Consider the following 53,797-nt stretch of genomic DNA (forward strand, 5'->3'; position numbering starts at 1 on the left):
AGTTCCTTGAGCAGGTACTCGCTGCGCAGCAGGGTGGCCAGGACCATCAGGGCCGGGCTGTCCGGGTGGGTGTACGGCACGGCCTGCCACGCGACCGCGTTGAAAGCGACGGGGCTGTCGGTGGTGCGGGCCTGCGGGGTGCGGGCGCCGGGGGTGACGGCCGGGTGGTGGGGCTCGGCGGTGCCGGTGAACAGGGCCGTGATGGGCGTGACGTCCAGCGCCACGTCGTCGGGCGTGGCGGTGACGAGCAGCGCGGGCGTGCCCTGAAGGATCAGGTCGCGCAGGCGGTTCAGGCGCTCCAGCAGGGCGTCCAGGCCGCCGCCCTCCACGATGCCCTTCAGGGTATTCAGGGCCGTGAGGCCGTCGAAGCGTTCCCCCAGGGCGCCGGCGGGGCTGACCTGCGCGGCGGCGAGGCGGCGGGCGTACACGTGGCCCTGGGAGACCACGCCGGCCTTCATGCCTGCGAGGCGCTGCTTGAGCAGCTGCTCCAGGCGCTCGGCGGTGAAGCGCGGCTGCGCGATGATGTCGCGCAGCACGCCGACCAGCGCGTCGCCGTTGCGGGCCAGGGCCTTGCCGGCGAAGGTGACGTTCAGGCGCAGGGTGTTCAGGTCGTCCGGGGTGGTGCCCAGGCCCACGCTGGCGCTCACGCCGCCGGTCACGGCCTCGATGCGCCGCGCGAGGGCCAGGTAGTCCAGGTCGGCGGCGCCGCCGCGGGTAACCGCGAAGGCGTACAGCGGCAGGGTGTCCAGCAGGTCGGCCGGCACCTCGGGCAGCTTGACCTGCACGTCCACGTACGTGAGCCCGCCGGTGGGCTGCGCGGCGCGGCCCACTACGCCGCGGCCGGCGTCCTCCTTGCTGTAGGCCACGCGGGGCACGCGGGTGGGCACGTCCTCCAGGGCCAGGGTGGGCAGTGTGGACGGGTCGTAGGGCTCGGCCTGCACTTCCTTGAGCCGCAGGCTTTCCTGCACGATGCGGGCGCGGTCCTCGTCGGTAAACTCGGCGCTCAGGCGCTTCACCAGGGCCTGCTCGTCCGCCTCGGCGCGGGCGGCGAGGTCCGGGTCGGGTGCGAGTTCCAGCGTGACGCGGTGGGGGTTGTCCAGCAGCTCACGCTGGATCAGGTCCTCGAACAGGCGGGCGTTGCCGCTCAGGTCGGCGCGCAGGCGCTCCATCTGGGCGTCCAGGCGCAGGCCGCTGACGGGGTCGCCGCCGCTCATCCAGGGGCCCAGCAGGCGGAACATGACGCCCAGCGCGAACGGGAAGCGGGCGTTGCTGACCTCCTTCTGAGACAGCTCGAACTGGTGCAGGCTGCTCGCGACGAGCTCCGGATCGATGCCGTCGTGCACGATGGCGCGCAGGGTGTCCAGCACGAGCGCCTCGACCTCGTCGGCCTTCCCGGCGGGCAGGCCCTTGAGGCCCGCGGCGAAGGCCCCTTCGCGGTAGCTGTCGCGGTAGCCGCTCACATCGGTCAGGGCACTGCCCAGCCCGGAGTCGATCAGGGGCCGGGTCAGGGGCGCGGCGGGGTTGCCGAGCAGCACGTCGCTGAGCACGCTCCAGCGCAGGTTCGCGTCGGCGTCGCTGCTCAGGCCCAGTTTCCAGCCCACGGCGACCTGCGCGCCGCGCTCCACGTCGCTGCTGGGGTACGTGACGGTCTCGCGGCGGGGCGCGGGGAAGGGCGGCTGGTCGGGGATGCTCACGTCCAGTTCACTGGCCGTGAAATGGCCCATGACGTGCTCCTCGATCACGGCCAGGATGCGCTCCAGCGGCAGTTTTCCGTAGGTGAAGAAGTAGGCGTTGCTGGGGTGGTAGTGCGCCGCGTGGAAGTTCTTCAGGTCCTGGTGCGTGAGGCTGGGAATGTCGCTGGGCGCCCCGCCGCTGTTGTTCGCGTACGTCAGGTCCGGGTACAGCGCCTTGCCGAACGCGCGGTGCAGCACGCTGCCGGGGGTCGCCATGGCGCCCTTCATCTCGTTGTACACCACGCCCTGGAGTTTCAGTTCGGTGGTGGGATCGTCGGGGGTGGCGAACTCGAAGCGGTGCCCGTCCTGCCGGAAGGACTCGTAGCGCATCAGGGGGAAGAACGTGGCGTCCAGGTATACGCCCAGCAGGTTGAAGTAGTCCTTCTCGTTGCGGGTGGAGAAGGGGTAGGTGGTCCAGTCGGCGGCCGTCATGGCGTTCATGAACGTGTTCAGGCTGCGCGGAATCATGGCGAAGAAGGGGTCCCGGACCGGGTACTTCTGGCTGCCCATCAGCACCAGGTGCTCCAGGATGTGCGCCACGCCGGTGCTGTCGCGTGGCACGGTCGGGAAGGTCACGCCGAAGGCGCTGTTCTCGTCGTCGCGGATCACGTGGGCGTGCCGGGCGCCGTTCTCGTGCCGCAGCAGCACCAGGGTGCCCTGCATCTCCGGCAGGTTGGCGGTGCGTTCCACGGTGTAGCGGCCCAGTCGGGTGCCGGCCTGCGGCGCGGCCGGCAACGGTTCAGCGGTGGTCATTCCCGCATGCTAGCGCCCGGCCCTGCCCGCCTTCCCGGCAAAGGTGACGGAGTGGTCCTCATGCAGATGAGAACGGGGCTCACAGGCGGCCCAGGACCCGGCCCGTACAATGGCCCGTATGACACCCCTCAACCCGGTGGCCGCGCGGGGCGCGCTGGCGGCCCTGACTGTGGCGGCCGCCCTGCTCCTGGGCGGGTGCGGCAAGGAGATCACGCCGGCCAGCGTGACCGGCGGGTCCGACGCCCTGACCATCCAGAGCACCGGCAGCCTGCCGCCCATGTACCTGCAGGAACCGTACGTGGCGCCCGTCGCCGTGAGCGGCGGCGCCGGGCCGTACAGCCTGCGCGTCACGGCCGGCAGTCTCCCGCCGGGCATCACGCTGAACAGCGCCGGGCTGCAACTCACCGGGAAACCCGAGAAGGCCGGGACGTACACCTTCACGCTGGAAACCACCGACTCGCGCCTGAACAGCAAGAACCGCGAATTCACCGTGACCGTCGCCGCCCTGCCGCCCCTGACGCTGGCGCCCACCCTGCCCGCCGGGGAGATCCGCGGCGAGACGCGTGTGCCCGTGACCATCACGCACCCGCGGGACGTGCGTGCAGCGCGGGTCGTGTGGACGCTGCCCGAAGGGGCGCGCGTCACCCGCGTGCAACTCGGGGACGGCAACGGCAGCGGCCTGCTGTTCGTGAAACAGACCGGCCAGCAGCTCACCGTGGACCTCGGTTTCCGCGCGGTGCCCCGCTCCGGCGCGCGCGTGCTGCTCGTCAGCGTGAAACCCGCCAAGGCCGTGAAACTGACCAGCACCGGCTTCACGTACGAGGCGCGGGACGGCACCGGCAAGGTGATCGCCGGCAGCCCGGCCGCCGCCACGCCGGCCCCGGCGACCCCCGCCGCCGGCACCCCCAGCCCCACGGCCACCCCCACCCCACCGGTCACCCCGCCGACCGAACCCGGCACGCCCCCGGCGGAAACGCCGGGCACGCCGCCCCCCTCGGGCGGTGGGCAGTGAAGCGCCTCGCCCTGCTGGGCGCCCTGCTGGCCGGCGCAGGCCTGGCGACCACCGCCCCGGACCTGACCCTGCAACAGCAGGCGAAAAAGGCCGACGTGATCGTCCGCGCCGTGCTGGGCGCGGCCACCACCGTGAAAGAGGGCGACGTGACCTACACCGTCATTCCCCTGGCCGAGATCAAGGACGCCGTGGCCGGCGACGTGGCCCGCCTGCCCGTGCACGAGGGCAAACCCGCCCTGTTCTTCCTGCGTGGTGTGGACGACCTGCCCACGCTGGGCAGCGGGCAGGAGGTGTTCGCGCTGCTGTACGCCGCGCGCGCCGACAGCCCCCTGGTGGGCTTCAACCAGGGCCTGTACCCGGTCGTGAACGGGCAGGTCACCTGGAACAGCGTCACCAAGGCCCGCGTGGACGCCCTGGCGAAGGCCGAGGCGGACCGGCAGGCCGCGCAGCCCGCCCCCACGAACACGACGACCCCCGCCCCCACGGGCACCGCGGCGGCCGGCACCGGGACCACTCCGCCCCCCACGGCGGGCGCCACCCCACCCGCCTCCCAGCCGGCCCCCACGCCCCCTGCACCGACCGCCCCTCCGGCCAGTGGGATGACAGCCCCGGGCACGGCGGCCACACCTGCCCCGACCGGTCCGGCCACGACCCCGCCGGTGACTCCGCCCGCCGCAACACCGTCCAGCGTGCCGGTGCTGATCACCGACCCGGTGAAGTTCCGTGAGGCGCTGGTCGCCGCCCGGGGGAGCCAGTGAGGCGCGCGCTGACGCGGCTGGCGCTGCTCTCGGCGCTGGGCCTGGCAGGCCTGTCGGAGGCCGCCACCGTGAAGTTCCGGCCGCAGGGTGCGGAAATGACCCGGCTGGTGCAGGCGGCCGTGGCGGCCCTGAGCACCAAGGAGTTGCCGGTCACGATGGACGACACGGCCGGCGTGATCCTGTCCATCGGGGGCAGCGGGCCGAGCGCGGCGCCGTTCAATCCGGACGTGGCGGCGCGGGTGGTGACGGTGAACGGGGAGCGCCGCATCGAGTTCAATCCGCAGGGGCCGCTGCCGCTGGCCGAGGCAGTCCGGCAGGAGCTGGCGCGGGAGCTGGGCCTGAGCGCCTGGACGGCCGCCGCCGCCCGCACGCGGCTGAGCGGCGCGGACGTGAACGGCGACGGGAAGATCGATCTGGCGGACCTGGCGATCATCATGAACAACTACGGCAAGGCCACGACGGTCGGGGACCTGAACCAAGACCGCAAGGTGGACGACGCCGACATCCGGCTGTTCAGCGAGCAGTACCGGCCCTGAGGGCCTTGTCGCTTACTCGTAGAACGCTTCGATGCGTTCGCGGGCAAGTTCCGGGCTGAGGGTCATGCCGATGTTGCGCAGCAGCCGCACGGCGCCGCCGGCCTGCCCGAGCTGTCCGATCTGCCGGGAGCGGTGCACGACGGCGTTCGCGGCCGCCTCGCGTTCCTGCTGGTAGCGGCCGAGGGCCGCGCTCAGGGTGGGGAGGTCCGGGTCACCGAGCGGTGCGAGCTGCGTGGCGAGGCTGTAGGCGTCCTCCAGGGCCTGCGCGGCGCCCTGCCCGAGGTTGGGGCTGGTGGCGTGCGCGGCGTCGCCGATCAGCACGACCTTCCCGCGGTGCCAGTGCGGCAGGGGCCGGATGTCGCTGAGGTCCACGCCGTGAATGTGTTCGGCGTCGGTGTGGGCGATCAGTTCGATGACCTGTTCGGGGAAGTCGCGGTACTCGCGCAGCAGGTCGGTTTTCTTGCGGGTGGCGCCGGGCGTCTGGGTGACGGGGGCGTGCCAGTAGGTGAGGTTCTCCGCGAGGCGGAAGAACGTGAATCGCCGGCCCCGGCCCCAGTACTCCACGAAGGAGTTGTGGTACTGCGGGAGGGGCGCGATGGTGGTCAGGCCGCGGTAGGCGACCTGCCCGGTGTGCACGAGCTGCGTTTCGGGCATGGTGAGTTGCCGGGTGCGGGATTCGCGGCCCTCGGCGGAGACGAGCAGGTCGGCGGTGGTTTCCGCGCCGTTGGCGAAGCGGGCGGCCACGCCGTCGAAGTGGTATTCCACGCCGCTGAGTTCATGGCCGGTGTGAATGGTGCCGGCGGGCAGGGTTTCGGCGAGGCTGCGGTGCAGCACGGTGCGCGACAGGCTGTACAGGCCCCGCCCGTGCCGCTGCGCGACGGCCGTCTGCGGGCGGTGGTACAGCGTCCGGCCAGTTTTCGCGTCGATGATCTGCATGTCGGTGAGCGGCACGCCGTACGCGTCCAGGATGTGCCCCAGGCCCAGGCGGTCCAGCACGCGGGCGCTGTTGGGGGGGATGATCAGCCCGCCGCCGATGCTGCGCAGCGTGGCCTGCGCCTCGTGCACCTGCACGCGGTGGTGGGGGTGGTGCAGGGTGACGGCCCGCGCGAGGGCCAGGCCGCTGATGCCAGCGCCGATCACGGTGATGTTCATGCTTTCCTCCGGAAATGAGGCCGCGGCGCTCGGGGCCAGCCGCAGGGGTACAGCGCCCTGGAGCGTGCTGGGGGCGGCGGGGTGGGTCGGGTGGGGCGTGGTCGGTCGGGGCAGGCCAGCCGCCGGACCGGAAGCGGCCGGGGCGGACTGAGGGTGATTGTTCGGCTCTGGTGCGGGGCGGTGCAAGAACGCATGTCCCACGGGGGTCCAGATCTGAGGCGGGGGCGGGGGGCCGGATGGTGAGGTCCGTAAGGGTCCGTCGCGGCGCGCATCTGTTACACTGCCCTGTTTGCTCGGGGCCGCCATCGTCCCGAAAGGGGAGTGATGCAGTGACGGCAGCCGAGACGATTCAGGACCTTTACCCCGCGCCCATCAAGGGCGTGGAGAGCGGCAGTCCCGCCGAACGGGCGGGCGTGCGCCCGGGAGACGTGCTGCTGCGCGTGAACGGACAACCCGTGACCGACGTGCTGGCCTACCGCCACCAGCTGTCGCGCGGCGTGGCGACGCTGGAGATCGCCCGGCCGCAGGTCGCGCCGAAGGTGATGACGGGCGTGGCGGGCACCGCGCAGGACCACCACCGCCTGATGCTGCAGGCCGCGCCCAGCCTGGACGACACCTTCACCTTCGACGTGGAGTGGGAGGACCCGGGCCTGGAGTTCGAGGAGGTGCTGTTCGACGGCATCAAGAAGTGCGCCAACAAGTGCGATTTCTGCTACGTGCACCAGATGCCGCGGGGCTTTCGCAAGAGCCTGTACATCATGGACGACGATTACCGCCTGTCGTTCCTGTACGGCTCGTTCGTGACCCTCACCAACCTGACCGAGAACGACATCAACCGCATCCTGGACGAGAACCTCTCGCCGCTGTACATCAGCGTGCACACCGCCAACCAGGAACTCCGGCAGGACATGATGAAGTGGTGGCGCCTGAAGGTCAAAGACCCGCAGGCCGTGCAGATCCGCAGCATGATCGAGCGCCTGGAGAGCATCGACCTGTACACCCAGATCGTGCTGGTGCCTGGCCGCAACGACCGCGAGAACCTGGACGAGACCGTCGAGTACCTGTCCAGCCGCCCGAACGTGATCTCGGCGGCGGTGGTGCCGATCGGTCTGACCGGGCACCGCACCAACCTGCCGGACGTGCGGACCTTCAATCAGGAGGACGCGCAGGACACCCTGGCCCGCCTGAACGTGTGGCGGAAGAAATTCCTGGCCGAGCGCGGCACGCGCTTCGTGTTCCCCAGTGACGAGCTGTACCTGCTGGCGGGCGAGCCCCTGCCCCCGGAAGAGGAATACGAGGGCTTCCCCATGCTGGAAAACGGCGTGGGCATGATCCGCGACTTCCTCACCGAGGGGATTCCCGAGGACCTGCCGGCCGCGCTGCCGCACCCCATGCGCGTGATCCTGGGCACCGGCCTGCTGTTTGCCGAGTCGCTGGACCGCGCGGTGGAGCCGCTGCGGCAGATCGGCGGGCTGGAGATCGAGGTGCGCGCCGTGGAGAACAAGACCTTCGGGCGGGTGACCACCGTGGCGGGCCTGCTGACGGGGCGCTGCTTCCGGCACGCCATCCAGCCGGGCGAGGCGGACCTGCTGATCGTGCCGCCCACCACCCTGCGTTACGGCACGGAACTCATGCTGGACGACACCAGCCTCACCGAACTGAGAAACGAGTTCCGCATGGACGTCCGCCCCGGCGGCGCCACGCTGGGTGAACTGGCCCGCGTGATCCTGCAGGGCGCGCAGAGCAGCGGCCCGCAGTTCGGCATGAGCGCGCACGCCATCAAGGACCGCCCCGCCGAGGACGCCGCTGAGCGCATGCGCGGCGAGGCGTAAGCGCAAGCGCTCTCATCCGTGCATCCGTGAGCGAGTCCACAATGGTGGCATGATCAGCGGCTTCCAGAAGTTCCTGATGCGCGGCAACCTCATCGACCTCGCGGTCGGCGTCCTGATCGGCGCGGCCTTCGGGAAGGTCGTGGACTCCTTCACCAAGGGCCTGATCATGCCCATCATCGGCATCTTCGGCGGCGTGCCCAACTTCGACAGCCTGAAGTTCACCGTCAACGGCAGCGAATTCCTGTACGGGCAGTTCCTCACGGCCCTGGTCAGCTTCTTGATCACGGCCGCCATCATCTACTTCTTCGTCATCACGCCGTTCAACCACCTGATGGAGCGCTTCAAACGCCAGGAGAAGCCCGCCGTGGCCGAACCCACCAACGAGGAGAAACTCCTCGCGGAGATCCGCGACGCCCTGAAACAGCGCCCGCTCTGAACTAGCCCGCATTACACCAGCGTCTCGCCCCAGGGAGAGAGTGCGCTCAGGTAGCTTTCTCTCTGTTCAGCGCCGGCCTGTCCTTACTCTGCTGGGCCGGCCGGTGACTGGAGCTCGGATATCCGAACAATGGCGCGGATAAGGTCCTGGCTGGCCTGGGGCGGCAGCATGCCGGGGGCGGTCAGGTCCTCGAAAAAGAGCCCGGTCAGGGCGAGATAGCCCAGCAGGAACATTACCCGGTCGGCGGTCAGTGCCTGCGCACCGCTGAACTGCTCGTTCATCTGGAGGTTTGCCCGGATGATAGGCAGGAGGACGGCTTGCAGGTCAGGGTGCCGCTGGGCGAGCAGCCGGAGTTCAAGCAGTGCCAGATACGCCTCGCGTTCCCGGCGGACACGCTCTACCAGATTTTCCAGCAGGGCAGTGTGCAGAGCTGGGCCGGTCAGACTGGAAACGGAATTCAGGAAGGCCTGATCCGGTTGCAGGCGATCATGAATGTGATGGGCGAGCTGGGTATGGAGGTCAAGGCGCGTCCGGAAATAGTTGGAAGCGGTGCCAGTGGGGACGGCGGCGGCCTCGTCCAGCGTGCGGTAACTGAGCCCAGCGGCTCCCTCTCGGGCGAGGAGGGACACGGCGGTCTGGAGCAGGTGGGCTCGGCGCTGGGTGTTGTGGCGCATGCCCGAATGTACTACACTCGTACCGGTACATTCATCGTGATCAGGAGGGACCTATGCAGATCACTGCCATCAGCCTCACGGTGTTAAGTCCGCAGCCCCTGGACAGCGCCCGCTTCTACACCCAGCACTTCGGCTTTACCCCGTCCCTGGAATTGGATTGGTTCGTCAGCCTTCAACATCCCGCCCACCCCGCCCTTCACCTCGATCTGCTGCGTCAGGGCCACGCGGCGGCCGGACAGCACCTGCAGGGACAGCAGACCACCGGCGTGATGCTGGCGCTCGTCACTGAGGACGTGACTGCCGAGGCCCAGCGCCTGACCCGGGCCGGCCTTCCCCTGCTGATGCCGGTGACCGAGGAGCCCTGGGGCCAGAAACGCTTCCAGGTTCAGGGGCCGGACGGGGTGGTCGTGGAACTCCTGGAGTTCACCACACCCGACCCGGCCTGGCTGGCCCAGCAGGCAGAGAACGCAGCAGCGGTCCCCTGACCCCGCGTCGCCGTGCAGGGGAGCGCCGGCCCGGAGGCGGCGCTCCCCTCAGTTCACCATCTTGGTCTTGTTGGTCACGAAGTCCATCAGGACGTACTGGCCGATGTTGTGCGGGGTGGTGAAGTACGCCTTCCCGCGGGTCATTTCACTGACGCGCTTGACGAAGCCCACGAGTTCCGGGTCGCGGGCCAGCATGAAGGTGTTCACCTGGATGCCGCTGCGGCGACAGTTGGCGACCTCGCGCAGGGTGGCGCCCAGCACGTAGGGGTCCAGGCCGTAGGCGTTCTTGTAGATGCGGCCGTCCGGGAGGGTCAGGGCGCTGGGTTTCCCGTCGGTGATCATCACGATCTGCTTCATGTCCTTGTTCTCGCGCTTGAGCAGCTGCTGCGCGAGCCGCAGGCCGCCGGCGGTGTTCGTGTGGTACGGCCCGATCTGCGCCTGCGCGAGCTTGCTCACCGGGACTTCCTCGGCGCTGTCGTGGAACAGCACGAACTTCAGGGTGTCGCCCGGGTACTGCGTGCGGATCAGGTGCGCCAGGGCCAGCGCGACCTGCTTGGCGGGCGTGAAGCGGTCCTCGCCGTACAGGATCATGCTATGCGAGCAGTCCAGCAGCACCACGGTCGCCGCGCTGGAGTTGTACTCGGCCTGGCGGATCACCAGGTCGCCTTCCTCCATCTGGTCGAAGCCCTTGTGCAGGATGTTGCCCAGCGTGGCGGTGGTGTCCAGGTTCAGGGTGTCGCCGAACTCGTAGTTCTTGAGTTCGCCAGTCATTTCCACGCCGCTGGCGTACTCGCGGGTGTCGTGCGCGCCGGCACTGCTGCGGCCCAGGCCGCCCATCAGGTCCCGTAGGCTCTTGTAGCCCAGGAAGTCGATGCTCTTGTCGGTCAGCTGGAAGGTCGCGTCGCCGGGCTCCCCGGCCCCGCCGGCGCCCTGGTCGTCGAACTCCTTGCGGATGAAGCCGTCCTGCTGGAGTTTGTCCATCAGGCGCTGGATCTGCTGGCCCAGGCTGGTCTCGCGCACGTCCTCGGCCTGCATGGCTTCGAGCAGCTGGTCCTCGGGGATCATGTTCCGTTCGGCCAGGGCCTCGAGGATCGCGTCGAACAGGTCGTCCATGCTGGGCCGGGCGTTCGGGTCCGGGTCGTAGGGGTCGTTCATGCCCTGGCCCAGCAGGGCTTCCTGGATCATCTGCATCAGTTCGCTGGACTCCAGCTGATCCAGTTCTCCCTCAAACTTGCTGTACCGGGTGAGACGCGCCATGCCTGTGAACCTCCGTGGCGGGCAGCATGACGTGAAACGCGGCCCGTGACTGTAACCACGGGCCACTGTCCGGCGGGGCCCTTCCGTCAGCGGGTCTGGGCGGTGAGCGTGGTGGTGACCGTCATAGGGATTTTCACGAGCACGTTGTCTTCCTGCATGGTCATGGCCATGCGCACGGTCGTCTGCTGCGTCATCGGGCCGGGGAGGCCGTCGGCGCGGTAGCTGACGGTGCCCGCGCTGCCCATGCCGCCGAGTTCCATGACCATCAGGGGCAGGTCCCCCTGGCCGCCCAGGCTCATGCGGAACCCGCCGGACTGCGAGGCCACGTTGAACACGTGCAGGCCCTGCGCGTTCAGGCCGGCGTAGCGGGTGGTGGTGGTCGTGGTCACGGGCGTGGCCTGCACGCCGCCCAGCGCCCGGGCCGCCTCCGGGCCGAGCATGGAGAACATGCCCTGGAACAGCCCCTTGAGGTCGATGGTCACGCTCTTCTGCTGCCCGGCGCCGACCTGCAGGGGCAGGCCGTAGGCGCCGCTCAGGTCCCCGCCGGAGTCGCGGATCAGGTCGGCCATCTGCCCGGCGTTCATGCCGGCGAGCACGCGGTTGACCTGCGGGTCGTCGGAGTCCAGGCTCAGGCCGGTCAGCTGGCCGTTCGGGGCGATCTTCTGCGTGATGCGCATGGTCATGCTCTGGCTCATGCCGGGCACGCTCTGCACCATGCTGGTGATCAGGGTGGTGGTGCCGTCGGCGGCGCGCCCGGCGACCTTCACGAACATCTTCGCGGTGGTGCGCTGGGCCGGGACGCCCTCCCGGCCGAGTTTCGCGTACTGCGCCTGCGCGGCCTTGAGCGCCGCGGGCGTCACCTGCTTCCCGGGCGCGGCGGTGACCTCGGGCGTGCCGAAGGCCACGCGGCTCTCGGTGACCAGCGCGAGTTGCAGGCTGGTGCCCACCGGCGCGTTCAGGCGCAGCGTGGCGGCAGCCGGCATGGTTACGGGTGCCGGCCGCGGGGGGGCGGCCGGGGTGGTCTGGGCGCCGCCAAGCGGGCCGAGCAGCAGGGCGCCGGCCAGGGTCAGGCGGCCCAGGGTGGACGGAAGGCGGGCGGGTCCGGTGATCCTGTTCATCCTCCCAGGCTACGCGGGCGCCGGGCCGAGCGTTCCCTCAGATCAGCTGAGCTGAACGCTTCATGCAGGGCCCCGGGTGGGGCCGGTGCGGGCCGTGCGGCACAATGAGGGCATGACCGACCCCTCCCCTGCCCACAGCGCCGAGCGTCCCGACGCCCGACTCGTTCACCTGCACGCCGAGCGCGGCGACCCGCACGCCCGGCTCGCGGGCGCCCTGGCGGCCCTGGAAGGCGCGGACTGGGGCGTGCTGCTGTCCGGCGAGGCGGCCCTGGCCCGACAGCTCTCGGCGCTGCTGGGCACCGGGACGCTGCGGGTGGACGCCCGGGTGCGCGTGAACCGTGAGGCGCTCGCGGACGCCGGGCTGGCCGTGGCGGGCCTGGACGCCGACTGGCGGGGCGCGCGGGCCGTGTGGCTGCTGGAACCGGACGCGGACACCCTGGAACGCGCCGCGCGCGCCGGCGTGCGCGTGATCGTGGACGCGACCCTGGCGCCGGGCGGACTGTGGTTCCCGTCCGGGGTGGAGTTCACGGTGTACCGCGACAGCGTGACGCTGAGCGGGCACGGGGACGCCCCGCTGGCCGCGGTGTTCGGCCTGGGCCGCCAGCCGGACGTGGGGGGCGCCAGCCCGCGCGACCTGACGCCCAGTGACCTGAGCGTGGCGCTGTGCCTACGGGACGTGGCGACCCTGCCCCTGCGCCTGGCCCGCGCGGCCCGCACGACCACGCAGGTGCTCGACCGCCTGGGCGGCGCGGCGCAGCCCGCCGGACCGACCGCGGTGCTGCTCGCGCCGGACGCGGTGGCCGACACGAGTGCGCCGCTGGGCGGCGTGCGGGCCGCGGCGCGCAGCGTGCCGGGCGGCGTGCTGCTCACGCCCGGCCTGGAGGACGCCACCGTGGCCCTGGCCCTGCTGGGCGGCGCGGCAGCCCCGGCCCAGCCGCGCCCCGTGCCGGAAAAGGCCGGCCGCGCCCGCGAGGAGGCGCCTGCCCCGGCCGCCCGGCCGCAGGACCGGCGGGAGGAGGGCCGCACCGAGGGCGGCCGGCGCGACGAGCGGTCCGGCAGCGAGTTCCGCCCGCAGGACCGCCGCGGAAAGTTCCGCCGCGACGACTTCCGGTCCGGGGACCGGGCCGAGGCCCGCCGCGGGGACCGGCCGGACCGGCACTCCCGACCGGACCGGCCCGGGCCGGACCAGGGCCGGGCGGCGCCTTCGCTGGAGCGCTTCACCTTCGAGGCGCCCGCGACGGGTGCGGCGCCGGACGTGGACGCCGAGCCCCTGTTCCCGGCGGGCGGAGCGCCCACCGCGCCGACGGTCCCGCTGGTGGACACCACGCAGGGCACCGACGGGGAGGTGTGGGAACCGGAGATCGTGTTCAGCGACTCCCCGGCGCCGGAAGTGACGCCGGACCTCTCCCCCGTGCCGGTGAACCCGGGCCCGGACGGTCCGGAGGAGGTCGTGGTGCCGCCCCTGGCGGTGCTCGCCCCGGCCGTGGAGGGCGATGCTCCCGCGCCGGCCGAGCCGGAGGCGCCCGTGACGCTCGCGCCCGACCTGCCCGGCGGGAAGGAGGACCCGGCCGCGAACCTGACGGACGAGCAGGCGGCGGTGTACGCCCGGCTGCGCGAGTGGCGCAACGCCGAGGCGAAACGGCAGGAGATCAGCCGCTTCATCATCGCCAGCAACGCCACCCTGGCCGAGATCGCGCGGCGCGTGCCGTACACCCTGGAGGACCTGCGGGCCGTGAAGGGCATGGGCACCGGGCGCCTCGGGAAGTACGGCGAGAAGATTCTGGAGGTCGTGCGCGGCTGACCTGAGCCGCGCCCCATAGGCATGGGCCCGCGTGTGGAGGCCGTGGTGGCCGGGCTGTGCGGCCCGGCGCACCCGCACGCACCGCTGCTGCGGGCCTGGTGCGCGGATCCGGCCTTCCTGGCCTTCGCGGCGGCGCACGAGAGCAAGATCCGCCGCAAGCTCCGGCAGGCGGGCGGCGGCGAGGCGGGGCTGGATGTGCTCTCGGAACTGGCGGCGGCGCGGCTGTGGCTGGCCGACCGGCGCTTCCGGGTGGTGTACGAGCCGGACCGCTCGGCCGGGGGGCGCAGCGCGGACCTGGGCGTGACCTTCCGGACGCACACGCGCCTGAACGTGGAGGTCACGCGCCTGCGGGACGCGCGGCCGGACGAGGCGACCCGGCCGCCCGACCTGAAGCTGGCGCGGGCGCTGGGCGCGAAGGCCGGGCAGCTCGCGCCCGGCGCCGTGAACCTGCTGCTGGTCGTGCTGCCCGGAGCGGCGCCCCTGACCGACCCGGCCTCCGTGCTGGACGGCGCGTTCCGGCACCTGAACGGCGGGACGGCCCTGCCGGGCGACCTGGGCCCCGCGTTTCAGCGCGGCCGGCCGCGCCTGAGTGGCGTGGTGCTGGCCGCGCTGGACGGACCCGCCGGGCTGCGGGTGGTGCACGTCTGGGTGAATGCCGGGGCGAAGCACGCCCTGCCGGACGAGGTGGCGCGCTTCCTGCGGGCCGGCGCCTAGTCCGCCGGGTCCGGGCCGTAGCGGTGCTCGGCGGGCAGCGGGGCGCCCTCGTGCACGGCCTGCGCGATGCGGGCGGCCAGGGGGAAGTCCACGGCGGCGTACCAGGCTTCCTCCAGCGCGCCCTGCGGCGTGCGGCGGTACGTGCACAGCGTGGGGCCGTAACTGCACGCGCCCAGGCAGCCGCTTTCCGTGAGGCGCAGGCTGCCGCCCTTCTTGTAGTAGGCGAGGCTCTGGCGTTCCAGGTGGTTCCACAGGGCCTGGTAGAGTAGCCGGGCACCCCGGGCCTGGCAGCTCTGGCCCTGGCAGACCATCAGGTGGCCGTTCGTACGGAAGTACTTCGGCGTCATGCGGCGTCCAGGGTACGGCGCCCGGGGCGGGCGGTCCGGGGGCGGGGTTCCGGTGGGCCGGGCATCAGTGCTCCGGCACCACGACCAGCCGCCCGCCGTCGTGCAGGGTCTTGACGCGCACGCCGTACGCGGCGTACAGGTGCTCGGGCGTCAGGACCGTCTCGGGCGGGCCGTCGGCCAGCACCTCGCCCTGGTGCAGCAGCAGCAGGCGGTCGGCGCGGGCGGCGAGGTTCAGGTCGTGCAGCACGGCCACCACGCCCAGGCCCCCGGCGACCTCGCAGCGGACGTGCCGGATGACGTCCAGCGCGTACCCGAGGTCGAGGTGGTTGGTGGGTTCGTCCAGCAGCAGGTAGCGGGGCTCGGCGGCCAGCGCGCGGGCGAGACTCACACGCTGGCGTTCCCCGCCGGAGAGTTCCGACAGGCGCCGGTGCTCGAACTGCAGGGTGTCGGTGCGGGACAGCGCGGTGGTGACGGCGGCCTCGTCGGCCTCGGTCCAGGGGTGGGTGGGGATCAGGCCCCAGCGCCACGCCCCGGCGCCGCGGCCCAGCGCGACGACCTCGCGCACGCCGGCGTTTTCCGGGAGGGGTTCGGTCTGCGCGAGGTACGCCACCGCCCGGGAGCGTTCGGCGCGGCGCCACCCGGCCAGCGGCCGGCCGTCCAGGCGGACCTCGCCGCCAGCGGGGGCAGTGAGGCCCAGCAGGGCGCGCAGCAGGGTGCTTTTCCCGGCGCCGTTCGGGCCGATCACGGCGCTGAAGGTGGCGGGCGGGAAGTGCGCGGTGACGCCCCGCAACGCCAGGGAGGTGCCGGCGCGGGCGGACAGGTCCCGCGTTTCCAGGCCCGGTGCGGGGGCGTCAGTCATGCCGGCCCCGGCGCAGCAGGTACAGGAAGAACGGGCCGCCCAGCAGGGTGGTCACGATGCCCACCTGCGAGAGCGGCGTGGTGCGGGCCAGCAGGTCCGCGAAGACCAGCAGCGTGCCGCCCAGCAGCGCGGAGACCGGCAGCAGCGTGCGGTGCGCGCTGCCCCAGGCGAGCCGGACGACGTGCGGCACGATGAGGCCCACGAAGCCGATCACGCCCACGTACGCGACCGCGCCGGCCGTGGCGAGGCTGGCGGCCACCACCACGATCAGCCGCAGGCGCTCCACCGGGACGCCCAGGCTGCGGGCGGTCAGGTCCCCGAGTTGCAGGGTGTCCAGCGCCCGGGCGAGCAGCAGCAGCGCCGCGCAGCCCAGGCCCGCGTACGGCAGGACGGTCAGGACCTCCCGCCAGCCGCTGAAGCTCAGGTCGCCCAGGGTGTAGGCGAGCACCTGCCGGGCGCGGTCCTCGCCGCGCAGGATCAGGGCGGTGGTGGCCGCGCCCATCACGCTGCCCACCACCACGCCCGCCAGGATCAGGCGGGTGGGGGGAAACCGCCGGCCCTCCCGGGCGAGCATCAGGGTGGCGGCCACCGCGACCAGCGCCGTGACCAGCGCCAGCAGCGGAATCAGGGGGGCCGGCCAGCCCAGGGTGAGGCCCACGGTCGCGCCCAGGGCGCTGCCGCTCGCCACGCCCAGCAGGTACGGGTCGGCCAGCGGGTTGCGGAACACGCCCTGGAACGCCCCCCCGCACACGCTGAGGGTCGCGCCGACCAGCACGCCCATCGCCACGCGCGGCAGCCGGATCTGCCACACGATCACGTCGTTCCCGGCCAGTTCGGCGCCGGTCAGGCCGCGCCACAGGGCGCCCAGCACCTCCGCCGGGGGAATGCGCACGCTGCCCAGCCCGGTGCCCAGCACGACCGCCGCGGCCAGCAGGAGCAGCAGCAGGGCCAGCCGCGACGCGGCCAGCGCCGGACGGGCGGACGGGGCGGGGCGGGCGGGCACGGCGGTCAGGTCCGGAAGGCGGGGGGTGTCGCGCACGTCACTTGAACAGTTCGGGGTGCACGATCTTCGCCAGGCCCAGCAGCGCCTGCCCGATGCGCGGCCCGGGGCGGCCCAGAACGGTGTTCAGGTCCATGGGGATCTCCACGACCCGGCCGGTCTTCACGGCCTGGATGGCCTTCCAGCCGGGGCGGCCCTGCACGGTCCTGAGGTCCACGCCCAGGATCAGGGCGGGGTTGCTCTTCACGATCAGTTCCGGGTCCACTTTCGGGAAGTCGCCCAGCGCGGCCGGGATCACGTTGCGGGCGCCGGCCTTGGTCAGCAGCACGCCCATGAAGGAGTTCGGGCCGATGCTGTACGGGTTGGGGTCGATCTCGAAGTACGTGAGGGGTTTGCTCTTGACGTTCCGGGTCAGGACCTCCACGCGGGCCACGTCGCGTTTCACGGTCGTGATCACCTGCTGCGCCTGCGTCTGGCGGTTCAGGATCTTGCCCAGCAGCAGGGTCTTGGTGAAGATGTCGTCGTAGGACTCGGGGTTCACGGCGACCACGTTGATTCCGGCGCGGGTCAGCGGCTCGGCCAGCTTGCCGTACTTGCTCACGACCACCAGGTCCGGTTTCAGGGCGATGATCGCCTCGATGTTGGGATCGTACAGCCCGCCCACCCGGGGCAGTTTCGTGACCTGCGCCGGGAAGTCGCTGAAGGTGTCCACACCGATCAGCTTGCTGCACGCGCCCAGGGCGCAGATGGTCTCGGTGTTGCTGGGCAGCACGCTGATCACGCGCATGGGCTCGGCCTTCACGGTCACCTTACGGCCCAGGTCGTCGGTGACGGTCAGGGGGTAGCGGGTGGGGGCGGCGTGGGCGGCGCCGGCAAGCAGGCCGCTCAGGGCCAGGATCAGGGTGGGGCGGGGGTTGAACATGGAATCTCCCTGGCCTGCCCCTTGACGTTCGCAGGGTTCTTTCGCTGAAAAACCGCCCCGGGGGGCGGTGAGGGTGCATCGTCGGTGGGGGCGGGGGGCCGCGTCCGGCGATCCTCTGTCCGCGAGAGGTCAGGCCACGCATCCCGCCGGTGGCGGGGATGTGGACAGGCCCGGCGTTCGGACTTTCACCGTTGCGCGACAGTGCTGGATTTTCACCAGCTTCCCCGGAAGCGCCCGTCGCCGCGCAGTATACGCGCCCCGCCGCGGCGGGACCGTGACTCTCTCAGGCGCGGGTGCCGACCGGGCGGGCCAGGGCGGAAAGCCGCGTGCCGAGTTCCTCGGTGACGGCCTTGATGCCGCCGCGGGCGGTCATGGGTTCCCCGAAGCGGATCACCCAGCGCCGCCCGTCGCGGCTGAGGCCCACCGGCAGGATCGGCGCGCGGCCCTTCGCGGCGATCAGGGCCACGCCGCCGTGCATTCCGCCGGTGTTCGAGCGGGTGCCCTGCGGGAAGATCCCGACCGTGCCGTTCGCCTGCAGGATGCGCACGGCGGTGCGGATGGCGTGCACGTCGTTGCCGTCCCGGTCCACCGGAAAGGACCCGCCGGCCCGGATCACGGCGCCGACCACCGGCAGGAACAGTTCCTCTTTCGCCATGAACTGCAGGTACCGGCCCGGCGGGAGGGCGCGGGCGACCATGAATGGGTCCAGGGCGGTCGCATGGTTCGCCGCGACGACCAGCGGCGTGCCCGGCGGCGGGACGTGCTCGCGGCCGTGCACGTCCATGTGCTGGCCCTGCAGGAACAGGGGCAGGTTCATCAGCGTGACCACGGCCCGGTACACGGCCGGGTTCACGCGGGGGGGCGCGCCGGCCGGCGCGGACGCCGGGCGCCGCTGGGGCGGGGTGGGCAGACTGTCCGGGTGGGCCGGCTCACTCATGCCCGGCAGCATAGCGGCCCGGTTCCGGGGACGGGCGCAGGCATGAACGCGGTGCAGCGCGCCCGGCCGGGGGCGGGTTCAGTCGTCCCCGGCGTCCTCGTCGTCCGGGTCCGCGGGGCCAGGCAGGTCACCGGCCCCGGCCCAGTCGCCGGCCAGCACGGCGCGGACCGCCTCGATGCGTTCGCGGCAGGCGGCGTAGGCCTCCCTGGCTTCTTCCAGCAGGGGCAGCACGCGGTCCAGGTCGGCCTCGCCGGACTCCAGTTCCTGCGCGATGCGGGACAGCCGGGCGTAGGCCTCGCGGTAGGGCAGGGTCTCGGGGCGGGTCATGCGGTCATGGTAATGAAAAACGCCCCTGCCGACAGGGGCAGGGGCAAGGTGGGCGGGGGCTCAGCCCTTGGTGAGGTTCTTCCAGAACGTCCCGGCGAAGCTGAAGCTGCTCATGGGGTTGTAGTTTTCGGCGCTGATGCCGCCGATGTTGTCGCGGTGCACGGTCACGCCGACGGGGCTGGGGAAGATCACGTACCAGGCGAGGTCCTGCGCGCGGCGGGCGATCTGGGCGTACAGCTCGTCGCGGCGGGCGGTGTCGGTGGTGCTGCGGGCCTCGTTGATCCAGGCGTCGATCTGCTCGTCCTTGGCGTTCAGGCGGCCGTTGTAGTAGCCCTCGGAGCTGTAGAAGGTGTGCACGAAGTTGTCCGGGTCGGCGTAGTCCGGCGCCCAGCTGGTCACGATCATCGGCTCGCCGCCCTTGTCGGCGTTGGCGATGATGTCGCTCCAGGGTTTGGCGACCACGTTGAGCTTGAACTTCGGGTTCAGGCTCTCGACGTTCTTCTTCAGCATCTCCATGGCGGTCTGCATGGTGGCGCTGCCAGCGCGGTAGGTCACGTTCATCGTGAAGCCGTTCTCCCAGACCTGACCGCCCCAGGCCTTCTGGAATTCGCTCTTGGCGGTGTCCAGGCTGAACTGCGCGGGTTCCAGGCTGGCATCGTAGCCGGGGAAGCTGTCGGGCAGCAGGAAGTTGCGGGGGGCGCCCTTGTCCAGCTGCACTTCCTTGATGTACAGAGGCACGTCGAACGCGGCGACGAAAGCCTTGCGGACGTTCACGTCGCTGAAGAAGTTGGCAGGGATGCCCTTGCCGTCCAGCTTGCCGCTGCCGATGGCGTCACCCTTGATGTTCTGGTTCATGCTCAGGGCGGTGGCGGTGGTGTCGGGCAGATCGTCCAGGACGGCCACGCCGGGCTTGCCGCGCAGCTGGTCCTCGATGATGGACCGGCCGCCGGTCTCGATGAAGTCGGCGTCGCCCTTCAGGAAGGCCTGGATGCGGGTGGCGGGCTCGGGCACCTTCTGGAGCAGGACGTTCTTGATGTTGGGCTCGCCGCCCCAGTAGTCGGTGAAGGCGGTCAGGGCGACGCTGTTGGCGTCACGCTTGACGAGCTTGTACGCGCCGGTGCCGCTGGGGTCGTTGTTCAGGGGGCTGCCGGCCAGGTCCACGCCCACGGCGTCCTTCCAGGTGGCTTCGGTGCCGTCCCACTCGCCGACTTCCTTGGCGTGCGCGCTGTCCACGACGCTCTGGCCGACGTACGCGAGCTTGCTCAGGAAGGCCGGGTCGGCCTTGGGCAGGGTGAAGACCAGGGTCTCGCCGTCGCACTTCACGGCGCCGCTGATCTTCTCCCAGGTGACGCTGGGGTCGTCCTTGGCGTTGCTGCCGGTACCGAGCAGGCTCTCGGCGATGAACCAGTTGCCGCTGTTGCCGGTGTTGGTGACCAGGTTGCGGCGGAAGCTGTACTCCGCGTCGGCGCAGGTCATGACGTTGCCGCTGTGGAACTTCACGCCTTCACGCAGGGTGAAGCGGTAGGTCTTGCCCTCGTCGCCCTCTTCCCATTCGGTGGCGAGCACGGGTTCGAGTTCACGCAGGCTGTTGCCTTTGTAGGTGACCAGGGTCTCGTAGATGTTCTCGACGATCTCGCCGCTGGCGGTGTCGTACGTGGTGCCGGGGTCCAGGGTGGGCACGTCGGCGCTGGACTGGATGACCAGCGTGCCGCCGCCGCTTCCGCTGCCGGTGGTGGCGGTGCCTTCCGTGCCGGTGCTTTCGCTGCCGGTGGTCGTGCCTTCGGTCGTGGTGGTCGTGTCGCTGCTCTTCTTGTCGCAGGCGGCCAGGGTCAGGGCCAGGGTGGTGAGCGCCAGGGCGCCGAGTTTGCGGTTCAGGATCATGCGGGGTCCTCCGGGGGGTGGGGTGGGGGTCGCGGGCCCGGCCGGAACGGGAACATCAGGAAAATGCAGAGGGCTGAATCGGGAGGGGCGCGCGGGGGTACAACAGTGGCTCACCTTAGACCCCCTGGATGAGGGCTCCCGTGGCTCTGCATGAAGGTTTCAAGAAGGTCGTTCAGGCAGGGATCAGTCCAGATCGTGAAATTTGCCCATTGGCACCTGCATGAGGATTGAGAGGCCCCCCACACCGACCTTGAGTGCGCCCGTGTAAGGTTTCCTAATGACTGACGCGACGACCCCCATCCACCCGGCCAGCCGCCCCGGTTCCTTCCTGCTGCGCGGCACCGCCGCCGGCAACACCCTGCGGCTGGTCGGCATGGACTCCACGGCCGTGGTCGAGGACGCCCGCGTCCGCCACGACCTCAGCAAGACTGCCACCGCCGCCCTGGGCCGCACCATGACCGCCGCCGCGCTGCTCGCCACCGTGCTCGGCAAACGCAGCGACAGCCGCGTCACCGTCCGCGTGGACGGCGGCGGCCCCGCCGGCCTGATCGTCGGGGAAGGCAGCGTGAACGGACAGGTCCGCGGCTACCTGGGCCACCCGCACGCCGACCTGCCGCTGCGCGACACCGACGGCAAACTGGACGTCAGCGGCCTGGTCGGCACCGACGGGGAACTCGCGGTCACGCGGCTGCTCGACAACGGGGAACCCTACACCGGCAGCATTCACCTCACCAGCGGCGAGATCGCCGAGGACGTCAGCACCTACCTGGGCGTGTCCGAACAGATCCCCAACGCCGTGCTGCTCGGCGTGTACGAGGAAGGCGAGCGGGTGCACCGCGCCGGCGGCCTGCTGATCCAGGCCATGCCCGGCGTGACCGACGAGACCCTCGCCCGCCTGGAAGCCAACGTGCGCGCCTTCGGGCAGATCACCGACCACCTGCGCCGCGGCACCCTGATGGAAGCCATGCACGCCATCACCGACGGCCTGGACCTCACGCTCGCCCCCAGCGCGCAGGAGGCCGCCTTCGCCTGCCGCTGCTCGCGCGACAAGGCGCTGGACAGCCTGAAGTTCTTCGACATGCACGAGCGCCAGGAGATGATCAACGCCGGCGGACAGGGCGTGCACTGCCACTGGTGCGGCGAGCACTACCACCTCTCCCCCGAGGAGATCGCCGCGCTGGACGACGAACAGCCCCGCGCCAACGCCTGAACCCACACCGTGCCTAGAGCGCGGCCTGCCAGGGGTGCCCCGGAACCACGCGGTCCAGGGCGCCTCTGAGCCATGCCCGGGCCACCGGGTCCAGCGTGGGCGCCACCCGCCGGAAGTCCGCCTCGTCCTTCGGGCGGGGGGGGCGCCCGGGCATCCCCGCCTTGAACAGCAGCGCCACCTCCGGCGCCAGGAACGGCCAGCCCCGCCCGTCCACGCGCCGCACCTCCGCCAGCGGCCGGGTGACCGCCGGGTCCCGCCGGTAATGCCAGGTGCCGCCGCTCAGGTCCGTGAACATCAGGTCCAGCATCAGCACGTCCGGCAGCGCCGGGTGGCGGGCATGCACCTGATGGTGCGGCGGAACGACCGGAGCGTCCCAGACGGCGTACTGCCCGTCCAGGACCGCGTCGGTACGCCAGCCCCGGGCATGCAGATTCGCCCGTACGGCGTCCTGCGCCTCGTAGGGCAGCACCACGTCCAGGTCGTCGTGCGGGCGGGTCACGCGCCCCAGGTGCAGGTCCATTGCCCCGCCCGCCGCGAACATCCACGGCGCCTCCAGGCCACGCAGGGCGTCCGCCACGAAGGCCAGGGGCGCCCAGCCGACCACCCCGGCGTGCCGCGCCGTGGCCGGCTCTTCCAGAGCCTGATCGGCGGCCTCGCGGCCGGCAGCGCGGTACACCTGCCGGTACTGCGCGGCTGCGGCCGCGTCGGCCCGCAGCAGGGCCCGCAGCGCCTGCTGCCGCGCCCGCCAGCCGCTGTCATGCGCGGGAAACACGAGCCGCCAGCCGCCCGGGTGCGCCCAGCCGTCCGGCCCAGGCACGTACCCGAGGGCGCGCAGCACCGCCTGAGCGGCCGGGTCCGGCGTTTCGGGCAGCAGGTCCACGTGCAGTTCCGGGACGTCCAGGTCCGCCAGGGCCGGCACGCTGCCCGGCCCGCCCGGCGCCACGTGGAACACGCCGTCCGCCCGGTGCCGGGCATGGAAGTCGCCCAGGTGCAGGCGCAGGTTGGCGGCAGCGGCAGTCAGGTCTGGGAGGGTAGGCATCCCCTCAGTTCAGCATGCGGGCCCGGAACGGCGCATCGGCCAGCTGACCTGCCGGCCGGCCCCCTCAGCCGTAGCGCTTCAGGAACTCGTCGCGGGGCAGCCACGCCATCTTCGGGGTGCCCTCGCTGGGCGTGCGGGTGGTGCCGTAGGCCATTCTCAGCAGCCGGAACCCCAGGCCGTACAGCCGCGCGCGGGCGGGCGGCAGGTCTAGCAGCTGAAAGCCGCTCTTCTCCAGCGGCCCGTGAAAGAGCGTCACCGCGAACACCGCCTGCGCGCCGTGCAGTTCGGGCCTTTCCTTCAGGGCGCGGGCCACGTCCTTCAGGCTGCGCTGGTAGGCGCGGTACGTGCCCAGCAGGTTGAACGAGGCGAGGCCCACCAGCCGCGCCGAATTCAGGTGCAGTTCCGCGGTGGGCGTGGCCCGCGGCAGCGGCAGCGGGTCCGGCGCGTGCTCCAGTGGCGCGACCTTCATCACCGCGTCGTACCGGCCCGACAGGTCGATCAGCGCCGAGCGCTCGGCGTAACGGTCCTCCACCACCCGCTGGTACAGGTGGCTCAGCAGGTCGCGGGGCGTCCCCGGCCGCAGTTCCGGCAGGGCCCGCACCGGCACCGCCCGGAACCCCAGGGCCTTCAGGTGGCCCAGCGTGGCCGCCAGCTCGGACGGCGGCACGCGCAGCACTTGGCCCGGCTCGGCCCGGCGGGCCGGGAGGGGCAGCGGGTGCAGGCCCAGCCCGGCGAGGCGCCGCACGTCCGCGGGGCCAAGCCCGGCCGCGTCCCAGGCCGTGACCGCCTGCCCCGCCGCCGCCTCCAGGCGGGTGACGTGCCTGGGCGTGCCCGCGCCGGCCAGTTCATGTCCGGCGCGGGTGGCGGCGCGCAGATCCGCGTCCAGGCTGGCCGGGACCAGCAGCGTGGCCTGCACGCCCGCGTCCCCCAGGGCCGCCAGGGCCGTGCTCCACTCGGCGCCCGACCCGACCGGCACGGTCAGGCCCAACTCCGGCCGGCCGGGGTGCCCGCCGTGCCACGCCCCGAACGCCCCGGCACGCAGCAGGGCGCGCAGCGCGGTGTCGGGAAGGTGGGCGGCCGGGCCGGGAGACGCAGGGGACGCGGGCATGCCCGCACTGTACCCGGGCCGGGCCGGGTTCCTGCTCCGCTCTCATGTCCGGCGTCGTATCCTCGCGTGAGCGATGCGCCGACCCCTGCCCCGACCCGCCCGTCCCGGAGTGCCCGCATGACCCTGCGGTCCCTGCGGATCGGGCTGTTCACCGACACGTACCTGCCCGACCACAACGGCATCGTGACCAGCGTGTCCCTGCTGAGCGACGAGCTGAAGGCCCAGGGGCATCAGGTCGAGGTGGTCGCGCCGGACTTCCCGGAGCACGTGGAAACCCGCGAGGACGTGCGGCGCGTGAGCAGCGTGCAGTACCTGTTCCTGCCCACCTACCGCCTCGCGTGGCCCAGCCGCCGGGACTTCGACTGCCGCTACGACCTGATCCACACGCACACGCCCCTCACGCTGGGCCTGGCCGGGATGCGGCTGGCCCGCAAGTGGCGCATTCCGCAGGTGGCGACGTACCACACGCACCTGGAGGCGTACGCGCACTACGTGCCGGGCCTGGCGAGCGTGCAGCAGAAGACCGGCATCGTGACCCGCGCCGCCTCCCTGATGTACGGCACGGCCGACACGGTCATCACCCCAACGGTCGGCATGATGGACGTCCTGAACGCCATGCAGGTCAAGCGCGCGGTGGTCATTCCCACCAGCGTGGACCCCCGCGTGCTGGAAAGCGCCCCGGACGTCCCCAGCCCCTGGCCGGCCGGGTGCCGGCGCCTGATCACGGTGGGCCGGCTGGCGCGCGAGAAACGCTTCGATCTGGTGCTGGACACCCTGCCGGCCCTGCCGGACGCGCACCTGTGCGTGCTGGGCGAGGGCCCGGAACGCGACGCGCTGGAAGCGCACGCCCGCGCGCTGGGCGTGGCGGACCGCGTGACCTTCCTGGGCGTGAAGCCCTGGCGGGAAATCGGCGGGTACTACCGGCACGCGGAGGTGTTCGTGTTCGCCAGCGTCACCGAGACGCAGGGCCTGGTGCTGCAGGAGGCGCAGCTGATGGGCCTGCCGGTCGTGGCGGTCGGGGCGCGCGGCACCCTGACCGGCGTGCACGACGGCGTGAGCGGGCACCTCGTCGCCCCGGGCGACGTGCCGGCCCTGGTGCGGCACACCCGCGCGCTGCTGGACGACCCTGTTCTCTACGCGCGCATGTCCGCCGAGGCGCGCCGCTTCGGCGGCACCACCACCCCGCAGGGCGTGGCGCAGCAGGTGCTGGAGGTCTACGCGCGGGCGCTGCGCATCCCGGTGTCGCAGATCAGCCGGAATCCCGGGCCGGGTCCGGACGGTCCCCCGCGGGACCGGGAGCCGGCTCCGGAACGCGGTCATCCCCGAAGTAGCCTCGCGTCCTTCCCGTGATGTTCCGGTACTGCTGCAGCAGGAACGGCACCAGGCCCTGATCCAGGCGCCGGCCGCTGGTCTCCACCAGCGCGCCCGGCACGTACGCCACGTCGCCCAGGCGCGCCAGGGCCTGCCCCAGGATGACGTCCTCGTACGCCTCCACGTCCAGCGGGTACCCGCCGGCCAGCTGCGCGGCGCGGCGCGAGTACGCCATGTTCGCGCCGCCCAGGTTCGGTTTGTCCAGCACCCGGCACACGTGCAGGAACGCGCTGTAACTGACCTCCGAGAGCTTCACCAGCGCTGGGGACACCCCGGAAAAGCGCATCGGGCCGTACAGGCCCACCCGGCCCGGCGCGGCGGCGTCCAGTCGCTCCAGCCACTCGGGCACGGGCGTGGAGTCCGCGTCGGTGGTCGCCACCCAGTCGGTGTGGGCGGCGTCCAGGCCCAGCTGCCGGGCGCGGGCCACGCCGCGGTCCGGGCAGGGCAGCACCTGGGCGCCCCAGGCGCGGGCGACGGCGGCGGTGTCGTCGCGGCTGCCGTTGTCCACCACGATCACCTGCGCCGGACCGCGGGTCTGCCGTTCCAGCGCGCGCAGGGTAGTGGGCAGGTACTTCGCCTCGTTGCGGGCGGGAATGACGACCGTGAACTCGGGCATGTCCGCCCAGCGTAGCAGGCGGGCCGCGAAGCAGATCAGCGCATGCCGGGGAGCGCAGCGTGTAGGTTGGGGGGCATGTCCGCCCCGCGTTCCCTTCACGACCGCGTTCCGCTGAAACCGGGCACGGCGCCGGCCATCCTGGCGGCGTTCATCACCCTGGGCTGCGCGGAATTCGTGCGCAGCGGCCTGTACTCCGGGTACCTGATTCCGTTCATCGACGCGAAGAACCACATGTTCCACCTGCCGGCGGCGGTGGGCGGCCTGGCCTGGACGACGCACCTGGTCGCCGACACCCTGATGCGCGGCCCGGCGGGGCTGCTGCTGCAGCGTCACGGGCCGCGCAAGGTGGTGATGGCCGGGGCGGTGCTGTGCCTGGCGGCGCTGAGTCTGCTGCTGGTGGCGAAGAGTGCATGGATGATCCTGCTGATCGCGGCGCTGCACGGCATCGGATTCTCGCCGTTCTGGCCGGCTGCGATGAATCTCACGGCGGACGCGGCGAAACCCGGGTACGAGGGCCGGGTGCTGACGGTCGTGAGCACGTCGGTGATGCCGCTGAGTGCGCTGGGGACCTTCACGTACGCCCTGGTGGCGAAAAACAGCGACACGGTGCCCCTACTGACCAGCGTCAGTCTAGGTGGGCTGGCGCTGGCACTGACCCTGCTCCTGCCGCTGCGCCGCCTGATCCAGACGACCGGCGGCACCGACCCTGTCCCCGGCCGGCCCCGGCTGCAGAAGGCCCTGATGCCGGCGCTGCTGCCCCTGCTGCCGGCCGCGCTGATGCAGACCCTCACGCAGTCCCTGGCGGGCGCGTACATCATCCGCGTGATGGGGGATTTCGGGCTGGAACTGTGGCAACTCGTCGCGGTGCTGGTGGTGGGCGGCGTGGTGGCGTTTGCCAGCATGCCCTTCACCGGCCGGATCGCCGACCGGGGCCGCGCGCAGCTGGCGCTGACGGTGGGGTTCCTGCTGGTGGGCCTGGGCATGCTGAGCTTCCTGCTGCACCCGCCGCTGGCCGCGCTGTTCCTGATCGCGCCGGTGGTGGGCCTGGGGTACGCGTTCCTCACGCCCGGCTGGGCGGCGCTGGTCGCGCAGATGCTGCCCGAGTCGCAGCGGCCGGCCGCGTGGGGCGTGATCATGACCGTGGAAAGCGCCGGGCAGGCCGGCGGGCCGGCGGTGGGCGCCGTGGCACTGCAGGCGGCCGGGGCGGGCGGCCCGTTCGGACTGGCGGGGGTGCTGGCGCTGCTCACGGCCGCGGGGTACCTGGTGTTCCGCCGGCACTTCCAGACGCCGCACCTGATCGCGGCCCGCACCTCCGGTGGGGTGGCGTCCGAGGCGGTACCGGGCCCCGGGGCGGGCCAGGCGGACTGAGATGCGCCTGCCCGCTCCGGTGCGCGTGGCCGCGCGGCTGATGGGGCCCTGGCTGCAGCGCGTGCCGTGGCGCCGGCTGCTGGTGCGGGCGGCGCAGGGAGCAGCCGGCCTGACGGTGGGCGGCGTCCTGGCGGGCGAGGTGCTGGGCCGCGGGGCCGGGTGGGGCGCGCTGGGTCCCGGGGACCGGGCGGGGAACCGGGTGGCGGTGACCTTCGACGACGGGCCGAGTGAGCGCACGCCGGAGCTGCTGGCGGTGCTGGCGCGGCACGGAGCGGGGGCGACCTTCTACGTGACCCGCCCGGCCGTTCAGGCGAACGCGGCGGCCTTTCAGCTGATCCGCGAGGCGGGGCATGGGCTGGAGGCGCACGGGCGCTGGCACCGGCACGCGCTGACGCTGTGGCCGTGGCGGGAGTGGGCGCAGGTGGCGTGGCACCCGCGGGCGCGGGAGGCGGGGCCGTGGCAGTACCGCCCGCCGTACGGGGGGCACAGTCCCTTCACGCGGCTGTTCGCTGCGCTGCTGGAGCGGCAGGTGGCGCTGTGGGACGTGGAGGGCCGCGACTGGACGGCCGGGGAGCCGGGCGCGCTGGCGCGGGCGGTGCTGGCGCAGGTGCAGCCGGGCAGCGTGATCCTGCTGCACGACGGGCCGGCGGTGACGCCCGCGCTGCTGGACGAACTGCTGGCCGGGCTGGCGGCGCGGGGCCTGCGGGCAGTGCGGGCGGACGAACTGCCCATGCGGCGCATCGGGCTGCGGGCGGGCCTGCGGCGGCTGCCGCGCAGTTACGGCCGCTGAGGCCCGGCGCGCGTTCCAGAAGCCCCGGGCCGGGCGGGGCATAATCCGGGCATGGCTGCGCCCCGTCCTGCTGTCGCGATCACGCTCGTCCTGCTGGGTCTGGGCCTGGGGGCCACGCTGCTGCGGGACCAGGTGCCGCTGGGCGGCGCGGGTGCGCCCCCGTCGGCCTCCGCGCCGGCCCGGGAGGCGGCGGCGCGGCTGCAGAACGAGCAGAACACCATGGACATCGTCAGCCGGTACGAGCCGGGGCTGGTGTTTATCAGCACGGCCAATCAGGTGGTGCGGGCCGACCCGATGGGCTGGATGTTCGGCGAGGGCCCCCAGACCGAGGTGCAGCAGGGCGTGGGCAGCGGCTTTTTCGTGAACGCGCAGGGCGACATCCTCACGAACTACCACGTGGTCGCCGCGGAGAACGGGGTGGGCGCGGCCGATTCGATCACGGTGCGCGTGATGGGACAGGCGCAGGCGGTGCCGGCGCGGGTGATCGGTCTGGCGCCGCAGTACGACCTGGCCCTGATCCGCCCGGTGAACCTGGACAAAAAGTGGATCCGGCCGATTCCGCTGGGCAACAGCGACGCGCTGAAGGTGGGGCAGAAGGCCGTGGCGATGGGCGCGCCGTTCGGGCTGGAATTCAGCGTCACCGAGGGCATCGTGAGCAGCACCGCGCGGCAGGTGCCGATGGGGTTCAGCGCGGGCGGGCAGGGCATCACGCAGAAGGCCATTCAGACCGACGCGGCGATCAATCCAGGCAACAGCGGGGGACCGCTGCTCGACAGCGGCGGGAACGTGATCGGCATCAACACGCAGATCTACTCCCCCAGCGGGCAGGCGGGCGCCGCGCAGAGCGCCGGGGTGGGCTTCGCCATTCCGATCAACGCGGCGAGAAACCTGCTGCCGCGGCTGCAGGCAGCGGGCGGCGGGCTGGTGCTGGCGCCCACGCTGGGCCTCGAGCCGGGCCTGGTGATCCGCACGCGCGGCGGGGACCTGCCGGCCGGCCTGAGCGTGCTGAGCAGCGCCGCCCTGGCGGACCTGGGCCTGCCGGACTCGGGGCTGCTGCTGGGCCGCGTGGAGCCGGGCAGCCCGGCAGCCGAGGCGGGCCTGAAGGGCGGGCGGGAGACGCGGGCCTTTCCGGGCGGGCGCATCACGCTGGGCGGGGACGTGATCGTCAGTGCCGACGGGCAGCCGGTGGATGCGCTGGAGGACGTGCAGGCCGTGCTGCTGGGCAAGCAGGAGGGGGACACGGTGACGCTGGGTATCCGGCGAGGCGGGCAGGGTGAGCCTCAGCAGGTCCGGGTGACGCTGAGCGCCCGCGCCTTCCAGTGACGGCCGCTGCCGTCTGGGCGGCGCTGGAGCCCGGGGACCGGGACTGGCTGCGTGCCCTGGCGGCGCACGCGGGGCCGGGCGCGCGGGTGGCGCTGGTGGGCGGCGCGGTGCGGGACGCGCTGCTGGGCGGCGCCCGCCCGGACCGCCAAACCCCGGGCGTGGACCTGGACGTCGTGCTGGACGGCGCGGACGTGGAGGCGGTGGCGCGGGCCACGGGCCTGCCGTTCACGTTCCACCCGGCCTTCCAGAACGCGACCGTGACGCTGCCGGACGGGCGCGGCGTGGATCTCGTGCGGGCCCGGCGGGAAACCTACCCGGTGCCGGGCCGCAACCCGGTGCCGGAGCCCGGCACGCTGGAGGACGACCTGCGGCGGCGGGACTTCACCCTGAACGCCCTGGCACTGACGGTCACGCCGGACGGGCCGGGAGCGCTGCTGGACGTGAGCGGCGGCCGGGCGGACCTGGAGGCGCGGGTCCTGAGGCCCCTGCACGGGCGGTCCCTGTTCGAAGACGCCAGCCGTCTGATCCGCGCGGCGCGCCTCGCGGCCCGGCTGACCCTGAGCGCCAGCCCGGAGTTGCTGGCGCAGGTGCCGGACGCGCTGGGCATGGCCGGCGCCACGCCGCGGCTGTGGGCGGAACTGAAGCTGCTGTTGCAGGAACCCCGCCCGGGCGGCGCCGCGGGGGTGCTGGAGGCCTGGGGGGCTGGGCTGCTGCCGGGCACGGCGCTGCTGGCCGCCCTGGACGCTCGGCGGGACGCAGGGGCCGAGGTGCCCTGGACCGCGTACGCGGCGGCGGCGCTCTCGGCCGGCCCGGACCCGGCGGCCCTCGCGGAGCGGCTGGGCCTGGGGGACCGCCCGGGCGCGCTCCTGGACCGCGCCCTCTCCGACTCGTTCCACCCGCCGGACAGCCCGGAAGTCCTCCTGCGGGCGCTGCTGCGCCCGGACGCGTACCCGCCGCTGACCGGCCGGGACGTCGTGGCGCGTGGCGTGCCGCCGGGCCCGCAGGTGGGGGAGGTGCTGGCGCACCTGGCGGCCCTGCGCCGCGGGGGCGGGCTGCGCAGCCGCGAGGACGAGCGCGCCGCCCTGGAGCGGTACTTACAGGAGCGCTGACGGGCGGCGGGTAGTATGGGCCGATGTTAGATCTCCTCAGCCGTGACCCGACCGCTTTCGTGATCACGGCCCTGGCACTGATCCTGTCCCTGACCGTGCACGAGTTCGCGCACGCGCTGACCGCCGACCGCCTGGGGGACCCCACGCCCCGCGCCTTCGGGCGGGTGACGCTGAACCCCGCCAAGCACCTGGATCCCTTCGGGGCGCTGCTGCTGCTGTTCGCGGGGTTCGGGTTCGCCAAGCCGGTGCCGGTGAGCGGCAGCCGCGTGGGCCGCTGGGGCATGGTGGGCGTGGCGGCGGCCGGGCCGCTCAGCAACGTGCTGATCGCGGCGCTGTGCGCCCTGATCATGAAGCTCCTGCCCATCGAGGCGCTGCTCGCCTTCGACGGGGCCGGCAACCCCCTGGCCCTGAAGACGCTGGGGACGGTGCTGTTCACGGTGCTCTCGATCAACATCGTGCTGGCCGTGTTCAACCTGATTCCGATTCCGTTGCTGGACGGCAGCCGCATCGTGGGCGGGCTGGTGCCCAGCCTGGGCCGCAGCCTGGCGCAGTTCGAGGCGCAGCCGTTCAGTTTCCTGCTGGTGATGGGCGTGATCCTGCTGGGCCGCGAGCCGATCGGCCGGCTGCTGGGCAGCGTGCAGGAGTGGGTGCTGCGCCTGATCTTCTGAAGCAGGGGGTCATCAGAACGGGCCGGGGGTCGCCTCCCGGCCCGTTCGCGTTCAAGAGAAAGGAACTCAGACGAGGTGGAACATCATGACCGCGTGGGCGGCGGTGCCGGCCAGCACGAACAGGTGCCAGATCTCGTGGAACCCGAAGCGGGGGTGGGGGTTCCAGCGTTTCGTGCCGTACACGACCGCCCCGGCGGTGTACAGCACGCCGCCGGCGGCGAGCCACATCAGCGCGGCCGTGGGCAGGGTGCGCGCCAGTTGCGGCAGGAACGCCACAGCCAGCCAGCCCATGCCCAGGTACAGGGCGGTGCTGACCCAGCGGGGCAGGCGCATGGTCAGGAGCTTGAGCAGGATGCCGCTCAGGGCGATGCCCCACACCAGGCCCAGCACCCCGGTGCGCCACGCGCCGCTCAGGCCGAAGTACGCGACCGGGGTGTAACTCCCGGCGATCAGCAGGAAGATGGCGGCGTGGTCGAGTTTGCGCAGCCACAGCAGGGCCCGGCCGGTCACGTGCAGGGAGTGGTAGGTGGCGCTGGCGGCGTACAGCAGCAGCATGCTCACGCCGAACACCGCGAACGGCCACAGCGGCAGGGTCCGGGCGTGCGCCCAGGCGAGCAGCGGGCCCAGCAGCAGCAGCGCGGCGAGCACCCCGGCCCAGTGGGTCAGGGCGTTCACGGGTTCGCGCAGGTGGGCGGTCATGCCTCAGGGTAAGGGGCGCGGGCGGCCGGAACTGGGAACTGGAACGCCATCAAACGGCGGGGAGAGGCGCGCGGCCTCTCCCCTGTTCATGCGGTGTGAATTACCGGCCGCCGTAGTTGGGCGCGGCCTTGGTGATGGTCACGCCGTGCGGGTGGCTTTCGATCAGGCTGGCGCCCGTGATGCGCACGAACTGTGCGTCGCGGCGCAGGGTGTCCAGGTCGGGCGCGCCGCAGTACCCCATGCTGCTTTTCAGGCCGCCCACGAACTGGTAGATGACCTCGCCGGCGGTGCCCTTGTAGGCCACGATGCCCTCGATGCCTTCGGGCACGAACTTGCGGCTGCCGCTCTGGAAGTAGCGGTCGGCGCTGCCCTGGTCCATGGCGCCCAGGGACCCCATGCCGCGGTAGCTCTTGTAGCGGCGGCCGTCGCGCAGGATGGTCTCGCCGGGCGCCTCGTCGGTGCCGGCCAGCATGCTGCCCATCATGACGACGCTGGCGCCCGCGGCGATGGCCTTGGGCACGTCGCCGGTCTGTTTGATGCCGCCGTCGGCGATGACGGGAATGCCGTGCTCCAGGGCCACGCTGCTGGCATTGAAGATGGCGGTGATCTGGGGGACGCCCACGCCGGTCACGACGCGGGTGGTGCAGATGCTGCCCGGGCCGATGCCGACCTTCACGGCGTCCGCGCCGGCCAGGATCAGGTCGCGGGTGCCGGCGGCGGTGGCGACGTTCCCGGCAATGACGTCCACGTCGAACTGCTCCTTCACGCGCGCCAGGGCGTTCAGGATGCCCTGGCTGTGGCCGTGCGCGCTGTCCAGCACGAGCACGTCCACGCCCGCCTGCACGAGCGCCCCGGCGCGGTCCATCAGGTCGGCGCTCACGCCGATGGCGGCCGCGACCCGCAGGCGGCCCAGGCTGTCCTTGGCGGCGTTGGGGTACTTCACGCGCTTGGTGAGGTCCTTGATGGTGATCAGGCCGCGCAGCAGGCCGCCCTCGTCCGTGACGAGCAGCTTCTCGATGCGGTTGCGTTTGAAGATCTCGTGCGCCTCGTCCAGGGTGGTGCCCACCGGCACGGTCACAAGGTGCTCGCGGGTCATGACCTCACCCACCGGGAGGTTGAGGTCGTCCACGAAGCGCATGTCGCGGTTGGTGATGATGCCCAGCAGCTTGCCGGAGGGGTCGGTGACAGGCACGCCGCTGATGCGGTACTCGGCCATCAGGCGGTCGGCGTCCCCGACGGTGGCGTGCGGGGGCAGGGTGATGGGGTCCACGATCATGCCGCTCTCGCTGCGTTTGACCTTGCGGACCATCTCGGCCTGCGCGTCGATGGGCATGTTCTTGTGGATCACGCCGATGCCGCCCTCGCGGGCCATGGCGACCGCCATGTTCGTCTCGGTGACGGTGTCCATCGCGGCGGACACGAAGGGGATGTTCAGGCGCACGCGGCGGGTGAGCTGCGCCTGCACGCTCACCTCGTGCGGCAGCACCTGGGAGTGCCGGGGCTGGAGCAGCACGTCGTCGAAGGTGATGCCCTCCTGGCCGAACTTGTAGGCGAAGCGGTCCGGGAGGCTGTCCGGGCCGCCGGTCGGGGCAGGGTGCGTGGGCGCAGTCATGCCCTTCATGGTACCGGGCGCCTCCGGGAGCGCGCCGTGATGTGCAGGGGAATGCCGCCGCATTCACGCATCCGGGACACCCGGGGGAAACAGGTGCGGGCCGCCCCAGACCCTGCGATCCGGGGCGGCCCGCACCTGTGCACCTTACAGGCGGTAGTTCAGGCCCACCCGGAAGGACGGCGCGAAGAGCACGGTCGGGCTCTCGGGGCTCCAGGCCGGCCCGAATCCGAACTCGTAGGCGGTGTTCAGCCGGTCCGTGAAGTGGTACTCCAGCCCCAGCAGGACGCCCGCGTTGAAGATCAGGGTGGTGTTCGTGCCCGTAAAGGCGGTCAGGCCCAGGCCAGCGCCCAGGTAGGGCACGTACGAACTCGTGCCGGCGGTCAGGCGGTACAGGTACGCGGCGTCGCCGGAGAGCAGGAAGCTGCTGGACTCGCCGCCCACCGAGCCCAGGGGCAGGCCGGCGCCGAACCGCAGGGCGCTCTGGGGGTCCAGGTCCTGCTGGTACTGCACGCCGATCAGCGGGGAGTACAGGCCGATGTAGCTGGCCGCGCCCGCGGAGGTGCCGGCGGCGAGGAGGGCGGTCAGGGCCGCGTTCCGAAGAAAGTTCATCATATCTTCACTCTAGGCTTCAGCCCGGGGGCATGCACGCCAGGTTGACCGGGGCGCCCCGGCCCCCGCCTTGCAGCGCGCCGGACCACATGCTAGATTTTGCCTCGCCTGATTTCAGGTGCACGACTGGCCTGTGGGGTCATAGCTCAGCTGGGAGAGCGCGTCGTTCGCAATGACGAGGTCAGGGGTTCGATCCCCCTTGACTCCACCAGAAAAAACACCCGCCTGATCGGCGGGTGTTCTTCTTGGTCCCTCAGTACGTGGTGCGCATCACTTCCAGCGAGACCGCCTTCCCGAAGTTCACGGGGAAGCTGCGGGTGCGGGCCAGCCGGGTCACGTTGACGGTCCCGGCGGCCGGGTCGGTCTTGACGGTCACGCCCGGCAGGCGCGCCAGCCCCGACAACGGCAGGTACGCCCGGCCGTCCAGCGTCACGGTGGACACCAGCACCGGGCTGCCCAGCACTGTCACGGTCGCCTGCCGGGGGCTCAGGACCTTCACGGCCATGTCCAGCGCCTGCGCCGTCTCGGCCAGCGGGAGATACACGGTGCGGCCCACCGCGCGGGCGCCGCCGCCGGCCAGCCGCGCCGCTTCCTCCGGCGTGCGGGTGGGGGTGGCGGGGGCCGTGGGGGTGGTCACGGGTGGCCGGACCGGGGTGGCCGGGGTGGTGGCGACGGGCCCGGTACCTCCCGGGGCCGTGCCGGCGGGCGGCGTGCCGGCCGGGGGCGTGGTGGCGGTGGGCGGCCGCACCGGCGTGGGGGTGGGTGCCGGCGTGCTGCCCGGGGCGGGTTTCAGGGCGGCGATGGCGGCGGTCGCGGCGGCGCGGCGGGCGGCCGTGCGGGCCTGCAGGTCGTTGGCGCTCAGGGCGCGACCCCAGCTGCTGGGCAGGGCGTGGAAGGTCGTCCAGGGCCCCACGGCCAGGGGACGCTGTTTCTGCAGGGCGTTCAGGGCGCCGCCCTCGGTGGTGAAGTACACCGTGCCGGCGTCGCTCACGGCGATGGCCGTGTCGATCTTCTTGCCGGTCTGGATGGTCCAGAGGCGCTGCCCGGCCTTGCCGATGGCGTGCACGGTGCCGCTCAGGTCCGGGATCAGGATGGTGCCGTCGCTGAGTTCGGCGGCGGCCCCGGCGATGGGCGCGCCCGCCGTGTACACCCATTCGTTCTCGCCGGTGGTGTTCACGGCGTACACCTTGCCGTCGTAACTGCCGACGACCACGAGGTCGGTGCTGGTCACGATGGGGCTGGCGTTCACGAAGAGGCCGGTGGGCACGGTCCATTTCAGGGTGCCATCGGGGTTCAGGGCGTGGATCTTGCGGTCGCTGGACCCGAAGTAGATGCCGCCTTCCCGGCCGATGGCGGGGCTGCTGAACACCAGGGAGCCGGCGGCGTACGCCCATTTCAGGGTGCCGTCGGGGGTGAGGGCGTGCATGCGGTTGTTCTGCGCGCCGAAGTAGATGGTGCCGTCGGCGGCCACGGCGGGGCTGCTGAACACGGGCGCGCCGACCTTGTACTGCCACAGGACCTTGCCGTCGGCGGATAGGGCGTAGACGCTGCCGCCGGCGGTGCCGACGATGAAGCTTCCGTCAAGGCGTAGCGCAGGGCTGGCGTAGATGTCGCCGTCGAGTTTGAGTTTCCACTGGAGCTTGCCGTTCGGGTCGAGCAGGTACACGTGGTCGTCGTAGGAGGCGGCCAGCACGCTGCCCTGCGGCGTGACGACCGGGTTGGCGCGGCCGATGTCCCCGGCGGCGTAGGTCCATTTTTCCTTGCCCTGGGCGTCGGTGCGGCGGATGCGGCTGTCGGAGCCCAGGTAGATGAGATCGCCGTTGTCGGCGATGGTGACACCGGACATGACCTTGAGTTCGCGGGTCCAGTCGATCTTGGGGGCGATGAACTGCGCCGGGGCCGCCGAGGCCGCTGGCGCCGCGGTCTGCGCGGCCGCCGGCGTGACGGCCGCGAGAGAAGTAAGCAGAAGGGTCCAACGTGGTAAATGGGTGAGTTTTTTCATTTGTTTATGAACTCCTTTAAGCTCTCTTTACGGGTGTAATCACGCGTCACGGTAACGCCTAAGATGCGTTTCGTTATGAAGAAGATTCTCATGCTGACCGCGTTCGCGCTGACGGGCCTGGCCGCTGCGCAGGACACCACCACGACCACCACCACGACCACCGTGACCACCGCGGAGCCCGTGAACGTCCCGGCGACCATGAGCGCCAGCGACAACTACGCCAAGGCGCAGGAGTACGCGGTGCAGGCGGACGTGGCCTACCCCGTGGCGTTCTACGACCGCACGCTGTGGAAGGCCTCCGTGGACCACGCCTACTACGCGTCCACCCAGGAAGCCGCCAACCGCGACTACGCCGCCTACCTGGCGCAGCTGTACACCAAGACCCAGTGGTGGATCAACGCGTACAACGCCTGGAGCCGCCTGGGCGACCTGAACGACCAGGAGAAGCAGTGGGCCGCGCTCAGCGCCGCCAAGCTGGCCTACATCGCGCTGCAGCGCGGTGACAAGGCCATGGCCAAGACCTACGTGGACAAGGGCATGAGCTGGGCCAACACCGCCAGCCTGCAGGCCATCGCCGCCCGCCTCTGATCTTCCCCGTTCCCGAACCCCGGCCCGCGAGGCCGGGGTTTTTGGTTTTTCATGAGTTCATGAAGGTACCCGGCCCTGGTCAGGGCAGGAACGCCCGCCTGCGGGCCAAGTGCTCTACCCTCCGGGCATGTCCCCACTCACGCTGATCCTGGCCCGCACCCTCACCCTGAACCCCGAACAGCCGGACGTGCAGGCCGTGCTCGTCGGCGGGGGGCGGGTGCTGGCCTGCGGCACGCGCGAGGACCTGCAGGCCCTGGCGCCCCGGGCGGAGGTGCTGGACCACCGCGACCTGCTGCTCACGCCCGGGCTGGCCGACGCGCATATTCACCTCGTGATGTACGGCGCCTCGCTGGGTCAGGTGGACCTTCAGGGCGTGACGGGCGCGCTGGAAGTGCTGCGCCGCGTAGCCGACCGCGCCGCCCGCACCCCGGCCGGCGAGTGGATCGAGGGCGGCGGGTTCCTGACCAGTGAACTGGGCCTGGGCCGCTACCCCACCGCCGCCGACCTGGACTCCGTGAGCCCGCACCACCCGGTGATCCTGCATTCCCGCGATCACCACCTGCTGTGGGCGAACAGCCTGGCGCTGCGGCTGGCGGGCATCACCGAGGCCACGCCGCAGCCCGAAGGCGGGCAGATCGTGCACCCGCTGGGCACGCTGCTGGAGGCCAGCGCCATCGAGCAGGTCACGCGCGTGATGCCGGCGCGCACGCCCGCGCAGTGGCTGGACGCCGCCCGCGCCGGCAGCGCCGACCTGCACGCCCGCGGGTACGTGAGCGCGCACACCATGGCCTTCGAGGAACCCGGCGCGCCCTGGGCGCTGCAGACGCTGGCCGACCGGGGAGAACTGCCGCTGCGGGTGTGGGCCTGCCTGCCGCACGACGCGCTGGACCACGCCCGCTCGCTGGGGCTGGGGCCCGGGGCGGGGGGCATGTTCGCGTGGGGCGGCGTGAAGTTCTTCGCGGACGGCGCCCTGGGGAGCCGCACGGCGTGGCTGCACGACCCGGGCTTCGCGGACGGCAGCGGCACCGGCATCGCCATCGACACGCCCGAGGTGATCCGCGAGCGGGGGCGGCAGGCGCTGGAACTGGGCCTGATCCCGGTCACGCACGCCATCGGGGACCGCGCGAACACCGAGGTCCTGAACGCCTACGACGACCTGCGGGCCCTGGCCCGGCAGCGCGGCAAGCGCCTGCGCGTCGAGCATGCCCAGCACCTGCGCGCTGCGGATCTGCCGCGCTTCGACGGCCTGACCGCCAGCGTGCAGCCCATCCACCTGATCGGTGACGCGCCCATGATCCGGGACCTGCTGCCGCACCTGGAGGCCGGCAGTTACGCCTTCCGGAGCCTCCAGGCGGCCGGGGCAGTGCTGGCCTTCGGGTCGGACGCCCCGGTCGCCCCGCCCATTCCCCAGGCGAACTTCCGCGCGGCCATCACCCGCCTCGGGCAGGACGGGCAGCCGCTCGCCCCGGACGAGGCCCTGACGCCCGAGGAGGTGCTGTGGGCCCACACGAGAGGCCCCGCCATCGCGGCCGGGTGGGAGGATGAGGGCTGGATCCGGCCCGGGGCGCGGGCGGCGTTCACGCTGTGGGACGAACTGGGCGGTCAGGCGCAGGCGCTGGTGCCCTGACCCGGCCCTTAAGCGGACAGCGGGGGCCGGGTGCCGGTGTCCAGCAGGGCATGCAGCCCGGCCAGGTAGTCGCCGAGCGTCTCGCCGCGGTCCACCCAGCGCGCGAACGACCCCAGCAGCACGCCGCCCGGCACGGCCGAGCGTTCGCTGCGCCGGCCCCACACGGTGACGGGCAGGCCCCGCGTGAGGGGATGGCCGCGCAGCTGGGCGAGGAAGGTCACGGTGTCCATGTCCGGCAGCTGCGGCGTGCTGACCACCAGGTGCGGGCCCCGCGCGCCGTCCAGGTGCGCCAGGGCCTCCTCACCGCTCTCGCAGATGAGGGCGGGACCGCTCGCCGCCCGGCCCAGGGCCTTGCCCAGCAGCTGACGCTGCAGGGGGTCCGGCTCGACCAGCAGCAGCGTCACCGGCCGGGCCGGCTGCAGGGGGCGGACGGGAACGGAAGTCATGCCCGCATGCTCCGCCGCCCGGCTTCACGGCAGATGCCAGCCGGCTAAACCCGGCGTGAAAAATCAAAGGTGGGTCAAGGGCCGCCCAAGCCGCCCTGAAGGCCAGGGGGAAGGGCGTGCCCCGGACCCGCGCTCAGTATCCGCGGTGGGTGACGGTGGCGCCCTGCGTTTCCAGCCAGTCGGTGACGGCGCCCACCGCGGCCTTCACGCCGGGCGTGATGATCGGGCCGCCGAACCGCGCGAGGCGCACCAGGGTGCTGCCGTCCTCGCGGTTGGTGATGCCGACCAGCACCTCCTGCGTGAGTTCGCCCTCCACGACGTGCGCCAGCGCCACCCAACCGTCCCGGCGGAGGCTGCCGTACAGGTCGAGCAGAATGACCGTCCAGTCCGGGCCGCGGCCGGGCTCGCTGCGCTTGGTGAACTTGCTGAACTCGCTGGGGTCGAAACGGTCGGGCAGGGTCAGGATGGCGTGCGGCACGGCGTGGTCGTCCTCCGGGTAGGGGTGGGTGGTCCCGTGCGGAACGGGGGGGTGGGTGGTGGGCGTGAAGCGGGCGTGGTTCACGCCCAGGCCCAGGTCGCGCCACTTCAGCGCGTACTTCGTTTCCAGCGCGGCGGGCGGCGGGGGCGCGCCGGTGTCCACCGTCATGACGCCGCTCGCGCGGGCTTCCTCGCAGGCGAACGCGAAGTACTCGTCGTGGTCGGTGGTGAGCAGCACCGCCCCGCCCGGGTTCAGGCGGCTGGCGGCCAGCTGGAAGAACGGAGCGCGCAGCAGGCGGTGGTCGGTGTGCCCGGCCTTCGGCCAGGGGTCGGGGAAGTTCACGACGATCAGGTCCAGGCCCGCGTGCGGAATCACCTCGCGCACCAGCACATCGGCGGGCAGCTTGGTCAGGACGGCGTTCGTGAGCCCGGCGTCCTTCAGGCGGCGGTGGGCTTTGAGCAGCGACGTGCCGCTGATCTCCACGCCCAGGTAGTTGGGCGCCTGCGGCAGGGCGCGGGCGTAATGCGGCCAGAAGCGGCCGTCACCGAAGCCCACCTCCAGCACCCAGGGGCGCTCCGGCGTGTCCGGGTACAGGCGGGCGGCCGCGTCCGGGAACTGGAAGTCGCCCAGCCGGAAGATCCGCGCGCCGCTCACGCCGTGCCCCCGCCGGCGGGAAGTTGCGCGGCCAGCCGGGCGGCGTCGGTGAGCACACCCGCGTAGGTGTGCTCGCCGGGCGTGCACTGCCCCACCGCCCACACCCGGTCGAAGCGGCGCAGGCGGAAGCCGTCCAGTTCCGCCGGGGCGGGCGTCAGGAACCGCACGTCGTACGGCGGCGCGCCCTCCACCCCCCGCGCGTGCCCCTCGCGGCCGGTGAGGTACACGCCGCTGGCGGCCAGGTCGTCGGCCAGGAAGTCGTACGCGACCTCGCTCAGGCGCCCGGCGTCCTCCATGGTGTCCCCGATCAAGAGCCGGCCCTTCAGGAACGCGCCCACCGCCAGCACTGCCTGACGCGCGTGCAGCGCCGGGCCTTCCCAGGTCGAGAGCGTCACACGGTCCTCCGCCTCATCAAGCGCGGTGACGGTGCTCTGCAGCAGGTGAATGCCGACCGTCGCCTCGATCTCCGCTTTCAGCAGGCGGTGAAAGGTCCAGCCGTCCGTGTCGGGGGCCATCTGCGCGGCCACCTGCGCGAACACGCTGCCGTCCGGAAAGCCCGCGTCCCGGATGGTCGGCTGGTACAGGTTGCCCAGGTGGTCCAGGGCCTGCGAGACCAGCAGCACGTCCTGCCCGGCGCGGGCCAGCCGCCAGGCAAGTTCCGTGCCGGCCAGCCCGGCGCCGATCACGGCCACGTCGTACAGGTGCCCCGGTTGCGGCTGGCTGCGGGGGGTGGAGGGTCCAAACATCACCGGGGAGTCTACTTCCCCGGCGCCCCGGCGGTCAGACCGGGGGCAGCTCCGCGAGTTCCGCGCGCAGCTGCGCGGCGACCGCCAGGGCGCGGGCCTTCACGCCCTGCCCGTGCAGCGCGCCCAGCAGCGCCGACTTCGCCTCACGGTACGTGCGGGCCAGGTCCAGCTCGTCCTGCGCCTCGAACAGCCGCGCCAGCCGGCACTTGGCGGCCGCCTCCAGGCCCGGGTGGCGGATGGTCTGCGCCAGCCGCTCGCTGCGGCTGAGTTCCCGGTAGGCGTCCGTGAATTCCCCAGCGTGCAGGTGCACCTCGCCCAGCAGGCCGCGCAGCTGCGCGGTGCTCTCGTTGTCCTGGGCGGCCTGCGCGGCCCGCAGGCCCGCCTTCGCCGACTCGCGGGCGGGTTCCACCTCCCCGGCGTCCAGGTGCAGCAGGCCCTCGAGCAGCCGCAGGTTCGCGATGGGGCGCTTCAGGTCGTACTCCTCGGCGAGGCCCAGGCTCTCGGGCATCAGGGCGGCCGCCTCGGCGGCGCGGCCGAGGTGCCGCAGCGCGTCGATCATGCCGCGCCGGCCCTCCAGCAGGTAGTGCACGGTACCGGCCGGACCGGTGATGTCGGTGCTCAGCCGGCACAGGTGCAGCGCCTGCGCGTGGTCATCCAGGTCGCCGTACACGGCGGCCATGTTCACCAGCGCACGCGCCAGACTGACCGGCTCCTCCAGGTCCCGCGCGAGGCGGGCGCTGGCCGCGTAATGCTCCAGGGCGGTATCCGGGCGGCCCAAGCGGAAGGCGGCCAGCCCCAGGGCGTTCCAGCAGCGGCATTCCAGGCTGCGCAGCCCGGCCCCCTGCGCGAGCGTCAGGGCCTCCCGGGCGTACTCGGCCAGCACGCGGTTCTCACCCTGGAAGTACGCGCAGCCGCCCAGCAGGCACAGCGCGTACGCCTCGCTGGCCGGGTCGCCCTCCTGCTGGGCCGCGTGCCGCAGTTGCAAGAGCCGGACCCGGGCCGCGTCCGGATCGCTGAGCACCACCAGTTCCAGCGCGCGAATCTGCGTCTCCAGGGAGAGCGTCACGCTGGGCGGGGGAATCTTTGCGACGGCCATACCCCGCAGGGTAGCCGCCCGGCTCTCACCCGACCCTGACAGCCGGCCGGGGGGGCGGCGCACGGGCGCTCAGTCCAGCAGCCGCTGCAGGAACACCAGGTCCAGCCAGCGGTCAAATTTCCGCCCGACCTGCTTCAGGTGCGCCACCCGCTCGAACCCCAGGCGTTCATGAAAGGCGATGCTGGCCGCGTTGTCGGCGTCCACCCCGCCGATCATCACGTGCAGGCCGTCCGCGCCCGCCTGCGCGATCAGCGCCTCCATGAGCCGCCGGCCGGTGCCCGCGCCGCGGTGCCCTTCCCGCACGTACACGCTGTGCTCCACCGTCCGCGCGTACCCGGCCTTCTCCCGGTAGGGGCCGTACGTGGCCCAGCCGGTCACCTCGCCGCCCTCCACGGCCACCAGCACCGGCCAGCCCCCCGCCTGCTTGTGCGCGAACCACGCCTCGCGGGACGCCAGGGTGACCGGCTCCAGGTCGTAACTGGCCGTCGTGTGCACCACCGCGTGGTTGTAGATCTCCAGGATCGCGGACAGGTCCGCATGAACGGCGGGGCGCAGGTTGAGCATGAGGCAGTTCAGCGCGCCGCGCCGCTCCGCGTTCCGCCCCGGGTTAGGCAGCCCGGGCGTAGGCTGGGCGGATGGCGCTGAACGGAGGCTACTCATACCGCCTGCCCTTCCCGCCCTCGGCGCAGGGCACCTCCCTGCTGGACTTCCTGACCGCCGAGTTCCGGCACTCCACCCGGCAGGTCTGGGAAGAACGGCTCGCGCGCGGCGAGGTGGAGGTCGCGGGCCGCCCCGCCACCGGCGCGGAGCAGCCCCGGCCGGGCACCATGGTCGTCTGGCACCGCCCCCCCTGGGACGAACCGGACGTGCCCCTGGACTACACGCTGCTGTACGAGGACGCCGACCTGCTGGCCGTGACGAAACCCTCCGGCCTGCCCACCCTGCCCGGCGGAGGCTTCCTGGCGCACACGCTGCTCACCCGCGTCCGCGCGGACCTGGACCCCGCCGCGTCCCCACTGCACCGCCTGGGCCGCGGCACCAGCGGCGCCGTGCTGTTCGCCCGCACCACCCACGCCGCCGCCACCCTCAGCGCCGACTGGCGCGCCGGCCGCGTGGACAAGGTGTACCGCGCCCTGGCCACCGGGCACTTCCCCGACGCCGGCGCACCCACCGACCTGCGCACCCCCATCGGCCCGGTGCCCCACCCCCGCCTGGGCCGCGTGCACGCCGCCACCCCCACCGGGAAAGCCGCACACTCCCGCGCCCGCGTGCTGGAAACCCGCGCGGACAGCACCCTGCTCGACGTCGAGATCCTCACCGGCCGCCCCCACCAGATCCGCATTCACCTCGCCGCGGCCGGCCACCCCCTCGTCGGCGACCCGCTGTACGGCCCGGACGGCACGCCCCTGGCGGACCTGCCCGGCCTGCCCGGCGACCTGGGCTACCTGCTGCACGCCCACACCCTGCACTTCCACCACCCCGTCACCGGCGCGGCCGTGCAGGTGGTGTCTCCCCCACCCCCGGCCCTGCGCCCGGCAGCCTCTTAGCTGGCCTTTGGATGAGCGTCGTTCCGGATATACCAGCCGACAAGCTGGCGGCACCGCCTGTCGTCAGGCGTGGTCCAAAGGACCAGGGGGACGCCCTGAGCGCCAGTGTCGCTTTTCCAGACGGCGCAGATCCGGCTGATGGGCAATGGACATCAGGTAGTCCGCCAGCGCCCGGAGTTCCTGATCCTCCGGGTCACCCGTCCAGCCGTGCACCCGCACGAGATGCCCGTAACCGCACAGGTAGTTGGAGGGCTGATCGTCCACCGCGAGCACCCGGTGCCCGGGGTAGCGCGCACGGATCCACTTCGCCCTGAACTTCCGGGCGGGCTTCCTCAGTTCATAGTTGCCCTCATCCGTCCGCCGCCAGGTACATCGTTCACGGTGCCAGAGGAAGAAGGCCTGTTCAGCCAGGTCAAAGCCAGTCTCAAGGGCAATGACTCTGAGCCCCTGACTCATCCAGTCTTCGGTCGCGGCGGTCCATACGGCCAGAGCGTACGGCCCGGCCACACTCCCCAGAAAGAATTGAAGGTGCGGGCGGAGCAAAAATTGGTGGCCACCAGCGGCCTCCGGGTCAGGGATGCCGTGCCAGCGGGTTTCATCCAGATCGAGAACGAGCAGGGGTCGGCTCGTTGACGTGTCCTGCATTCCTCATGCTGGCACAGGTAAATCCGCCTGACCCTGCGCCCGGCGGAACCGACCGGTTAATTCCCGGTCAGTGGTCGGTGGTGACGTGGTAGGTGCCGTCGCCCTGAGCGGTGACGGTCACGGTGCCCTGTTCGTCGGTGCGGTAGACGCGGATGCCGTTCTGGCGGTACAGGTCCAGCACTTCGGGCGTGGGGTGGCCGTAGCTGTTCTCGCCGACGCTGATCACCACGTTTTCCGGGCGGACGGCGGCCAGCCACGCGGCGTGGTCGCCATTGCGGGCGCCGTGGTGGATGCTCTTGTAGATCTGGACGGGGCCGCGCGCTTCGGGGCGGCCCTGGGCGAGCCACGCGGTGGTTTCCTCGCGTTCGCTGTCGCCGGTGAGCAGGGCGGTGAACTTGCCGAATTCGACGCGCACGCCGACGCTGTTGTTGTTCTGGTCGTCGTTCATGCCGCGCGGCGGGCCGAAGATGCGGACCTTCATGCTGCCCAGCGTGAACACCTGCGCGTTGGCCTTCTGGAAGGTGGTGCCGGCTTTTTCCAGTGCGGTGACGAGGCGGTCCCAGGTCTGGGTGGTGCCGGCCAGGCCGTTGTTCACGAACACGGTGGGTTTGGCCTGCGCGGCGGGCACCAGGCCAGCGATGTGGTCGGCGTCGGCGTGGGAGGCGACCATCAGGTCCACTTTCGTCACGGCGTACTGGTCCATCAGGGTGCGCATGCGTTCGCCGCTGCGGCCGCCGTCCACGAGGAGCGTTTTGCCTTCGGGGCTGCGGACGAGCACGGCGTCGCCCTGGCCGACGTCCAGGAAGCGCAGGGTGAGTTCGCCGCTGGGCGCTTCCGTTCCGGTGGGGGCGGGCCGGCGTCCGCCCCATCCGCCGCCGGCGCAGGCGGCCAGGGAGGCGGTGAGGAGCAGCACGACCACGCCGATCAGGTCGGAGCTGCTGGGGCCCCGCCGGGCGGCGGCCGGGGCTGGGGCGGCGGTTCGGCGCGCGCTGGCCTTCCCTTTCCCCTTGGCCGGGGTGGCGCGGGGCCGGGTCACAGGGCGGTCTCCTCGTCGTCCGCGGCGGTGTTCAGGGCGTCCAGCCGGGCCTGGGCGGTGCGGCGGCGCTCGGCGGTCTCGTCGGGCAGCACCCGGACGCTCGCACCGTCCGCGCCGGGCTGCACGGCCAGCACGTCCCCTTCCCGCAGGCCGCCGGGCAGCGCGGTGAGCGGCAGGGTGACGGTCACGCCGTCCTCGCGTTCCAGCCGCGCGACCGGGCCGGCCGGGGCGTCCTCCACGGCGTCCACCGTCCAGCGTTCCACGCCGTCCTCCCGCCCGGGGGGGCCGGGCAGGGGGCGCAACTCACGGTCCTTCATCCTTTCAGCGTAGCGCGCCGCGGCCCGGGCCTCTGCGGTGATCCGCGCACTTCCGCCCCGCTCAAGCACGCGCCCCCGCGCGGGGCGGGGGCGGGTCTGGAGCCGAGGGTCGGACTTGAACCGACGACCTACTGATTACGAATCAGTTGCTCTACCACTGAGCTACATCGGCCCGGTTTGCGGGCTTGGAAAGTATATGAATGCTGGCCGGGGGTGTCAACGTGCCGGGGCGGGCGGGGGGCGGGGGCGCGGCGGGGCTTATGCTCGTGGGCATGGCGTTCGAGACGGTATTCGGGAGGGTGGGGCGGCTGGACTGGTTGTGTCTGGCGCCGCACCCGGATGACGCGGAGATCGGGGCGGGCGGCGCCCTGATCCGCGTGGCGCGTTCGGGCGGGGCGGCGGGCGTGCTGGAGCTCACGCGGGGGGAGGGCGGCACGCAGGGCACGCCGGAGGTCCGCGCGGCGGAGTGCGTGGCGGCGGCGGCCGTGATGGGCCTGAGCTGGCGGGGGCAGCTGGGACTGCCGGACGGCGGGCTGGTGGATTCCGGGGCGGGCGCGCGGGCGCTGGCGGAGGTGCTGCGGGCCCTGCGGCCGCGGGTGCTGGTGGTGCCGCACTACCGGGACCGGCACCCGGACCATTTCGGGGCGTACCACCTGGCGAAGCGGGCGGTGCACCTGTCGGGGCTGGTGAAGGCGGAGCTGCCCGGGGAGACGCACCGGCCGGCGCGGGTGCTGCTGTACCAGGGGAACGCGGACATCACGCCGAACGTGCTGGTGGACGTGAGTGGCGTGCAGGACGTGTGGGAGAGGGCGGTGCTGGCGCATCACAGCCAGTTTTCGGGGCTGGCGGTGTCGGAGACGGTCACGCCGGAGATCGTGGAGCGGCGCCGGGCGCGGCTGATGTACTGGGGGACGCTGGCGCGCGTGCGGTATGCCGAGGCGTTCGAGGTGGAGGACCCGCTGCTGATCGACCCGGTGTCGCTGTAGCGCCTTACCTGAGGGCGCGGACGGTGGCGAGCACCTGCTCGGGGCGCACGGTGTACTCGCCGGGGGAGGCTTCCACGTGCGCGCTCTGCACCACGCCGGCCCGGTCGATCACGAACACGGCGCGGCCGCTGATGCCGCGCTCGTCGATGGCGACGCCGTACTTCCGGGCGGTGTCCAGGGTCATGTCGGCCAGCAGGGGAATGTCGATGCCGTACTCGGCGGCCCAGGCCTTGTGGGTGTGGACGCTGTCGCGGTTGATGCCCAGCACGACCGTGCCGGTGTCGGTGAAGTCGTCCTGCCGGCCGCTGTACTCGGGCAGCTGGATGCTGCACACCGAGCTGAAGTCCAGCGGGTAGAACACCAGGACCACGTTCTTCTGGCCGCGGTAGCTGCTGAGGGTGATGGTCTCGCCGGTGCTGGCGGGCAGGGTGAAGTCGGGCGCGGGCTGTCCGATCAGGCTCATGCCGGGAGTGTAGCGGGCGCGCCCTGCCGTAGCCTGTGGGGAATGCCTGCCCTGTCTGCCGTGCTGGAGGTCTTCCGCGTGTTCCTGCGCCTGGGCCTGACGTCGTTCGGGGGGCCGGTGGCGCACCTGGGGTTTTTCCGCGCGGAGTTCGTGGGGAGGCGCGGGTGGCTCACGGAGGAGGCGTACGCGGACGTGGTGGCGCTGGCGCAGTTCCTGCCGGGCCCGGCGAGCAGCCAGGTGGGGCTGGCGGTGGGGTTCCTGCGGGCGGGCGCGTGGGGGGCGCTGGCGGCGTGGGTGGGGTTCACGCTGCCGAGCGCGCTGGTGATGCTGGCGTTCGCGCTGGGCGTGGGCGGGCTGGGGGACGTGGCGGGCGCGGGGTGGCTCGCGGGCCTGAAGGTGGCGGCGGTGGCGGTGGTGGCGCAGGCGGTGGCGGGCATGTGGGGCAGCCTGGTGGCCGGGGAGGGCCGGCCCGGACGGGTGCGGGCCGCGCTGGCGCTGGGCGTGATGGCCCTGCTGGTCGTCTGGCCGGGCGCGGGGGTGCAGGTGGGGGCGCTGCTGGCGTGCGCGCTGGTGGGGTGGCGCCTGCTGCCGGTCCGGTCGGGCGGGGCGGGGCACCTCCCGCCGGTGCGCCTGTCGCGGCGGGTGGGGGCGGGGCTGCTGCTGGCGTGCGCGGGGCTGCTGCTGGTCCTGCCGGCGCTTTCGGAGCTGGGGGGCGGGTGGGCGATTCTGGACGCGACGGTGCGGGCGGGCGCGCTGGTGTTCGGGGGCGGGCACGTGGTGTTGCCGCTGCTGGAGGCGGGCTTCGTGCCGCACCTGCTGTCGCACGAGGCGTTCGTGGCGGGGTACGGGGTGGCGAACGCGGTGCCGGGGCCGCTGTTCACGTTCGCCACGTACCTGGGCGGGGCGCAGGGCGCGGTGGGGGCGGCGTGGGGGGCGCTGGTGGCCACGCTGGGCGTGTTCCTGCCGGGCGCACTGCTGATGCTGGGCGCCCTGCCGTTCTGGGCGGCGCTGGCGGGGAACGCGGGCGCCCGCGCGGCGATGGGCGGCCTGAACGCGGGCGTGGTGGGGCTGCTCCTGGCGGCGCTGTACAGCCCGGTGTTCACGTCCGGGGTGACCGGGCCGGCCTCGCTGGCCCTGGCGGTGCTGGCGTACGCGGCGCTCACGGCGGGGCGATGGCCGGCGTGGGCGGTGGTGGCGGCGTGCGCGGCGGCCGGGGCATTGCTGCTTTAGCCGGGCGTCTCCGCTTCCAGGCCGTAGATTTCCAGGAAGCGCCGGATGCGGGCGTCCAGGGTGGGCAGGGGCGCGACCTCGCCGCACACCCAGTCCGGCTGGTAGTGGCGGCACACGGCGGGCCGCGCGGCGTAGATGCCGCAGCGGCAGTCCGGTTGCAGGTGCGCGCAGGGCACGCCCAGGGGCTTTTTCAGCGCGTGGATGTCCGGCGCGGCGCAGCAGGCCCCGCAGCCGGTGCACTCGCGCACGAGCGGGCTGCGGGGCGGGGATTCGGGGGGCGCGGCGAAGCGGTCGGTCAAGGCCGCAGTCTACCGCCGGGGGTCAGTGGAAGGCTTTCATCGCGGCGATGAAGCGGTCGTTTTCCTGCGGGGTGCCCACCGCCACGCGCAGGCAGCCCTGGAGCATGTGCAGGTTGTCCTGCCGGCGGGTGACGATGCCGTGCGCGAGCAGGTGCGCGTAGGCGAGGTCGGCGTTGGGGGTGCGCATCAGGAAGAAGTTCGCCTGGCTGGGCAGCACCTGGCAGTTGGGGTGGTCGGCCAGCGCGGCCTGGATGCGGGCGCGTTCGCGCAGGCACTGCTCGATGCGGGCTTTCATGTACTCGGGGTGTTCCAGCGCGACTTCCAGCACGGTTTCGGTCATCACGTTCACGTTGAATGCCGACACGAGCTTCTGGAGGTTCTCGGCGACCTCGGGGCCGGCCAGGGCGTACCCGGCGCGGATGCCGGCCAGGCCCCAGGCCTTGCTGAAGGTGCGCAGGCTCAGGGCGTTGGGGTAGCGGCGCACGAGGTCGCGGCGGTCGGTGCCGCTGAACTGGTGGTAGGCCTCGTCGATCACGACCACCCAGTCGCGGGCGGCCTCCAGCAGTTCGAGCAGGTCGGCGTCGGTGTCGATGTGGCCGGTGGGGGCGTGGGGCTGCGCGATGGCGAGCACGCCGGGTTTGTGCCGGGCGAGTTCGGTCTTCAGCGCGGCGGCTGGCAGGGAGAAGTCGGGGTTCAGCGGCACCTGCACGAGTGTGGCGTCCAGCAGCTGCGCTTCGAGGCTGTACACGCTGAAGGTGGGGTTGGTGGTCAGGACCGTCTGCTCGATGCCGGCGAGTTCGGTGAGGATCTTGATCAGGACGTTGCTGCCGGGCGTGAGGACCACGCCGGTGTGCGGCCAGTCCTCGTAGCGGCCGATCAGGTGCTTGAGGGCGTCGGCGTGCAGGTCGGGGTAGCGGTTGAAGTCGCGTTCGGCGAGCCGGCGGTAGACTTCCTGCTTGAGTTCCTCGGGGAAGTCGTAGGGGCTTTCGTTCTGGTCGAGTTTGATGGGCACGTCGATGGACGTGAAGGGGTAGGCGGGCACCGCGCGGACGGCCGGGCGGATGCCGGCGGGTTCCGCGTGCGCGGCGGGTTCCTGGACGGTCATAGCGTCAGTTGTACCAGAGCCCCCACGGGCACACGCCGGATTTGTCCACGACTTCCAAACGTTTGTTAGTGTGCGTGCTACGCTCCGGACCAGCCGGCCGGCACGCCCGCCGCAGGCCGCGCGCCGACCCCTTATGAGTGACACCAGACCCCGCCGCGAGCAGATTCTCGATTCCGCCAGCCGCCTGTTCAGCGAGCGCGGGTATCACGCGACGAGCATGCGGGACCTGGCCGGGGAGCTCGGCATGCAGGGCGGCAGCCTGTACGCGCACATCACCGGCAAGGAGGAACTGCTGGTGGAGATCGTCTCGCACGCCTCCCGGCAGTTCGACGAGGCGCTGTTCCCACTGCGCGCCCTGGACATGGGCGCCGAGGAGAAGCTGCGCGAGGCGATGCACCGCCACATCCGCGTGGTGGCCGACAACATGGACAGCGCCACCGTGTTCTTCCACGAGTGGAAGCACCTGTCGCCGCAGGCGTACGCGCACGTGGTCACGTGGCGCGACACCATCGACCGCTTCTACCGCGACCTGGTGCAGGAAGGCATCGAGGAAGGTGCTTTCCGGGCGACGCTGGACCCGCGCATGACCGCGCACCTGATCCTGTCCGCGGTGAACTGGGCGTATACGTGGTACCGCCCGGGCGGCCCCATGACGCCGCGGGACGTGGCCGACCAGTACGCGGACATGCTGCTCTCCGGCCTGGGCGTGCGCGCGGGGCAGGAGGGCACGTGATTCCGCCGACCGTGACGGTGTCCGTGCGGGAGGCCGTGCGGCGCGGGCAGGAGCGGGCCGCGCGGCTGGGGCGCACGCAGCAGATGGAACTGGGCGAGGACCTGTTCATCCGGATCGCGCCGGGCGGCCGGAAGTTCCTGCTGTTCTGCCTGGACGCCGAACCGCAGCGCGAGACGGCCGAGGAGCTGGCGCGGGTGCTGGAGCTGCGCGACCCGCAGTTCGGGTGGCATCAGGGCGCCACCCTGCGTTCGCTGACAGTGGTGGAAGCCGGGGCGGACGAGCATGAGAATTCTGACGAAGGTGGCTCATCTGAGCCCTGAGCGGCTCATGCCCCTCCAATCCGGCGCCTCTACGGTGAACGCATGAAGAAACTGGCAGTGGTCCTCACTCTTCCCCTCGCGCTGGGCCTGGCCGCCTGCGACACCCTCGGCGTGCCGAAACTCGACGTGAGCGGCAACATCCTGGGCACCAAGCCCAGCGGCACCGTCCGCCTCACGCTGCGCGGCACCACCGTCAACGGCTGGCAGACCCCGGTGCTCGACCAGATCAACATTCCCACCTTCAACCCGGAGAAGAGCGCCTACGCGATCAGCCTGCCCGAGAAACCCTCAGACGGCGCGTACGAACTGCTCGCCTACGCCGACACCGGCGCCACCGCCAACCGCTACGACGAGGGCGAGACCCGCACCCAGGTGACCGGCAAGGTCTTCATCTACGCCAAGGACGGCCTGGGCGACAAGAGCGCCAAGGACTGCCTGAACGTGAAGGCCGGCTGGAGCCTGTGCGACACCGCGACCATGAAGGTCGACCAGAGCGGCACGCCCTTCGATTACGACATGACCTGGTAACACGCCAAACAGGACAGGGGCCGCGCGGATACGTCCACGCGGCCCCTCTTTACTGGGAGGTTCAGGCCTGGGGCGTGGCGCCCTCGAAGGTGCCCTTGAACTTCTGGAGGTCCTCGGCGATCTGCTGGCTGGGTTCCTCACCGAACAGTTTCGCCACGGCCGCCCCGAGCGCCCCGGCGGGCGGCCGGTAGGACAGGGCCACGTGCACGCGGGTGCTGCCGCCGGGCAGGCTCTCGAACTGCACGCTGCCGGCGTTGTCCACGGTCGCGCCGGGCAGGCTGTGCCAGCCGATGCGCTCGCCGGGCTTGTCGTTCACGATCTCCGCTTCCCACTCCACGTGCGTGCCCAGGGGAGCCTTCGCCACCCAGCGGCTGCGCTTGTCGTCCAGCACGGTCACGCTGTCCAGGTGGCTCATGATCTGCGGCAGGTTCTCCAGCTTGCGCCAGAAGTCGTACACCTGCTGCGCGGGCCGGTCGATCACGATGCTGTGCTCCACGAAGATCGGCTTGGCCGCGGCGCTGTTCCCGGTCAGGCCGGCGGCGGCCATGACAGGGTCGTTGCCGGTGGCGGCCTTGTACGCCAGGTACCCGCCGGCCCCGGCCATCAGGAGCCCCAGGGCGCCGCGCTTCTTGAGGCCCATGAGCACCAGGGCGCCGCCGAGGGCGCCGCTCATCATGCGGCTCTGATCCATGCTGGTCGTGTGGTTGTCGTTGGTCATGCGTGGTTCCTCCGTTGCAGCGAGTGTAGGGGCTGCGGGCCGGGCGTGGCGTGAACGCCGTCCCAAGCCGGGTTAGGGTTCCGCACCCGTGGACGGCCGCGGGTGCCCCTGCCCGGGCGGGACGCGGTTACTCGTCCTGCCCGCGGGTCTTCTGGTCGATGATCTCGTCCGCCGCGGCGCGGTCCGCGCCGGTGGTGGGGCCGCCCTGCACGTGCGGGTCAAGGTTGGTGTTCATGCCCTGCGTGGCGGTGGCGCTGCCGGTGTGCGTCTCCTGCGTGATGGGCGTGCTGACGCTGGTGTTGCCCACCGGGTCGCGGCCCTGATCGTTCTCCGGGCGGTTGATGGCCTGCATGCCGGCGCTCAGCTGGTCGGCGTCGGCCCGGTTGGTGCCCAGGCGGTCGGTGCCGGACTGCTCGGCGGCCGGCTGCACCGGGGCGGCGCGCCCGGACTCTAAGGTGGTGTCCGGCGCGGAGCCGGGGGTGGGGCGGCCGGGGTGTTCTTCTCCCATGGGGTCCTCCTGTGAACGCCGGCCCGGAACAGAGGCGGGGCCGGCGGGGGCTGGGCACGCGGGCGTGCCGGTGGTCCGCCCTGCATGCTGCGCCGGGAACCGTACGGGCCGGATGTGGCTGCCTTACACCAGCACTTATCTACGCGCCAGCCGGCCCGGAACGCGGGGGCCGGCCGGCGGCGCGCTAGGCTGGCGGGCGTGACCTGCCCCGCCGAGCGGCCCGCGCCGCGGTTCCTGAGCCCCCACGTTTCCCCCCGCCCGGAGTTCCGGTGAGCAGCCGCGCCGCGCCGGCGGCCACGCGGCTGGACCCCCGCTCACTGACCCTGATCGTGGTCACGATCCTGTTCTGGGCGTCGGCGTTCGCGGGCATCCGCGAGGGCCTGGACCACTTCACGCCCGGGCACGTCAGCCTGTACCGCTTCCTGGTCGCCAGCGTGGTGCTGCTGGCGTACGCGCTGGTGCGGCGCTTCCCGGTGCCGGCCTGGGGCGACCTGCTGCGGATCGGGGGGCTGAGTTTCTTCGGCATCACGCTATACCACGTGTTCCTGAACTACGGCGAGGTGTCCGTCCCCGCCGGCACCGCCAGCCTGATCATCGCCGCCGGGCCGGTCATCACGGCGCTGCTCGCCACGCGCTTCCTGGGCGAGCGCCTCAACGCCCTGGGCTGGGCGGGCACGCTGGTCAGCCTCAGCGGCGTGGCCCTGATCGTGCTCGGCAAGGGCGAGAACCTGGACTTCACGCGCGGCGCGCTCCTGATCCTGGGGTCGGCGGTGTTCACCAGCGTGTACTTCGTGTTCCAGAAACCGCTGCTGTCCCGCATCGACCCGCTGCACTTCACGGTGTGGTCCCTGATCCTGGGCACGCTGCCCATGCTGGTGTTCCTGCCGGGCTTCACCGGTGAACTCGCGCGCGCGCCGCTGGGCGCCCACGCCGCCATGGTCTACCTGGGCGTGTTCCCCTCCGCGCTGGCGTACCTGACCTGGACGTCCGCGCTGGCCCGCGTGGGTCCGGGCGTCACCACGTCCTTCCTGTACGTGAGCCCGGTCCTGGCGATCCTGATCGCGTGGGCGTGGCGCGGGGAGCTGCCCACGGTCCTGAGCGTGCTGGGCGGCCTGATCGCCGTGGCCGGCGTGATCGCCGTGAACACCCGCGGCCGCCTGCCCGCCCTGCCCCGACCTGGGGGGAGCGCGTGAGCGGGTCGGTTTCGGTCGCGCCGGTCTCCCCCACCGCCGTGACGGACCCGGTCATCCGCCTGCAGGACCTCACGGTGCGCCTGTCGGGCCTGACCATCCTGGACGGCGTGAACCTGAACGTGCAGCGCGGCGAGTTCCTGGCCGTGATCGGGCCCAGCGGCGAGGGCAAGAGCACCCTGCTGCGCGTGATCGCGGGGCTGCAACGCCCGCACTCGGGGAATGTGGAGGTGGCCTCGCCGCCCGCGATGATGTTCCAGGACGACCGCCTGCTGCCCTGGCGGACCGCGCTGCGCAACGTCCGCCTGCCCCGCGACCTGGGCGCCGGCGGCAGCCTCACGCCGGAAGAGGCGCTGTCCCTGGTCGGCATGAGCGAGTACGCCGCCTACTACCCGGCGCAGCTGTCCGGCGGAATGCGGGCAAGGGTGTCCATGGCGCGCGCGCTGGCGCAGAGCGGCGACATCCTGCTGCTGGACGAA

Annotated in this window: 57 protein-coding genes, 2 tRNA genes and 1 riboswitch (2 of these 60 cut by a window edge); of the genes, 26 read left to right on the plus strand and 33 right to left on the minus strand. The window is 72.2% G+C overall.

Annotated elements, in window-relative coordinates:
• Window positions 1-2,486: the 5' portion of an insulinase family protein gene (locus DFI_RS10970; RefSeq protein WP_027463128.1), read on the minus strand. 436 nt of this gene lie to the left of the window's left edge; the window shows 2,486 of its 2,922 coding nt (coding positions 1-2,486); it begins with the start codon at window positions 2,484-2,486; its stop codon lies off the left edge, out of view.
• 118 nt (window positions 2,487-2,604) lie between these two features.
• Here DFI_RS10970 and DFI_RS10975 point away from each other — a divergent pair, with 118 nt between their 5' ends.
• The 3 genes from DFI_RS10975 to DFI_RS10985 are packed head-to-tail and all read left to right on the plus strand — an operon-like array spanning window position 2,605 to window position 4,792.
• A complete protein-coding gene (locus DFI_RS10975) occupies window positions 2,605-3,498 on the plus strand; it encodes an Ig domain-containing protein (RefSeq protein ID WP_081425850.1) in 894 nt (297 codons plus the stop codon).
• Window positions 3,495-4,256 (plus strand): hypothetical protein, encoded by a 762-nt coding sequence (locus DFI_RS20575; protein WP_211235352.1) that lies wholly within the window; start codon window positions 3,495-3,497, stop codon window positions 4,254-4,256. The genes DFI_RS10975 and DFI_RS20575 overlap by 4 nt, the downstream gene beginning before the upstream one ends.
• The gene (locus DFI_RS10985; RefSeq protein WP_244940266.1) at window positions 4,253-4,792 is read left to right on the plus strand and encodes a hypothetical protein; all 540 of its coding nucleotides are present in this window, start codon (window positions 4,253-4,255) and stop codon (window positions 4,790-4,792) included. The genes DFI_RS20575 and DFI_RS10985 overlap by 4 nt, the downstream gene beginning before the upstream one ends.
• 12 nt (window positions 4,793-4,804) lie before the next feature.
• Here the strand turns inward: DFI_RS10985 and DFI_RS10990 are convergent, their stop codons facing one another.
• On the minus strand, window positions 4,805-5,944 hold the full coding sequence (locus tag DFI_RS10990; RefSeq protein ID WP_027463130.1) for an FAD-dependent monooxygenase: 1,140 nt from the start codon (window positions 5,942-5,944) through the stop codon (window positions 4,805-4,807).
• Window positions 5,945-6,273: 329 nt separating this feature from the next.
• Here DFI_RS10990 and DFI_RS10995 point away from each other — a divergent pair, with 329 nt between their 5' ends.
• On the plus strand, window positions 6,274-7,776 hold the full coding sequence (locus DFI_RS10995) for a DUF512 domain-containing protein (RefSeq protein WP_051307826.1): 1,503 nt from the start codon (window positions 6,274-6,276) through the stop codon (window positions 7,774-7,776).
• 49 nt (window positions 7,777-7,825) lie between these two features.
• Complete coding sequence (mscL, locus tag DFI_RS11000; protein ID WP_027463131.1) at window positions 7,826-8,212, plus strand: large conductance mechanosensitive channel protein MscL; 387 nt, start codon at window positions 7,826-7,828, stop codon at window positions 8,210-8,212.
• A gap of 83 nt (window positions 8,213-8,295) precedes the next feature.
• On the opposite strand, the gene DFI_RS11005 is transcribed toward mscL, so the two are convergent.
• Window positions 8,296-8,886, minus strand: coding sequence for a TetR/AcrR family transcriptional regulator (locus DFI_RS11005; RefSeq protein ID WP_022801264.1), 591 nt, complete (start codon window positions 8,884-8,886; stop codon window positions 8,296-8,298).
• Window positions 8,887-8,939: 53 nt separating this feature from the next.
• Here DFI_RS11005 and DFI_RS11010 point away from each other — a divergent pair, with 53 nt between their 5' ends.
• The gene (locus tag DFI_RS11010) at window positions 8,940-9,371 is read left to right on the plus strand and encodes a VOC family protein (RefSeq protein WP_051307828.1); all 432 of its coding nucleotides are present in this window, start codon (window positions 8,940-8,942) and stop codon (window positions 9,369-9,371) included.
• Window positions 9,372-9,419: 48 nt separating this feature from the next.
• Here DFI_RS11010 and DFI_RS11015 read toward each other — a convergent pair whose 3' ends face one another.
• Both DFI_RS11015 and DFI_RS11020 read right to left on the minus strand, forming a co-directional pair.
• Entirely contained in the window at window positions 9,420-10,628 is a 1,209-nt protein-coding gene (locus DFI_RS11015) for a vWA domain-containing protein (protein WP_022801262.1), read from the minus strand.
• Window positions 10,629-10,714: 86 nt separating this feature from the next.
• On the minus strand, window positions 10,715-11,746 hold the full coding sequence (locus DFI_RS11020) for a cell envelope integrity TolA family protein (RefSeq protein WP_027463132.1): 1,032 nt from the start codon (window positions 11,744-11,746) through the stop codon (window positions 10,715-10,717).
• A 112-nt stretch (window positions 11,747-11,858) separates the two neighbouring features.
• Here DFI_RS11020 and DFI_RS11025 point away from each other — a divergent pair, with 112 nt between their 5' ends.
• Both DFI_RS11025 and DFI_RS11030 read left to right on the plus strand, forming a co-directional pair.
• Complete coding sequence (locus DFI_RS11025; RefSeq protein WP_027463133.1) at window positions 11,859-13,547, plus strand: HRDC domain-containing protein; 1,689 nt, start codon at window positions 11,859-11,861, stop codon at window positions 13,545-13,547.
• Window positions 13,548-13,568: 21 nt separating this feature from the next.
• The gene (locus tag DFI_RS11030) at window positions 13,569-14,261 is read left to right on the plus strand and encodes a hypothetical protein (protein ID WP_027463134.1); all 693 of its coding nucleotides are present in this window, start codon (window positions 13,569-13,571) and stop codon (window positions 14,259-14,261) included.
• Here DFI_RS11030 and DFI_RS11035 read toward each other — a convergent pair.
• The 7 genes from DFI_RS11035 to DFI_RS11065 form a co-directional block, all read right to left on the minus strand.
• Entirely contained in the window at window positions 14,258-14,608 is a 351-nt protein-coding gene (locus tag DFI_RS11035; RefSeq protein ID WP_027463135.1) for a (2Fe-2S) ferredoxin domain-containing protein, read from the minus strand. The genes DFI_RS11030 and DFI_RS11035 overlap by 4 nt on opposite strands.
• A gap of 64 nt (window positions 14,609-14,672) precedes the next feature.
• Window positions 14,673-15,467 carry an ABC transporter ATP-binding protein gene (locus tag DFI_RS11040; RefSeq protein ID WP_027463136.1) on the minus strand — a complete coding sequence of 265 codons (795 nt, stop codon included), beginning with the start codon at window positions 15,465-15,467 and terminating at the stop codon, window positions 14,673-14,675.
• The gene (locus DFI_RS11045; protein ID WP_162145421.1) at window positions 15,460-16,419 is read right to left on the minus strand and encodes an iron chelate uptake ABC transporter family permease subunit; all 960 of its coding nucleotides are present in this window, start codon (window positions 16,417-16,419) and stop codon (window positions 15,460-15,462) included. Before DFI_RS11045 ends, DFI_RS11040 begins: the two co-directional genes overlap by 8 nt.
• 88 nt (window positions 16,420-16,507) lie before the next feature.
• Complete coding sequence (locus DFI_RS11050; protein WP_027463138.1) at window positions 16,508-17,389, minus strand: ABC transporter substrate-binding protein; 882 nt, start codon at window positions 17,387-17,389, stop codon at window positions 16,508-16,510.
• A gap of 163 nt (window positions 17,390-17,552) precedes the next feature.
• Window positions 17,553-17,628: riboswitch (adenosylcobalamin-variant (AdoCbl-variant) riboswitch) on the minus strand.
• 44 nt (window positions 17,629-17,672) lie between these two features.
• Window positions 17,673-18,326: a lysophospholipid acyltransferase family protein gene (locus DFI_RS11055; protein WP_051307830.1), complete on the minus strand. Its 654-nt coding sequence runs from the start codon at window positions 18,324-18,326 to the stop codon at window positions 17,673-17,675.
• 78 nt (window positions 18,327-18,404) lie between these two features.
• Window positions 18,405-18,653 (minus strand): exodeoxyribonuclease VII small subunit, encoded by a 249-nt coding sequence (gene xseB, locus DFI_RS11060; protein ID WP_027463140.1) that lies wholly within the window; start codon window positions 18,651-18,653, stop codon window positions 18,405-18,407.
• Window positions 18,654-18,713: 60 nt separating this feature from the next.
• Window positions 18,714-20,534 (minus strand): ABC transporter substrate-binding protein, encoded by a 1,821-nt coding sequence (locus DFI_RS11065; RefSeq protein WP_027463141.1) that lies wholly within the window; start codon window positions 20,532-20,534, stop codon window positions 18,714-18,716.
• Between the two features lie 277 nt (window positions 20,535-20,811).
• Here DFI_RS11065 and DFI_RS11070 point away from each other — a divergent pair, with 277 nt between their 5' ends.
• Entirely contained in the window at window positions 20,812-21,744 is a 933-nt protein-coding gene (locus DFI_RS11070) for an Hsp33 family molecular chaperone HslO (RefSeq protein ID WP_027463142.1), read from the plus strand.
• A 13-nt stretch (window positions 21,745-21,757) separates the two neighbouring features.
• Here DFI_RS11070 and DFI_RS11075 read toward each other — a convergent pair whose 3' ends face one another.
• Both DFI_RS11075 and DFI_RS11080 read right to left on the minus strand, forming a co-directional pair.
• On the minus strand, window positions 21,758-22,783 hold the full coding sequence (locus DFI_RS11075; RefSeq protein ID WP_043778220.1) for a nucleotidyltransferase domain-containing protein: 1,026 nt from the start codon (window positions 22,781-22,783) through the stop codon (window positions 21,758-21,760).
• 64 nt (window positions 22,784-22,847) lie between these two features.
• Window positions 22,848-23,891, minus strand: a complete 1,044-nt coding sequence (locus DFI_RS11080; protein ID WP_051307832.1) for a YkoP family protein — start codon at window positions 23,889-23,891, stop codon at window positions 22,848-22,850.
• Between the two features lie 123 nt (window positions 23,892-24,014).
• Between DFI_RS11080 and DFI_RS11085 the strand changes: the two genes are divergently transcribed.
• On the plus strand, window positions 24,015-25,241 hold the full coding sequence (locus DFI_RS11085) for a glycosyltransferase (RefSeq protein ID WP_081425860.1): 1,227 nt from the start codon (window positions 24,015-24,017) through the stop codon (window positions 25,239-25,241).
• Here DFI_RS11085 and DFI_RS11090 read toward each other — a convergent pair.
• The gene (locus tag DFI_RS11090) at window positions 25,141-25,878 is read right to left on the minus strand and encodes a glycosyltransferase family 2 protein (protein ID WP_051307836.1); all 738 of its coding nucleotides are present in this window, start codon (window positions 25,876-25,878) and stop codon (window positions 25,141-25,143) included. The genes DFI_RS11085 and DFI_RS11090 overlap by 101 nt on opposite strands.
• A gap of 75 nt (window positions 25,879-25,953) precedes the next feature.
• Between DFI_RS11090 and DFI_RS11095 the strand changes: the two genes are divergently transcribed.
• The 5 genes from DFI_RS11095 to DFI_RS11115 are packed head-to-tail and all read left to right on the plus strand — an operon-like array spanning window position 25,954 to window position 31,136.
• On the plus strand, window positions 25,954-27,246 hold the full coding sequence (locus tag DFI_RS11095; RefSeq protein WP_043778223.1) for an MFS transporter: 1,293 nt from the start codon (window positions 25,954-25,956) through the stop codon (window positions 27,244-27,246).
• A 1-nt stretch (window position 27,247) separates the two neighbouring features.
• A complete protein-coding gene (locus DFI_RS11100) occupies window positions 27,248-28,036 on the plus strand; it encodes a polysaccharide deacetylase family protein (RefSeq protein ID WP_244940267.1) in 789 nt (262 codons plus the stop codon).
• Window positions 28,037-28,087: 51 nt separating this feature from the next.
• Window positions 28,088-29,359 (plus strand): S1C family serine protease, encoded by a 1,272-nt coding sequence (locus tag DFI_RS11105; RefSeq protein WP_043778227.1) that lies wholly within the window; start codon window positions 28,088-28,090, stop codon window positions 29,357-29,359.
• A complete protein-coding gene (locus DFI_RS11110; RefSeq protein WP_027463148.1) occupies window positions 29,356-30,468 on the plus strand; it encodes a tRNA nucleotidyltransferase/poly(A) polymerase family protein in 1,113 nt (370 codons plus the stop codon). The genes DFI_RS11105 and DFI_RS11110 overlap by 4 nt, the downstream gene beginning before the upstream one ends.
• A 23-nt stretch (window positions 30,469-30,491) precedes the next feature.
• On the plus strand, window positions 30,492-31,136 hold the full coding sequence (locus DFI_RS11115; protein WP_022801242.1) for a site-2 protease family protein: 645 nt from the start codon (window positions 30,492-30,494) through the stop codon (window positions 31,134-31,136).
• Between the two features lie 66 nt (window positions 31,137-31,202).
• On the opposite strand, the gene trhA is transcribed toward DFI_RS11115, so the two are convergent.
• The 3 genes from trhA to DFI_RS11130 all read right to left on the minus strand — a co-directional run bounded on the left by trhA (window position 31,203) and on the right by DFI_RS11130 (window position 34,059).
• Window positions 31,203-31,835 carry a PAQR family membrane homeostasis protein TrhA gene (gene trhA / locus DFI_RS11120; RefSeq protein ID WP_027463149.1) on the minus strand — a complete coding sequence of 211 codons (633 nt, stop codon included), beginning with the start codon at window positions 31,833-31,835 and terminating at the stop codon, window positions 31,203-31,205.
• Window positions 31,836-31,935: 100 nt separating this feature from the next.
• On the minus strand, window positions 31,936-33,447 hold the full coding sequence (gene guaB / locus DFI_RS11125) for an IMP dehydrogenase (protein ID WP_022801240.1): 1,512 nt from the start codon (window positions 33,445-33,447) through the stop codon (window positions 31,936-31,938).
• 144 nt (window positions 33,448-33,591) lie between these two features.
• Entirely contained in the window at window positions 33,592-34,059 is a 468-nt protein-coding gene (locus DFI_RS11130; protein WP_027463150.1) for a hypothetical protein, read from the minus strand.
• A gap of 132 nt (window positions 34,060-34,191) precedes the next feature.
• Here DFI_RS11130 and DFI_RS11135 point away from each other — a divergent pair.
• A tRNA-Ala gene (locus DFI_RS11135) sits at window positions 34,192-34,267 on the plus strand.
• A 42-nt stretch (window positions 34,268-34,309) separates the two neighbouring features.
• On the opposite strand, the gene DFI_RS11140 is transcribed toward DFI_RS11135, so the two are convergent.
• Window positions 34,310-36,058 carry an outer membrane protein assembly factor BamB family protein gene (locus tag DFI_RS11140; RefSeq protein WP_051307838.1) on the minus strand — a complete coding sequence of 583 codons (1,749 nt, stop codon included), beginning with the start codon at window positions 36,056-36,058 and terminating at the stop codon, window positions 34,310-34,312.
• Window positions 36,059-36,133: 75 nt separating this feature from the next.
• Between DFI_RS11140 and DFI_RS11145 the strand changes: the two genes are divergently transcribed.
• Window positions 36,134-36,646: a hypothetical protein gene (locus DFI_RS11145; RefSeq protein ID WP_022801237.1), complete on the plus strand. Its 513-nt coding sequence runs from the start codon at window positions 36,134-36,136 to the stop codon at window positions 36,644-36,646.
• Between the two features lie 127 nt (window positions 36,647-36,773).
• Window positions 36,774-38,273, plus strand: a complete 1,500-nt coding sequence (locus tag DFI_RS11150) for an amidohydrolase (protein WP_027463153.1) — start codon at window positions 36,774-36,776, stop codon at window positions 38,271-38,273.
• A gap of 8 nt (window positions 38,274-38,281) precedes the next feature.
• On the opposite strand, the gene DFI_RS11155 is transcribed toward DFI_RS11150, so the two are convergent.
• The 5 genes from DFI_RS11155 to DFI_RS11175 form a co-directional block, all read right to left on the minus strand.
• A complete protein-coding gene (locus tag DFI_RS11155) occupies window positions 38,282-38,719 on the minus strand; it encodes a response regulator (RefSeq protein WP_027463154.1) in 438 nt (145 codons plus the stop codon).
• A 133-nt stretch (window positions 38,720-38,852) separates the two neighbouring features.
• Window positions 38,853-39,851 carry a tRNA (guanine(46)-N(7))-methyltransferase TrmB gene (gene trmB, locus DFI_RS11160; RefSeq protein WP_027463155.1) on the minus strand — a complete coding sequence of 333 codons (999 nt, stop codon included), beginning with the start codon at window positions 39,849-39,851 and terminating at the stop codon, window positions 38,853-38,855.
• Complete coding sequence (locus DFI_RS11165) at window positions 39,848-40,597, minus strand: FAD-dependent oxidoreductase (protein ID WP_027463156.1); 750 nt, start codon at window positions 40,595-40,597, stop codon at window positions 39,848-39,850. The genes trmB and DFI_RS11165 overlap by 4 nt, the downstream gene beginning before the upstream one ends.
• Before the next feature lie 34 nt (window positions 40,598-40,631).
• A complete protein-coding gene (locus tag DFI_RS11170; protein WP_027463157.1) occupies window positions 40,632-41,693 on the minus strand; it encodes a tetratricopeptide repeat protein in 1,062 nt (353 codons plus the stop codon).
• Window positions 41,694-41,762: 69 nt separating this feature from the next.
• Entirely contained in the window at window positions 41,763-42,257 is a 495-nt protein-coding gene (locus DFI_RS11175) for a GNAT family N-acetyltransferase (RefSeq protein ID WP_043778231.1), read from the minus strand.
• 71 nt (window positions 42,258-42,328) lie between these two features.
• On the opposite strand from DFI_RS11175, the gene DFI_RS11180 reads away from it, so the two are divergent.
• On the plus strand, window positions 42,329-43,240 hold the full coding sequence (locus DFI_RS11180) for an RluA family pseudouridine synthase (RefSeq protein WP_027463159.1): 912 nt from the start codon (window positions 42,329-42,331) through the stop codon (window positions 43,238-43,240).
• Between the two features lie 63 nt (window positions 43,241-43,303).
• On the opposite strand, the gene DFI_RS11185 is transcribed toward DFI_RS11180, so the two are convergent.
• The 4 genes from DFI_RS11185 to DFI_RS11200 all read right to left on the minus strand — a co-directional run bounded on the left by DFI_RS11185 (window position 43,304) and on the right by DFI_RS11200 (window position 45,410).
• The gene (locus tag DFI_RS11185; protein WP_118375883.1) at window positions 43,304-43,885 is read right to left on the minus strand and encodes an HAD family hydrolase; all 582 of its coding nucleotides are present in this window, start codon (window positions 43,883-43,885) and stop codon (window positions 43,304-43,306) included.
• 67 nt (window positions 43,886-43,952) lie between these two features.
• Window positions 43,953-44,921, minus strand: a complete 969-nt coding sequence (locus DFI_RS11190; protein WP_244940268.1) for a ComEC/Rec2 family competence protein — start codon at window positions 44,919-44,921, stop codon at window positions 43,953-43,955.
• A complete protein-coding gene (locus tag DFI_RS20750; RefSeq protein WP_022801229.1) occupies window positions 44,918-45,238 on the minus strand; it encodes a DUF3006 domain-containing protein in 321 nt (106 codons plus the stop codon). The genes DFI_RS11190 and DFI_RS20750 overlap by 4 nt, the downstream gene beginning before the upstream one ends.
• Window positions 45,239-45,335: 97 nt before the next feature.
• Window positions 45,336-45,410 (minus strand) — tRNA-Thr (locus DFI_RS11200).
• A 100-nt stretch (window positions 45,411-45,510) separates the two neighbouring features.
• On the opposite strand from DFI_RS11200, the gene bshB1 reads away from it, so the two are divergent.
• Complete coding sequence (gene bshB1 / locus DFI_RS11205; protein ID WP_043778234.1) at window positions 45,511-46,224, plus strand: bacillithiol biosynthesis deacetylase BshB1; 714 nt, start codon at window positions 45,511-45,513, stop codon at window positions 46,222-46,224.
• Window positions 46,225-46,228: 4 nt separating this feature from the next.
• Here bshB1 and DFI_RS11210 read toward each other — a convergent pair whose 3' ends face one another.
• Window positions 46,229-46,687, minus strand: a complete 459-nt coding sequence (locus DFI_RS11210; protein ID WP_027463163.1) for a peroxiredoxin — start codon at window positions 46,685-46,687, stop codon at window positions 46,229-46,231.
• Window positions 46,688-46,729: 42 nt separating this feature from the next.
• Here DFI_RS11210 and chrA point away from each other — a divergent pair, with 42 nt between their 5' ends.
• Window positions 46,730-47,917, plus strand: a complete 1,188-nt coding sequence (chrA, locus tag DFI_RS11215) for a chromate efflux transporter (protein WP_027463164.1) — start codon at window positions 46,730-46,732, stop codon at window positions 47,915-47,917.
• Here chrA and DFI_RS11220 read toward each other — a convergent pair.
• Both DFI_RS11220 and hisC read right to left on the minus strand, forming a co-directional pair.
• Window positions 47,914-48,216: a YkgJ family cysteine cluster protein gene (locus DFI_RS11220; RefSeq protein WP_027463165.1), complete on the minus strand. Its 303-nt coding sequence runs from the start codon at window positions 48,214-48,216 to the stop codon at window positions 47,914-47,916. The genes chrA and DFI_RS11220 overlap by 4 nt on opposite strands.
• 22 nt (window positions 48,217-48,238) lie before the next feature.
• Window positions 48,239-49,321, minus strand: a complete 1,083-nt coding sequence (gene hisC / locus DFI_RS11225; RefSeq protein ID WP_027463166.1) for a histidinol-phosphate transaminase — start codon at window positions 49,319-49,321, stop codon at window positions 48,239-48,241.
• 133 nt (window positions 49,322-49,454) lie between these two features.
• Here hisC and DFI_RS11230 point away from each other — a divergent pair, with 133 nt between their 5' ends.
• The 3 genes from DFI_RS11230 to DFI_RS11240 are packed head-to-tail and all read left to right on the plus strand — an operon-like array spanning window position 49,455 to window position 50,902.
• A complete protein-coding gene (locus tag DFI_RS11230) occupies window positions 49,455-50,054 on the plus strand; it encodes a TetR/AcrR family transcriptional regulator (RefSeq protein ID WP_043778237.1) in 600 nt (199 codons plus the stop codon).
• On the plus strand, window positions 50,051-50,374 hold the full coding sequence (locus DFI_RS11235; RefSeq protein ID WP_043778240.1) for a hypothetical protein: 324 nt from the start codon (window positions 50,051-50,053) through the stop codon (window positions 50,372-50,374). Before DFI_RS11230 ends, DFI_RS11235 begins: the two co-directional genes overlap by 4 nt.
• A gap of 42 nt (window positions 50,375-50,416) precedes the next feature.
• Window positions 50,417-50,902, plus strand: a complete 486-nt coding sequence (locus tag DFI_RS11240; protein ID WP_027463168.1) for a hypothetical protein — start codon at window positions 50,417-50,419, stop codon at window positions 50,900-50,902.
• A 61-nt stretch (window positions 50,903-50,963) separates the two neighbouring features.
• Here the strand turns inward: DFI_RS11240 and DFI_RS11245 are convergent, their stop codons facing one another.
• Both DFI_RS11245 and DFI_RS11250 read right to left on the minus strand, forming a co-directional pair.
• Window positions 50,964-51,620: an SRPBCC family protein gene (locus DFI_RS11245; RefSeq protein ID WP_022801220.1), complete on the minus strand. Its 657-nt coding sequence runs from the start codon at window positions 51,618-51,620 to the stop codon at window positions 50,964-50,966.
• 127 nt (window positions 51,621-51,747) lie between these two features.
• Window positions 51,748-52,128, minus strand: a complete 381-nt coding sequence (locus DFI_RS11250) for a hypothetical protein (RefSeq protein WP_118375884.1) — start codon at window positions 52,126-52,128, stop codon at window positions 51,748-51,750.
• A 269-nt stretch (window positions 52,129-52,397) separates the two neighbouring features.
• Between DFI_RS11250 and DFI_RS11255 the strand changes: the two genes are divergently transcribed.
• Window positions 52,398-53,321, plus strand: coding sequence for a DMT family transporter (locus DFI_RS11255; RefSeq protein WP_043778244.1), 924 nt, complete (start codon window positions 52,398-52,400; stop codon window positions 53,319-53,321).
• Window positions 53,318-53,797, plus strand: partial view of an ABC transporter permease subunit gene (locus DFI_RS11260; RefSeq protein ID WP_043778247.1) — the 5' portion only. The gene runs 1,026 nt beyond the window's last position; only the first 480 of its 1,506 coding nucleotides appear in the window; the start codon lies at window positions 53,318-53,320; its stop codon lies off the right edge, out of view. Before DFI_RS11255 ends, DFI_RS11260 begins: the two co-directional genes overlap by 4 nt.

It is taken from the genome of Deinococcus ficus (assembly GCF_003444775.1).
In the GTDB taxonomy this organism is placed as follows: domain Bacteria; phylum Deinococcota; class Deinococci; order Deinococcales; family Deinococcaceae; genus Deinococcus; species Deinococcus ficus.

Bases quoted from the DNA above. Each gene is read 5' to 3' on its own strand.
- DFI_RS11170 (WP_027463157.1), bottom strand. From the start codon at position 41,693: ATGGCCGTCGCAAAGATTCCCCCGCCCAGCGTGACGCTCTCCCTGGAG.
- DFI_RS11145 (WP_022801237.1), top strand. From the start codon at position 36,134: ATGAAGAAGATTCTCATGCTGACCGCGTTCGCGCTGACGGGCCTGGCC.
- chrA (WP_027463164.1), top strand. From the start codon at position 46,730: ATGCCTGCCCTGTCTGCCGTGCTGGAGGTCTTCCGCGTGTTCCTGCGC.
- DFI_RS11065 (WP_027463141.1), bottom strand. From the start codon at position 20,534: ATGATCCTGAACCGCAAACTCGGCGCCCTGGCGCTCACCACCCTGGCC.
- DFI_RS10975 (WP_081425850.1), top strand. From the start codon at position 2,605: ATGACACCCCTCAACCCGGTGGCCGCGCGGGGCGCGCTGGCGGCCCTG.
- DFI_RS11040 (WP_027463136.1), bottom strand. From the start codon at position 15,467: ATGACTGACGCCCCCGCACCGGGCCTGGAAACGCGGGACCTGTCCGCC.
- DFI_RS11035 (WP_027463135.1), bottom strand. From the start codon at position 14,608: ATGACGCCGAAGTACTTCCGTACGAACGGCCACCTGATGGTCTGCCAG.
- DFI_RS11155 (WP_027463154.1), bottom strand. From the start codon at position 38,719: ATGACTTCCGTTCCCGTCCGCCCCCTGCAGCCGGCCCGGCCGGTGACG.
- DFI_RS11245 (WP_022801220.1), bottom strand. From the start codon at position 51,620: ATGACCAACGACAACCACACGACCAGCATGGATCAGAGCCGCATGATG.
- DFI_RS11105 (WP_043778227.1), top strand. From the start codon at position 28,088: ATGGCTGCGCCCCGTCCTGCTGTCGCGATCACGCTCGTCCTGCTGGGT.
- DFI_RS11095 (WP_043778223.1), top strand. From the start codon at position 25,954: ATGTCCGCCCCGCGTTCCCTTCACGACCGCGTTCCGCTGAAACCGGGC.
- DFI_RS20750 (WP_022801229.1), bottom strand. From the start codon at position 45,238: ATGAAGGACCGTGAGTTGCGCCCCCTGCCCGGCCCCCCCGGGCGGGAG.
- DFI_RS11150 (WP_027463153.1), top strand. From the start codon at position 36,774: ATGTCCCCACTCACGCTGATCCTGGCCCGCACCCTCACCCTGAACCCC.
- DFI_RS11185 (WP_118375883.1), bottom strand. From the start codon at position 43,885: ATGCAGGACACGTCAACGAGCCGACCCCTGCTCGTTCTCGATCTGGAT.
- bshB1 (WP_043778234.1), top strand. From the start codon at position 45,511: ATGGCGTTCGAGACGGTATTCGGGAGGGTGGGGCGGCTGGACTGGTTG.
- mscL (WP_027463131.1), top strand. From the start codon at position 7,826: ATGATCAGCGGCTTCCAGAAGTTCCTGATGCGCGGCAACCTCATCGAC.
- DFI_RS11080 (WP_051307832.1), bottom strand. From the start codon at position 23,891: ATGCCCGCGTCCCCTGCGTCTCCCGGCCCGGCCGCCCACCTTCCCGAC.
- DFI_RS11055 (WP_051307830.1), bottom strand. From the start codon at position 18,326: ATGAGTGAGCCGGCCCACCCGGACAGTCTGCCCACCCCGCCCCAGCGG.
- DFI_RS11100 (WP_244940267.1), top strand. From the start codon at position 27,248: ATGCGCCTGCCCGCTCCGGTGCGCGTGGCCGCGCGGCTGATGGGGCCC.
- DFI_RS11030 (WP_027463134.1), top strand. From the start codon at position 13,569: ATGGGCCCGCGTGTGGAGGCCGTGGTGGCCGGGCTGTGCGGCCCGGCG.
- DFI_RS11050 (WP_027463138.1), bottom strand. From the start codon at position 17,389: ATGTTCAACCCCCGCCCCACCCTGATCCTGGCCCTGAGCGGCCTGCTT.
- DFI_RS11130 (WP_027463150.1), bottom strand. From the start codon at position 34,059: ATGATGAACTTTCTTCGGAACGCGGCCCTGACCGCCCTCCTCGCCGCC.
- DFI_RS11010 (WP_051307828.1), top strand. From the start codon at position 8,940: ATGCAGATCACTGCCATCAGCCTCACGGTGTTAAGTCCGCAGCCCCTG.
- DFI_RS11005 (WP_022801264.1), bottom strand. From the start codon at position 8,886: ATGCGCCACAACACCCAGCGCCGAGCCCACCTGCTCCAGACCGCCGTG.
- DFI_RS11175 (WP_043778231.1), bottom strand. From the start codon at position 42,257: ATGCTCAACCTGCGCCCCGCCGTTCATGCGGACCTGTCCGCGATCCTG.
- trhA (WP_027463149.1), bottom strand. From the start codon at position 31,835: ATGACCGCCCACCTGCGCGAACCCGTGAACGCCCTGACCCACTGGGCC.
- DFI_RS11090 (WP_051307836.1), bottom strand. From the start codon at position 25,878: ATGCCCGAGTTCACGGTCGTCATTCCCGCCCGCAACGAGGCGAAGTAC.
- DFI_RS11210 (WP_027463163.1), bottom strand. From the start codon at position 46,687: ATGAGCCTGATCGGACAGCCCGCGCCCGACTTCACCCTGCCCGCCAGC.
- DFI_RS11230 (WP_043778237.1), top strand. From the start codon at position 49,455: ATGAGTGACACCAGACCCCGCCGCGAGCAGATTCTCGATTCCGCCAGC.
- DFI_RS11165 (WP_027463156.1), bottom strand. From the start codon at position 40,597: ATGTTTGGACCCTCCACCCCCCGCAGCCAGCCGCAACCGGGGCACCTG.
- DFI_RS11075 (WP_043778220.1), bottom strand. From the start codon at position 22,783: ATGCCTACCCTCCCAGACCTGACTGCCGCTGCCGCCAACCTGCGCCTG.
- guaB (WP_022801240.1), bottom strand. From the start codon at position 33,447: ATGACTGCGCCCACGCACCCTGCCCCGACCGGCGGCCCGGACAGCCTC.
- DFI_RS11115 (WP_022801242.1), top strand. From the start codon at position 30,492: ATGTTAGATCTCCTCAGCCGTGACCCGACCGCTTTCGTGATCACGGCC.
- DFI_RS10990 (WP_027463130.1), bottom strand. From the start codon at position 5,944: ATGAACATCACCGTGATCGGCGCTGGCATCAGCGGCCTGGCCCTCGCG.
- DFI_RS11180 (WP_027463159.1), top strand. From the start codon at position 42,329: ATGGCGCTGAACGGAGGCTACTCATACCGCCTGCCCTTCCCGCCCTCG.
- DFI_RS11250 (WP_118375884.1), bottom strand. From the start codon at position 52,128: ATGGGAGAAGAACACCCCGGCCGCCCCACCCCCGGCTCCGCGCCGGAC.
- DFI_RS11020 (WP_027463132.1), bottom strand. From the start codon at position 11,746: ATGAACAGGATCACCGGACCCGCCCGCCTTCCGTCCACCCTGGGCCGC.
- xseB (WP_027463140.1), bottom strand. From the start codon at position 18,653: ATGACCCGCCCCGAGACCCTGCCCTACCGCGAGGCCTACGCCCGGCTG.
- DFI_RS11025 (WP_027463133.1), top strand. From the start codon at position 11,859: ATGACCGACCCCTCCCCTGCCCACAGCGCCGAGCGTCCCGACGCCCGA.
- DFI_RS11140 (WP_051307838.1), bottom strand. From the start codon at position 36,058: ATGAAAAAACTCACCCATTTACCACGTTGGACCCTTCTGCTTACTTCT.
- DFI_RS11070 (WP_027463142.1), top strand. From the start codon at position 20,812: ATGACTGACGCGACGACCCCCATCCACCCGGCCAGCCGCCCCGGTTCC.
- DFI_RS11015 (WP_022801262.1), bottom strand. From the start codon at position 10,628: ATGGCGCGTCTCACCCGGTACAGCAAGTTTGAGGGAGAACTGGATCAG.
- hisC (WP_027463166.1), bottom strand. From the start codon at position 49,321: ATGACCGTCCAGGAACCCGCCGCGCACGCGGAACCCGCCGGCATCCGC.
- DFI_RS11240 (WP_027463168.1), top strand. From the start codon at position 50,417: ATGAAGAAACTGGCAGTGGTCCTCACTCTTCCCCTCGCGCTGGGCCTG.